The sequence below is a fragment of the Billgrantia aerodenitrificans genome, from assembly GCF_021404405.1.
In the GTDB taxonomy this organism is placed as follows: domain Bacteria; phylum Pseudomonadota; class Gammaproteobacteria; order Pseudomonadales; family Halomonadaceae; genus Halomonas; species Halomonas aerodenitrificans.
Genome location: NZ_JABFTV010000002.1, coordinates 228,684 through 286,354 on the forward strand (window position 1 = coordinate 228,684; position 57,671 = coordinate 286,354).

Annotated in this window: 49 protein-coding genes (2 of these 49 cut by a window edge); 31 read left to right on the forward strand and 18 right to left on the reverse strand. The window is 60.1% G+C overall.

Going from position 1 to position 57,671, the window contains the following annotated elements; translation table 11 throughout:
* Both HOP59_RS04340 and HOP59_RS04345 read right to left on the reverse strand, forming a co-directional pair.
* Positions 1–372, reverse strand: the 5' portion of a protein-coding gene (locus HOP59_RS04340; RefSeq protein ID WP_010629386.1) for a gamma-glutamyl-gamma-aminobutyrate hydrolase. The gene continues 300 nt to the left of window position 1, outside the view; 372 of the gene's 672 nt are visible here — the first part of the coding sequence; it begins with the start codon at positions 370–372; its stop codon lies off the left edge, out of view.
* Positions 369–1,388, reverse strand: a complete 1,020-nt coding sequence (locus tag HOP59_RS04345) for an amidoligase family protein (RefSeq protein WP_010629385.1) — start codon at positions 1,386–1,388, stop codon at positions 369–371. Before HOP59_RS04345 ends, HOP59_RS04340 begins: the two co-directional genes overlap by 4 nt.
* Before the next feature lie 142 nt (positions 1,389–1,530).
* Here HOP59_RS04345 and HOP59_RS04350 point away from each other — a divergent pair, with 142 nt between their 5' ends.
* The 3 genes from HOP59_RS04350 to HOP59_RS04360 all read left to right on the forward strand — a co-directional run bounded on the left by HOP59_RS04350 (position 1,531) and on the right by HOP59_RS04360 (position 6,355).
* Positions 1,531–3,879, forward strand: coding sequence for a mechanosensitive ion channel family protein (locus HOP59_RS04350; protein ID WP_234252953.1), 2,349 nt, complete (start codon positions 1,531–1,533; stop codon positions 3,877–3,879).
* A 118-nt stretch (positions 3,880–3,997) separates the two neighbouring features.
* A complete protein-coding gene (locus HOP59_RS04355; RefSeq protein WP_234252954.1) occupies positions 3,998–5,524 on the forward strand; it encodes a hypothetical protein in 1,527 nt (508 codons plus the stop codon).
* Between the two features lie 135 nt (positions 5,525–5,659).
* Positions 5,660–6,355 (forward strand): CBS domain-containing protein, encoded by a 696-nt coding sequence (locus HOP59_RS04360; protein WP_010629382.1) that lies wholly within the window; start codon positions 5,660–5,662, stop codon positions 6,353–6,355.
* Between the two features lie 87 nt (positions 6,356–6,442).
* On the opposite strand, the gene HOP59_RS04365 is transcribed toward HOP59_RS04360, so the two are convergent.
* Together HOP59_RS04365 and HOP59_RS04370 are read right to left on the reverse strand one after the other, a co-directional pair.
* Complete coding sequence (locus tag HOP59_RS04365; protein ID WP_010629381.1) at positions 6,443–7,567, reverse strand: aminotransferase class V-fold PLP-dependent enzyme; 1,125 nt, start codon at positions 7,565–7,567, stop codon at positions 6,443–6,445.
* A 225-nt stretch (positions 7,568–7,792) separates the two neighbouring features.
* Positions 7,793–8,395, reverse strand: a complete 603-nt coding sequence (locus HOP59_RS04370; RefSeq protein ID WP_010629380.1) for a class I SAM-dependent methyltransferase — start codon at positions 8,393–8,395, stop codon at positions 7,793–7,795.
* Positions 8,396–8,663: 268 nt separating this feature from the next.
* Between HOP59_RS04370 and HOP59_RS04375 the strand changes: the two genes are divergently transcribed.
* The 9 genes from HOP59_RS04375 (at position 8,664) to HOP59_RS04415 (ending at position 18,567) form a co-directional block, all read left to right on the forward strand.
* Positions 8,664–9,800: an ABC transporter ATP-binding protein gene (locus HOP59_RS04375; protein WP_010629379.1), complete on the forward strand. Its 1,137-nt coding sequence runs from the start codon at positions 8,664–8,666 to the stop codon at positions 9,798–9,800.
* A gap of 36 nt (positions 9,801–9,836) precedes the next feature.
* Positions 9,837–10,898 carry an ABC transporter substrate-binding protein gene (locus tag HOP59_RS04380; RefSeq protein WP_234252955.1) on the forward strand — a complete coding sequence of 354 codons (1,062 nt, stop codon included), beginning with the start codon at positions 9,837–9,839 and terminating at the stop codon, positions 10,896–10,898.
* 98 nt (positions 10,899–10,996) lie between these two features.
* Positions 10,997–12,262 (forward strand): ABC transporter permease, encoded by a 1,266-nt coding sequence (locus HOP59_RS04385; protein WP_234252956.1) that lies wholly within the window; start codon positions 10,997–10,999, stop codon positions 12,260–12,262.
* Positions 12,263–12,265: 3 nt separating this feature from the next.
* The gene (locus HOP59_RS04390; protein ID WP_234252957.1) at positions 12,266–13,096 is read left to right on the forward strand and encodes an ABC transporter permease; all 831 of its coding nucleotides are present in this window, start codon (positions 12,266–12,268) and stop codon (positions 13,094–13,096) included.
* A 228-nt stretch (positions 13,097–13,324) separates the two neighbouring features.
* Positions 13,325–14,305 carry a Bug family tripartite tricarboxylate transporter substrate binding protein gene (locus HOP59_RS04395; RefSeq protein ID WP_234252958.1) on the forward strand — a complete coding sequence of 327 codons (981 nt, stop codon included), beginning with the start codon at positions 13,325–13,327 and terminating at the stop codon, positions 14,303–14,305.
* A gap of 102 nt (positions 14,306–14,407) precedes the next feature.
* Positions 14,408–14,929 (forward strand): tripartite tricarboxylate transporter TctB family protein, encoded by a 522-nt coding sequence (locus tag HOP59_RS04400; protein ID WP_234252959.1) that lies wholly within the window; start codon positions 14,408–14,410, stop codon positions 14,927–14,929.
* Positions 14,930–14,995: 66 nt separating this feature from the next.
* Positions 14,996–16,516, forward strand: a complete 1,521-nt coding sequence (locus tag HOP59_RS04405) for a tripartite tricarboxylate transporter permease (RefSeq protein ID WP_234252960.1) — start codon at positions 14,996–14,998, stop codon at positions 16,514–16,516.
* Between the two features lie 172 nt (positions 16,517–16,688).
* A complete protein-coding gene (locus tag HOP59_RS04410) occupies positions 16,689–17,081 on the forward strand; it encodes a nuclear transport factor 2 family protein (RefSeq protein WP_234252961.1) in 393 nt (130 codons plus the stop codon).
* 46 nt (positions 17,082–17,127) lie between these two features.
* Positions 17,128–18,567: an NAD(P)/FAD-dependent oxidoreductase gene (locus HOP59_RS04415; protein WP_234252962.1), complete on the forward strand. Its 1,440-nt coding sequence runs from the start codon at positions 17,128–17,130 to the stop codon at positions 18,565–18,567.
* Positions 18,568–18,631: 64 nt separating this feature from the next.
* Here HOP59_RS04415 and HOP59_RS04420 read toward each other — a convergent pair whose 3' ends face one another.
* A complete protein-coding gene (locus HOP59_RS04420; protein ID WP_234252963.1) occupies positions 18,632–19,519 on the reverse strand; it encodes a LysR family transcriptional regulator in 888 nt (295 codons plus the stop codon).
* A 176-nt stretch (positions 19,520–19,695) separates the two neighbouring features.
* Here HOP59_RS04420 and HOP59_RS04425 point away from each other — a divergent pair, with 176 nt between their 5' ends.
* From HOP59_RS04425 to HOP59_RS04435, 3 genes are read left to right on the forward strand one after another with little or no spacing between them, the layout of a single operon-like run.
* Positions 19,696–21,105 carry a sodium/glutamate symporter gene (locus tag HOP59_RS04425; RefSeq protein ID WP_234252964.1) on the forward strand — a complete coding sequence of 470 codons (1,410 nt, stop codon included), beginning with the start codon at positions 19,696–19,698 and terminating at the stop codon, positions 21,103–21,105.
* Entirely contained in the window at positions 21,102–22,727 is a 1,626-nt protein-coding gene (locus HOP59_RS04430; protein ID WP_234252965.1) for an amidohydrolase, read from the forward strand. The genes HOP59_RS04425 and HOP59_RS04430 overlap by 4 nt, the downstream gene beginning before the upstream one ends.
* Positions 22,714–23,637, forward strand: a complete 924-nt coding sequence (locus tag HOP59_RS04435) for a CobW family GTP-binding protein (RefSeq protein WP_234252966.1) — start codon at positions 22,714–22,716, stop codon at positions 23,635–23,637. Before HOP59_RS04430 ends, HOP59_RS04435 begins: the two co-directional genes overlap by 14 nt.
* Positions 23,638–23,652: 15 nt before the next feature.
* Here the strand turns inward: HOP59_RS04435 and pdxR are convergent, their stop codons facing one another.
* Positions 23,653–25,125, reverse strand: a complete 1,473-nt coding sequence (pdxR, locus tag HOP59_RS04440) for a MocR-like pyridoxine biosynthesis transcription factor PdxR (protein ID WP_234252967.1) — start codon at positions 25,123–25,125, stop codon at positions 23,653–23,655.
* A 421-nt stretch (positions 25,126–25,546) separates the two neighbouring features.
* Entirely contained in the window at positions 25,547–26,356 is an 810-nt protein-coding gene (locus tag HOP59_RS04445; RefSeq protein ID WP_234252968.1) for a GntR family transcriptional regulator, read from the reverse strand.
* A 447-nt stretch (positions 26,357–26,803) separates the two neighbouring features.
* Here HOP59_RS04445 and HOP59_RS04450 point away from each other — a divergent pair, with 447 nt between their 5' ends.
* From HOP59_RS04450 to HOP59_RS04475, 6 genes are all read left to right on the forward strand, one after another.
* A complete protein-coding gene (locus HOP59_RS04450) occupies positions 26,804–28,333 on the forward strand; it encodes a tripartite tricarboxylate transporter permease (RefSeq protein WP_234252969.1) in 1,530 nt (509 codons plus the stop codon).
* On the forward strand, positions 28,330–28,782 hold the full coding sequence (locus HOP59_RS04455) for a tripartite tricarboxylate transporter TctB family protein (RefSeq protein ID WP_234252970.1): 453 nt from the start codon (positions 28,330–28,332) through the stop codon (positions 28,780–28,782). Before HOP59_RS04450 ends, HOP59_RS04455 begins: the two co-directional genes overlap by 4 nt.
* A gap of 39 nt (positions 28,783–28,821) precedes the next feature.
* Complete coding sequence (locus tag HOP59_RS04460; RefSeq protein WP_234252971.1) at positions 28,822–29,835, forward strand: Bug family tripartite tricarboxylate transporter substrate binding protein; 1,014 nt, start codon at positions 28,822–28,824, stop codon at positions 29,833–29,835.
* Positions 29,836–29,999: 164 nt separating this feature from the next.
* Complete coding sequence (gene sauS, locus HOP59_RS04465) at positions 30,000–31,445, forward strand: acylating sulfoacetaldehyde dehydrogenase (protein ID WP_234252972.1); 1,446 nt, start codon at positions 30,000–30,002, stop codon at positions 31,443–31,445.
* Between the two features lie 33 nt (positions 31,446–31,478).
* On the forward strand, positions 31,479–33,044 hold the full coding sequence (locus HOP59_RS04470) for an AMP-binding protein (protein WP_234252973.1): 1,566 nt from the start codon (positions 31,479–31,481) through the stop codon (positions 33,042–33,044).
* Between the two features lie 74 nt (positions 33,045–33,118).
* On the forward strand, positions 33,119–33,601 hold the full coding sequence (locus tag HOP59_RS04475) for a universal stress protein (protein ID WP_234252974.1): 483 nt from the start codon (positions 33,119–33,121) through the stop codon (positions 33,599–33,601).
* Between the two features lie 27 nt (positions 33,602–33,628).
* On the opposite strand, the gene HOP59_RS04480 is transcribed toward HOP59_RS04475, so the two are convergent.
* Complete coding sequence (locus HOP59_RS04480) at positions 33,629–34,510, reverse strand: LysR substrate-binding domain-containing protein (RefSeq protein ID WP_234252975.1); 882 nt, start codon at positions 34,508–34,510, stop codon at positions 33,629–33,631.
* Positions 34,511–34,692: 182 nt separating this feature from the next.
* Here HOP59_RS04480 and HOP59_RS04485 point away from each other — a divergent pair, with 182 nt between their 5' ends.
* The 4 genes from HOP59_RS04485 to HOP59_RS04500 all read left to right on the forward strand — a co-directional run bounded on the left by HOP59_RS04485 (position 34,693) and on the right by HOP59_RS04500 (position 41,199).
* Positions 34,693–37,629 (forward strand): molybdopterin oxidoreductase family protein, encoded by a 2,937-nt coding sequence (locus HOP59_RS04485; RefSeq protein WP_234252976.1) that lies wholly within the window; start codon positions 34,693–34,695, stop codon positions 37,627–37,629.
* A 3-nt stretch (positions 37,630–37,632) separates the two neighbouring features.
* On the forward strand, positions 37,633–38,331 hold the full coding sequence (locus HOP59_RS04490; RefSeq protein ID WP_276574022.1) for a 4Fe-4S dicluster domain-containing protein: 699 nt from the start codon (positions 37,633–37,635) through the stop codon (positions 38,329–38,331).
* 15 nt (positions 38,332–38,346) lie between these two features.
* Positions 38,347–39,297 carry a dimethyl sulfoxide reductase anchor subunit family protein gene (locus HOP59_RS04495; protein ID WP_234250360.1) on the forward strand — a complete coding sequence of 317 codons (951 nt, stop codon included), beginning with the start codon at positions 38,347–38,349 and terminating at the stop codon, positions 39,295–39,297.
* Between the two features lie 66 nt (positions 39,298–39,363).
* Positions 39,364–41,199 carry an SLC13 family permease gene (locus HOP59_RS04500; RefSeq protein ID WP_234252977.1) on the forward strand — a complete coding sequence of 612 codons (1,836 nt, stop codon included), beginning with the start codon at positions 39,364–39,366 and terminating at the stop codon, positions 41,197–41,199.
* Positions 41,200–41,219: 20 nt separating this feature from the next.
* Here HOP59_RS04500 and HOP59_RS04505 read toward each other — a convergent pair whose 3' ends face one another.
* Together HOP59_RS04505 and HOP59_RS04510 are read right to left on the reverse strand one after the other, a co-directional pair.
* A complete protein-coding gene (locus HOP59_RS04505; protein ID WP_234252978.1) occupies positions 41,220–41,408 on the reverse strand; it encodes a hypothetical protein in 189 nt (62 codons plus the stop codon).
* Positions 41,409–41,598: 190 nt separating this feature from the next.
* Entirely contained in the window at positions 41,599–42,420 is an 822-nt protein-coding gene (locus HOP59_RS04510; protein WP_234252979.1) for an IclR family transcriptional regulator, read from the reverse strand.
* A gap of 232 nt (positions 42,421–42,652) precedes the next feature.
* Here HOP59_RS04510 and xsc point away from each other — a divergent pair, with 232 nt between their 5' ends.
* The 3 genes from xsc to HOP59_RS04525 all read left to right on the forward strand — a co-directional run bounded on the left by xsc (position 42,653) and on the right by HOP59_RS04525 (position 46,362).
* Complete coding sequence (xsc, locus tag HOP59_RS04515) at positions 42,653–44,470, forward strand: sulfoacetaldehyde acetyltransferase (RefSeq protein ID WP_234252980.1); 1,818 nt, start codon at positions 42,653–42,655, stop codon at positions 44,468–44,470.
* A 100-nt stretch (positions 44,471–44,570) separates the two neighbouring features.
* Entirely contained in the window at positions 44,571–45,611 is a 1,041-nt protein-coding gene (pta, locus tag HOP59_RS04520; protein WP_234252981.1) for a phosphate acetyltransferase, read from the forward strand.
* 4 nt (positions 45,612–45,615) lie between these two features.
* Complete coding sequence (locus tag HOP59_RS04525) at positions 45,616–46,362, forward strand: sulfite exporter TauE/SafE family protein (RefSeq protein ID WP_234252982.1); 747 nt, start codon at positions 45,616–45,618, stop codon at positions 46,360–46,362.
* A 19-nt stretch (positions 46,363–46,381) separates the two neighbouring features.
* Here HOP59_RS04525 and HOP59_RS04530 read toward each other — a convergent pair whose 3' ends face one another.
* The 4 genes from HOP59_RS04530 to HOP59_RS04545 are packed head-to-tail and all read right to left on the reverse strand — an operon-like array spanning position 46,382 to position 49,840.
* A complete protein-coding gene (locus HOP59_RS04530) occupies positions 46,382–46,759 on the reverse strand; it encodes a Lin0512 family protein (RefSeq protein ID WP_234252983.1) in 378 nt (125 codons plus the stop codon).
* Positions 46,752–47,105 (reverse strand): Lin0512 family protein, encoded by a 354-nt coding sequence (locus HOP59_RS04535; protein ID WP_234252984.1) that lies wholly within the window; start codon positions 47,103–47,105, stop codon positions 46,752–46,754. Before HOP59_RS04535 ends, HOP59_RS04530 begins: the two co-directional genes overlap by 8 nt.
* Before the next feature lie 24 nt (positions 47,106–47,129).
* On the reverse strand, positions 47,130–48,863 hold the full coding sequence (locus tag HOP59_RS04540) for a cobaltochelatase CobT-related protein (protein ID WP_234252985.1): 1,734 nt from the start codon (positions 48,861–48,863) through the stop codon (positions 47,130–47,132).
* Positions 48,860–49,840 carry an AAA family ATPase gene (locus tag HOP59_RS04545; protein ID WP_234252986.1) on the reverse strand — a complete coding sequence of 327 codons (981 nt, stop codon included), beginning with the start codon at positions 49,838–49,840 and terminating at the stop codon, positions 48,860–48,862. The genes HOP59_RS04540 and HOP59_RS04545 overlap by 4 nt, the downstream gene beginning before the upstream one ends.
* A 330-nt stretch (positions 49,841–50,170) precedes the next feature.
* On the opposite strand from HOP59_RS04545, the gene thiO reads away from it, so the two are divergent.
* Positions 50,171–51,310: a glycine oxidase ThiO gene (thiO, locus tag HOP59_RS04550; RefSeq protein ID WP_234252987.1), complete on the forward strand. Its 1,140-nt coding sequence runs from the start codon at positions 50,171–50,173 to the stop codon at positions 51,308–51,310.
* Between the two features lie 20 nt (positions 51,311–51,330).
* The gene (locus HOP59_RS04555) at positions 51,331–52,770 is read left to right on the forward strand and encodes an NAD(P)/FAD-dependent oxidoreductase (protein WP_234252988.1); all 1,440 of its coding nucleotides are present in this window, start codon (positions 51,331–51,333) and stop codon (positions 52,768–52,770) included.
* Between the two features lie 48 nt (positions 52,771–52,818).
* Here the strand turns inward: HOP59_RS04555 and HOP59_RS04560 are convergent, their stop codons facing one another.
* The 4 genes from HOP59_RS04560 to HOP59_RS04575 all read right to left on the reverse strand — a co-directional run bounded on the left by HOP59_RS04560 (position 52,819) and on the right by HOP59_RS04575 (position 56,759).
* A complete protein-coding gene (locus HOP59_RS04560) occupies positions 52,819–53,577 on the reverse strand; it encodes an IclR family transcriptional regulator (protein WP_234252989.1) in 759 nt (252 codons plus the stop codon).
* A gap of 90 nt (positions 53,578–53,667) precedes the next feature.
* Complete coding sequence (locus HOP59_RS04565) at positions 53,668–54,945, reverse strand: TRAP transporter large permease (RefSeq protein WP_234252990.1); 1,278 nt, start codon at positions 54,943–54,945, stop codon at positions 53,668–53,670.
* 11 nt (positions 54,946–54,956) lie between these two features.
* A complete protein-coding gene (locus HOP59_RS04570) occupies positions 54,957–55,517 on the reverse strand; it encodes a TRAP transporter small permease (protein ID WP_234252991.1) in 561 nt (186 codons plus the stop codon).
* Between the two features lie 15 nt (positions 55,518–55,532).
* Positions 55,533–56,759, reverse strand: coding sequence for a TRAP transporter substrate-binding protein (locus HOP59_RS04575; protein ID WP_234252992.1), 1,227 nt, complete (start codon positions 56,757–56,759; stop codon positions 55,533–55,535).
* Between the two features lie 214 nt (positions 56,760–56,973).
* Here HOP59_RS04575 and HOP59_RS04580 point away from each other — a divergent pair, with 214 nt between their 5' ends.
* Positions 56,974–57,671: the 5' end (the start) of a GMC family oxidoreductase gene (locus HOP59_RS04580; RefSeq protein ID WP_234252993.1), read on the forward strand. It continues 934 nt past the right edge of the window; only the first 698 of its 1,632 coding nucleotides appear in the window; its start codon is at positions 56,974–56,976; its stop codon lies off the right edge, out of view.

Consider the following 57,671-nt stretch of genomic DNA (forward strand, 5'->3'; position numbering starts at 1 on the left):
CTTGAGCCCCTCATGGGTGGTGTAGATATCGGGGTCCAGAGTGCCGCCCAGGTGGACGTTGAGCATCTGGGCGCCACGGCAGATGCCCAGCACCGGCTTGCCCTGGGGAATGAAGCGCTCCATCAGCTCCAGCTCCAGCTCGTCGCGCTGCGGGTCGAGGCGCACGTCGAGCTGAACCTCGCCGCCGTAGAGATGGGCCTGGATGTCGTCGCCGCCGCCGATGATCAGCCCATCCAGGGCTTCCGGCAGCGGCCGTGAGGGAGAGAGTCGCAGTGGCCGTCCGCCGTGTCGCCACACGGCGAACCAATCGAACCACCAGGCGATGCGACTCTTGTAGTCCGACGTGGTGATGCCGATGAGGGGGCGTGTCATGAGGGGGAGCGGACCTCCTTGATCCAGGTGCGCAACTTCCCTGCCATGCGCGTCATGAGCGATTGCGTGTTGAGACTGACGAAGCGACCGGCTCGCTCGTGCAGCTCCCTGCGGTCGGCGGCGAGCCGTTCGACGGCGACCCAGCGGTTCCATTCCACCACCGCTCCCCAGCCGCGCTGCGAGAGCTGGGCATTGGGCAATCGATAGTGAAAGGTCGGCCTGGGCTTGATCAGAGTGTTGTGAATCAGCGGATCGGGGTAATCGGGGCGCAGGAAGGCGAACAGCGGGTAGAGGTCCAGCTCGCGATTGCGTGTCGGGTTGAAGCCGATGTAATCCGCGATCAGCGTATCCAGATCGGGTGCGTAGTCGGGCGACAGCACCTGGATGGCATAGTGCTTGGGGAAGGGGTTGGCATGCGGCAGCACCTCGCGGGTGATGTCGATGTCGATCTCCTTGCGCAGCCAGGCGGCCATCAGCAGATAGGCCTGCAGCTGACGCAGCAGGTAATCGGTCTCCAGGCTTGCCACCTCGGGGTTGAGATGCAGGCCGAAGCCGTAGAGCAGGCTGGCATCGGTGCCCTTGGCGCCATGGGCATGTAGCGCCGTGAACAGGTTGTCGAGCTTGTCCAGCTCGTTCCATGGCACCGGCGGACAGACGATCTCGGTCGGCACCAGCCCCATGACCACGTCGCCGATCAGCTCGCGAGTCTTGTGATGGAACTCCATGCGCATCTGGTGCCGCTGCCGCTCCCATTCAGTATCGCTGTGTGGGGCCTGTTTGGTCACTCGGGTGTCGGGATGGGCATACTGGGTATCGAGCTCGATGATGAACTCGCCCCAATGGGTATTCACGACCTTGAGACGATGAGGGCTGACCTGCTGTAGCTCGCCGCCGAACAGGTCGCGCACCAGTTCGCCCGTCTGCTGAGGGGGGAGCCCGGCAAACTCGATTTCGACACCGATCCGGCGGGGTTTGCCCTGAACGTTCAGCGGCTCGGGTGGTGATTGCGGCAGCATGAAGGCATCCTGTGCGACTCGAGAGTCTGAACGCCAGCCTAGCACAGAGCGGTGAGAAGCCGTCAGGGACCGATCCTTGTTCTACTGTTGTCCCTAGGCTTGAGTCCCAAGGCTTGGCAGAACGGACAAGGGAGTGTAAGCAATGCCAGTTGGTTTTATCCGAGCGGGGCTTGCCGGTGCCGTGCCGGTCATGATCCGTTTCGGGCTGTTGTTGAGTCTGCTGCTTGCGGCGGGAACGTTGCATGCTCAGACATTGGCCTTCGGCGGGCTGGGCCAGGAAGACCAGGCCCCGGAGGAGACCCACGATGCCGAGTCGTTCCAGCAGTCGCTCAATGAAGTGATCGCGACGCTGGAGGACGAGGAGCGCCGCGGTGCGCTGCTCGGTGAACTGCGCGACATCCAGCAGGCCCACGGTGAGCACGCTGCCGACGACGGTGCCATCCAGCGCCAGGGGCTGCTCGGCGCCTTGGCTGAGACGATCAGCGAGTTCGGTGAGCAGGCCGAGGCGGGTGAGTCGCCGATCGACGACTGGCAGCGTCAACTGGAGCAGGGTTGGGCGGAGTTCAGCGAGCTGATGGTGGATACCGGTACCAATACGCTGGTGCGTTTCGCCATCGACAGCGCCGTGATGCTCGGCATCTGGGCCGGCCTGCTGGTGATCCTGATCGCCCTGGGCAGGCTGCTGTTCAAGCGACGCGAGCTGCCGCTCGACCTGCCGCGCGAGCCGCGTGGCTGGCTGCTGGCGCTGCACTTTTTGCGGCGTATGCTGCCGTGGGCCCTCACGTTCCTGCTGGTGATGGGTCTGGTGCAGGTGTTGCCACCCAGTCCGGGACGCACCTTGGCCCTGATCGTGGCCTATCTGGCGCTGTGCGGCCGCACGCTCTCCGTGGTGGTGGAGTGCGTGGTCTCGGTCTTCACACGCGGACATCGCTTCCCCGCCGTGTTGCTCCTGCAGCGCAAGGGGCTCAGGATGCTGTTCGTGATCGGCGCCCTGATCGCCCTTGGCGATGCGCTCAATGCGGCACGTCTGTCGCTCATCGTGGGCGAGGAGCTGGCAGCGCTGGGCTCGGTGCTGACCAACATGCTGGCTGCACTGCTCAGCATCCGCTTCATCTTCAAGTTCAAACGCGCCATCCGGCACCTTATCCGCAACCGCTCCTGGCGCGTACGCCGTGAAGGGGGCACCGGCATCGAGCTGGCGCGCATCGTCGGCGAGCTGTGGCACGTGCCGGCGCTGCTGGTCGTGGTGGGGTCGCTGCTGGCCATCTTCGTCACCGTGGGCGACGTGGGGGGCGCCCTGGCGCGCTCGATCGTCTCCGCGGCACTGCTGGTACTGACGCTGGTGATCACCGGGCTGATCCAGCGTCACGGCGAGCGGCGCGGCAAGCGCCGCCGGCTCAGCGAATATCGCCGGCGTCTGGAGCGCTTCGGCTACGCACTCTCCCACGTGGTGGCGTGGATCGTCTTCGCCGAACTGTCGCTGCAGGTGTGGGGCGGCTCGCTGTTCGGCCTGGGCCGCGAGGGGGTGGCCGGCGTTCGGATCGGTCAGGCGCTGCTGGCGCTGGGCTTCACGGTATTGCTGGCCTGGCTGGTATGGATCTTTGCCGATACCGCCATTCAGCGCGCCCTGATGTCTTCCGCCCGCTCGCGAGGGCGGCGCGTCAATCAGGCGCGGGCCCAGACCATCACGCCGATGATTCGCAACGTGATGTTCGCCACCATCGTGATCATCGCCGCCATCGTGGGGCTGGCCAATCTCGGCGTGAACGTCACGCCGCTGCTGGCCGGCGCCGGCGTGATCGGCCTGGCGGTGGGCTTCGGCGCCCAGACCCTGGTGCAGGATCTGATCACCGGCATCTTCATCATCATCGAGGATTCGCTGGCGGTGGACGACTTCGTGCAGATCAACGGCCACATGGGCACCGTCGAGGGGCTGACCCTGCGCACCGTGCGGCTGCGCGACCTGGACGGCATCCTGCACATCATCACCTTCAGTGCCATTCAGTCGATCCACAACATGTCGCGCCACTTCGGCATCGCCCTGATGCGCATCCGCATCCCCCACACCATGAAGATCGACGACGCCATCACCTTGATGCAGGAAACCGCCCAGGAGCTACGCCAGGACCCGATGATGCGACACCATATCTGGTCGCCGCTGGAGATGCAGGGGGTCGATCGCTTCGACGAGGGGGCTGCCGTGCTGCGCATGCGTTTCCGCACCGCACCGGTGATGCAGTGGGACGTGGCGCGCGCCTTCAACCTGCTGCTCAAGCAGCGCATGGAGGCCCAAGGCATCGACCTGGGCATGCCGCGTCTGAGTGTGAGCATGGAGGGCCAGCCGGGCGACCCCATGACGGATGAGCCGGCACCGGACGAGGGCAACGCGACCACCTTGCGCGATGCCAAGGGGCGCGCGCCGGGCGAGGCCGGCATCGCCGACCCCGATGGGGCGACCGGCCCGCAGCGTTCGTCGCCGGACTCCTCATAGCGATGGTCGAGTTTCTCGGCTATCGGGCCGGTCCGCGTTGGCGTGCGGACCGGTTTTCCCCGTACTATGAACGTCATACGGCCTTGCCTAGGCCTCTGGCACGAGGAGACGGGGCAACGTGATCACCGTCGAACGCAAGGACAGCTTCCACCTCAAGATTTCCCGCGTGCTGCAGGAGGAAACCTCGCACCGGTTGGATCTGTTCCTGTTCGTTCCCGGCGAACTCGGGCTCAATGAGCACGTCATCTCCGAAGATGCCTTCTACTACAGCGGCATCCACGTCAAGCGCACCTACTACAGCGACAAGCACCACCTGCCGCTGGTGCTCAGCCGCCTGGCCAGTCGTGGCAAGCTCAGCACCGAGCAGTATCGCCTGAGCCTGAGCCTCTATGCCTACCAATACGTGGTGGCGCTGGAGCGGGCGACCCAGAGCCTGCTCGACACCGCACGCAAGGTGAAGAAGGCCGAAGGCGAGGAGCGGGACGACGCGGGCGAATCCGGCACCGAGGAGAGCAAGAGCCGTGACGAGGAGAGTCGTGAGACGCTCTCCGATCCCACCTCGGTGGGGCTCGAGGAGCGCCTAGAGGAGCTCTGCGAGCTGGCCCAGGGCATTCTGCGTCGACTGCGCCGTAACCGGCCCGGCGAGGACAACCTGCTCAAGTACTACGCCAATATCGACAACTACCTTTCCTGGTTCACCGAGCAGCGGCTGCTGGCGCTGTTGGCCCACCTGCCGCGCGGGCGCAACTACCGGGCCATCCGCGAACGCCTGCTGGAAATCGTTCAGGCCGAGAGCGAATACCGCGATCAGGAGGAGTACAACGCCTCGCGGGTGACGCGCGACCCGACGCGGATGTCCAACAAGATGCGGCTGCTGCGTCGCCTCATCGAGTACCCGGTCACCTTGAAGCAGAAGAGCCAGGAGCTGGGCAGCGCGGAGCAGAAGGCGGTGAAGGGGCTCGCCACTGGGCTGGTCATGATCTTCGTCTCGTTGGGGCTGCTCCAGGCGCGCGATGCCTGGGGCAACATCACCGCGCTGTTCGTGCTGGCCATGGCCGTGCTCTATGCCATGCGCGAGGTGTTCAAGGACGATCTGCGCAATACGTTGTGGCGCTGGCTGCGCAAGGGGCGCCCCAAGTGGCGGCGTCAGTACTTCGATGCCACCAGCAATGCCATGGTCGGGCGCCAGCTCGAGTGGTTCGACTACAAGCGCTTCAGCAAGCTCGACGAGCAGATCCAGCGCGTACGCCAACGCAACGTGGCGCAGCGCGAGGAGGTGGTGCTGCACTATCGCTCCAGCTCACGCATGTCGCCGACCCGGTTCCTGAGCGGCTATGAGCAGACCCGCGAAACGCTGTCGTTCGACCTCTCGCAGCTGACCCGCCTGATGGACAAGGGCAGCCACCATGTCTATCGGCTCAAGGACGGCCAGGTCAACAGGGAGTCGGTGGAGAAGCGGCATCTGCTCAACTTGGTGGTGCGGGAAGAGGTCGCTCATGCCGAGCCGATTCTGCAGCGCTGGAAGATCGTGATGAGTCGTTCGCGGATCGTCGATGTGGTCAAGGTGCACCAGGAGGGTGGGGAAAAGCGTGTGGTCGACACGGAAGCCCTCGCCAAGGAAGCATTGAATCTTCATCGCATATGAAGATTTGTCGCGCCGGGATTGCTGTAAGTCAAGATGGCGGGTTGTCTGCTCTGCTACTTTCGGAAATGTAGAAAATTGTGACGCCGAAAAAGTCGGACTAGATTTTAAGCAGGGACCAGCCAGGAGGATCCCGTCATGCACGCTGTCGATGTCATGACCCCAAGGGTCATCACCGTGTCACCCGAGACCGACGTTCGGGAAATCGCACGCCTGTTGCTCGAGCACAACATCAGCGCTCTGCCCGTGGTGGAAGACGATGGCAAGGTTCTCGGCATCGTCAGTGAGGGCGATCTGATGCGTCGCGTCGAGAACGGTACCGAACGACGCAAGTCCTGGTGGCTGAAATCCATCTTCGCCGGCGCCAACAATGCCAGCGAATACATCAAGTCTCACGCCCGCAAGGCGCATGAGATCATGACGCCCAACCCCATCACCATCGATGAAGACGAGCCGCTGCACCGCGTGGCCAAGCTGCTGGAGAAGCACCATATCAAGCGGGTACCGGTGGTACGTGACGGCAAGCTGGTGGGTATCGTCAGCCGTGCCAACCTGCTGCGTGGTTTCTCGATGACTGCACCCGATGCCGTGACGCCGGCCACCACCGACGACCGCGAGATCCGCGATGCCATTCTCGGGGAAATCGAAGAAAATACCGGGGTCTGGGTCGATCGTATCAACGTGATCGTAACCGAGGGCGCGGTGCAGGTCTGGGGCTTGGTCGAGAGCCAGGAGGAGAAGATGGCGGTACAGGTCGCCGTCGAGAATACCCCCGGCGTGAAGTCCGTGGAGAACAACCTCGGCATGCTGCCCCGCGGTATCGGTCACTTCTGAGCGTGGCAGGCCGTTGGCGGACAAAGCCTGACGCCAGCGGGGCGGCCCTGAGACCGCCCCGTGTGTGGGGATGACGAGCCGGCCGGCTCAGCCGACCTGCTTCAGCGCCGCTTCCAGATTGGCCAGGCTGCGCTCGGTCTCGTGCAGCTTGTCGAGACCGAACAAGCCGATGCGGAACGCCTGATAGGTCTCGCCCTCGTCACACATCAGCGGTACGCCGCCGGCTATCTGCACCCCGGCGGCGGCGAACTTGGCCACGATGCCGGGGTCGTCACTGTAGTAGACCACCACGCCAGGCGCCTCGAAGCCCGGGGCCGCCACGCTGCGGTAGCCGTAGCGTGACATCAGCTCGCGCACGCCGCGCCCCAGCGCCCACTGCTCCTCGCGCACCTTGTCGAAACCGTACTCGGCGGTCTCGTGCATGATGTCACGCAGGCGAGCCAGGCCATCGGTGGGCAGGGTGGCGTAGTAGGCGTGGCCGCCGTTCTCATAGGTCTCCATGATCCACAGCCACTTGCGCAGGTCGCAGGCAAAACTGGTGCTCACGGTCTCCTCGATACGCTCACGCGCCTGCTCGGAGAGCATCACCATGCCGCAGCAGGGAAGCCCACTCCAGCCTTTCTGGGGGGCACTGACGAGCACGTCGACGCCGATCTCCTGCATGTCCACCCACAGCGTGCCGGAAGCGATGCAGTCGAGCACGAACAGGCCGCCGACCTCATGTACCGCTGCCGCCACCCGACGCAGGTAGTCGTCTGGCAGCAGCAATCCGGCTGAGGTCTCCACATGGGGCGCGAATACCACGCCCGGGCGCTCTTCGCGGATGGTGCGCTCGACCTCCTCGATGGGTGCCGGAGCGAAGGGCGAGCGGTCGTCCTGCGCGTCGGCCCGACGTGCTTTGAGCACCGTGGTCGAGGTGGCAATGGCGCCCATTTCCAGAATCTGCGACCAGCGATAGCTGAACTGGCCGTTGCGCACGATCAAGCAATGCTGGTTGGTGGCGAACTGGCGAGCCACCGCCTCCATGCCGAAGGTGCCGCTACCGGGCACGATCGCCACGCTATGGGCCCGGTAGACCCTCTTGAGCGTCGCCGAGACGTCGCGCATCACCCCCTGGAAGCGTTGTGACATGTGATTGAGTGAACGATCGGTATAGACCACCGAATATTCGAGCAGGCCGTCGGGGTCGACATCGGGCAGCAGTCCGGGCATGGGGGTCTCCCTTCTTTCAAGCGAGTGGCGAAAGCGTCATTGAGCCGGAAAGGATATGTGGTTTCCGGGTGGCGGGCCAGCGCAAGGCCTAAGTAACCTTGGAGTCGACGGTGCCGGAAGCGGAAAGCAACGCTGTCAACCGGGGCCGGTCAAGCGAATGGGGCTGGTCGAGAATGGCTCCGATCTACCGCAGGCCAGTGGGCCTGCGGTCGACGTAAGGGAGCATCACTTATGGCAGAAATAGACCTTGGCGGGTGGGATGTTGATCGGCTCGAAGGCGCTCTCCACGCGCGAGAAGATCTGGCGCAGGTCGGAAGAGACCTTGGGTGAGAACTGATAGATCAGCATGGATCCCCCTGTGGCCAGGGCTTTCTGGCTCTGCTGGAGGATACGCTCGCGGCAGTCGGCTGGCATGGTGCTGAAAGGCAGACCGGCGACCACATAGTCGGCTGCCGGCAGGCCCAGGCGCTCGAGTTCCTCCTCGATGTTTTCCGCCGAGCCGGCAATCACCTTGAGACGAGGGTCGGTCATGGAACGGTTCAGGAAGTCGACGAAATCGTCGTTGGTCTCGATGACCACCAGCGTTGCGTCGGGATGCAAGCGACCCAGGATCTCGTGGGTGATGGTGCCCACGCCGGGCCCGTATTCGACGATCACACGTGCTCGTTCCCAGTCCACGGGCTCCAGCAGCCGGCGAATGAGGAATGACGAGCTGGGGATGATGGAGCCCAGCATGCGGGGATGCTTGAAGAAATTGCGTGCAAAGAGTGTCAGTTGGGCTCGTCGTTCAGGGCCTGCCACGACCGGGGGTCGCTCTTGAACCGCCATGGGCATTCCTCCTTCAGTTGTAGCTGAACATGCCTCCACTCTAGGCCAGCCTAGGTCTGCATGAAAGGGTGGGCTTGCCTGGTGGGTTCAACCGAGTACCTGAATGGGAGGGGCATTTGCCTGTTGCGTTGAATTACGGCTAAAGAAGGATGTGGAATATACTTGACGATGTTCTTGGCGATGTTTAGCTTGAATGTTGAAACTTTCAGTGAACGTCTTGCATTATTCTTGACGTCTGCACCCCTCTGAAATCGCCATGGGTGAAACGATGCCTCACGACAAGACCAACGAATCGCACCCTCATCCGCCGCCCTTGATTACGTTTACAGGCGTTCAGAAGACTTACGACGGCGAGCATCTGGTGGTCAAGGATCTCAACCTGACGATTCGCCAAGGGGAGTTCGTCACGCTGCTGGGGCCCTCCGGCTCTGGCAAGACCACCTGCCTGATGATGCTGGCCGGTTTCGAAGTGCCGACCAGTGGCGACATCTTCCTGCGCGAGCAGCGGCTCAACAGCGTGCCGCCCCACAAGCGCAACTTCGGCATGGTGTTTCAGAACTATGCCCTGTTTCCCCACATGACGGTAGAGGAGAACATCCGCTACCCGCTCAAGACGCGTCGCATGCCGGCCGCCGAGGCCGACCGCAAGGTGGCTCACATTCTCGACATGATCCAGCTGCGCGACTTTGCCAAGCGCCGACCCACCCAGCTCTCCGGCGGCCAGCAGCAGCGCGTGGCGCTGGCCCGCTCGCTGGTCTTCGAGCCGCAGTTGGTGTTGATGGACGAGCCGCTGGGCGCGCTGGACAAGCAGCTACGCGAGCAGATGCAACTGGAGATCAAGCATCTCCATGAGCGGCTCGGGCTCACCGTGGTCTTCGTCACCCACGACCAGAGCGAAGCGCTGACCATGTCGGACCGGGTGGCGGTGTTCAACGATGGCGTGATTCAGCAGATCGACACCCCGACCAACCTCTATGAGCATCCCGCCAATGCCTTCGTCGCCCAGTTCATCGGCGAGAACAACACCCTGGCAGGGCGCATTCAGTCGGTGGAGGGGCGTCATTGCCGGGTCAGTTTCGGCGACGGTTTCAGCACGGGTGCGCTGATCGGCAGCGGACTCGCGGTGGGGGATGCCACGCGGCTGTCGATTCGCCCCGAGCGGGTCAAGCTCAACGGCTCCGCCCAGGGCCTGCCCAATCGGCTCCAGGCGCGCATCCGCGAGTTCATCTACCTGGGCGACCACTTGAGAGTCCGCTGCGAACTGGCCGACAACGACGAGTTCATGGCGCGGGTGCCGGTGGACGATTTCGAAAGCAGTATGCAGCCGGGAGATGTGATCGAACTCGGCTGGCGAGACGAGGACGTGCGCGCACTCGACGCCTCCTGCTCCGCAACAACGCAGTAAATTCAATAACAAAGGCCTTTGGCCGGGAGAAAGACAATGACTCAGCAGCGCTTCCCACTATCCCGCATCAGCCGTGGCATCGCCCTCGGCGGCCTGGTCAGCCTCGGTCTGGCGGTTTCCGCCAGCGCTCAGGCACTGACCGTGATCTCCTTCGGTGGCGCCTCCGGCGATGCCATGCAGAACGCCTACTACGGCCCCTTTACCGAGGAGACGGGCATCCGACTCACACCGGGTGACTACAACGGCGAGCTGTCGCGGATCCGCGCCATGGTGGAAACCGGCAACGTCAGCTGGGATCTGGTGGAAATGGAATCTCCCGAGCTGGTACGCGGCTGCTTCGAGGGTCTGTTCGAACCCATCGACTGGCAGCGCCTGGGGCTGGGCAGCGTGCTGATCGACGCAGCCTTCGACGAGTGTGGCGTGGGCACCTTCGTCTGGTCGACGGTGCTGGCCTACAACGCCGATGCGCTGGACAGTGCACCGACCTCCTGGGCCGATTTCTGGGACGTCGAGCAGTTCCCCGGCACACGCGGGCTGCGCCGTGGCGCCAAGTACACCCTGGAGTTCGCGCTCATGGCAGATGGCGTGGCCGCCGATGAGGTCTATGAGGTGCTGCGCACCGACGAGGGGGTCGATCGCGCCTTTGCCAAGCTCGACGAGATCAAGAGCCACATTCAGTGGTGGGAGGCCGGTGCCCAGCCGCCCCAGTGGCTGGTATCCGGCGACGTGGCGATGACCTCTGCATACAACGGTCGCATTGCCGCTGCCCAGGAAGAGGGCAGCAACCTCGAGATCGTCTGGAACGAGAGCATCTACGACCTCGACTACTGGGCCATCGTCGCCGGCAGTGAACACGTCGACGAGGCCTATGCCTTCATCGAGTTCGCCAGCCAGCCCGAGAACCAGGCAGCTTACTCCAGCGAGATTCCCTACGGCCCGGTGCACCCGGAAGCCATCGCCCAACTGGATGAGACCCAGGCGCGACGCATGCCCACCTACGAGGAGAACATGATAGGGGCGTTGGCCATCGATACCGGCTTCTGGGTCGATCATGGTGAAGAGCTGGAGCAACGCTTCAGCGCCTGGGCGGCCCGCTGAGCGACGCCGAGCGGCGGCCTTGGGCCGCCGCCAGCCCTGCTTTCACTTCGGGCCCGCCCTAGGGCTGGGCCCGGCACGCTTGAACCATGGGGTAGGCGATGTCTGCGAACCTGTCGGCAACCATGTCGCCAGCCAAGCCTGGCGGTAATCTCAAGGCGCAGTTACGCCGTGCCGAACGGCTGCGCAAGCTCAAGGCCATTGGTCTGGTGGCGCCGCTGGCGCTGTTTCTGATCGTCGTCTTCGTGGTACCCATTGGCAACATGCTGTGGCGCAGCGTCGACAACACCGAACTCGATTCGGTGATGCCGCTCACGGCAGAGGGGCTGCGCCACTGGGACGGCAGCGGGCTGCCGGACGAGGCCACTCTGGCCGCCTTTGCCGCCGAGCTGCGTGATTCACGTCAGGGCGGTGGGCTGGGGCGCATCAGCCGGCGCCTCAACTACGAGGATTCCCGTTATCGCAGCCTGTTGATGAATACCCTGCGTGGCCTGCCGACGGTGGATGCGGTCGGCCCCGATACCGATTGGGTCGCGACCCTGACCGAGATCGATCCCGCCTGGGGCGAGACCGAGACCTGGCTCGGCATTCAGCGTACCGCGCCCACCACCACCGACCGCTACCTGCTGGCCTCGCTCGATCTGCAGCGTGGCACCGACGGTGAGATAGCGCGCGTCGCCGAGCGCGACCGCCTCTACCTGAGCGTGTTCCAGCGCACGCTGGTGATCGCCGGTGGCGTCACCCTGATCTGTCTGGCACTGGGCTTCCCGCTGGCCTATCTGCTGGCCACGTTGCCGGCCAAGACCAGCAACATGCTGATGATTCTGGTACTGCTGCCGTTCTGGACCTCGCTGCTGGTGCGTACCGCGGCGTGGATCATCCTGTTGCAGTCCAACGGCCTGGTGAACCAGAGCCTTATCTTCAGCGGGCTGATCGACTCGCCGCTGCAGCTGGTGTTCAACCGCATCGGGGTGTTCTTCGCCATGGTGCACATTCTGCTGCCGTTCATGGTGCTGCCGCTGTACAGCGTGATGAAGGGCATCTCACCGAGCTATCAGCGCGCCGCGGTGTCGCTGGGGGCACACCCCTTCGCCGCCTTCTGGCAGGTCTACGTGCCGCAGACCATCTCCGGCGTGGCAGCCGGCACCATCCTGGTCTTCATCATGGCGCTGGGTTACTACATCACCCCGGCGCTGGTGGGCGGGCCGGCCGATCAGATGGTGAGCTACTACGTGGCCTACTACACCAACACCACCAACAACTGGGGCATGGCGGCGGCGCTGGGCAGCCTGCTGCTGGTGGTCACTCTACTGCTCTACCTGGTTTACCACCGCCTGGTGAACCGCAAGCAGCTGATCAGGAGCTGAGCCATGTCGCTACCTCCCTACGCCTCGCCGGTAGAGAAAGTGTGGTTCTGGGTCTTTCGCATCTTCTGCGGCCTGATACTGCTGTTCCTGATCGCGCCGGTACTGGTGATCGTGCCGCTGTCGTTCAGCAGCGGCTCATTCCTGACCTACCCGCTGCCGGGCTTCTCGCTGCGCTGGTACGAGGCGATCTTCACCTCCTCGGCGTGGATGGGGGCGCTCAAGAACAGCCTGATCGTGGCGCCGCTGGCCACGCTGCTGGCGATGATCTTCGGTACCCTGGCGGCGGTGGGCCTCAATCGCGCCGAGTTTCCCGGCAAGGGGCTGATCGTGGCGCTGCTGATCTCGCCCATGGTGGTGCCGCTGGTGATCGTCGCGGTGGGCATGTACTTCTTCTTCGCCCAGGTCGGCCTGCTCAACTCCTACACGGGGCTGGTGCTGGCCCATACGGTGCTCGGCGTGCCCTTCGTGGTGATCACCGTCAACGCCACTCTTCAGGGCTTCGACTTCAATCAGGTGCGCGCCGGGGCGAGCTTGGGTGCCAACCCCATGCGGGTGTTCTTCACCATCGTGCTGCCGCAGATCGTGCCCGGCGTGGTGTCGGGCGGCCTGTTCGCCTTTGCCACCTCGTTCGATGAAGTGGTGGTGGCGCTGTTCATCGCCAGCCCCACCGAGCGCACCCTGCCGATCCAGATGTTCTCCGGCATTCGCGAGAACATCAGCCCGGCCATTGCCGCGATGGCCACCATTCTGATCCTGATCTCGACGCTGCTATTGGTTACCATGGAACTGTTACGACGGCGCAGCGAGAGGCTGAAGGGCGGGGCCGGGGTGTGAGGCCCTGTCCGGCCAACAGTTTTCGGCTTTTTGAGCACTCGGGCAAGCTTGACAACCCTTTGCGGGTAATACACGGAAACTGGCCTTATCGGGAGGCAGCGACTGGCACTATGCTCCCTGAGAATTGGCAAGTAGCGTCTTAGAGAGTCATCTGATGAAGATAGTTTTCAGCATGTTCCTCTCAGCATGACGTTAAAGAACAATGCCAAATTATTCAGGTGGAATTACATGAAAATCCCTGCAAAGCTTCTTCCCGTTTCTCTTGCCTCTTCCATGGTACTGGCCTCTTTCAGTGCTCTGGCGGACTATCCAGATGGCCCGATTACCTTGGTGGCACCCTATGGGCCTGGTGGTTCTTCAGATCTTGCCGCACGCACTATGGCATCATCGATTCCGGACTACATCGGCGGAAATGTTCTGGTGGTGAACCGCACCGGTGCTGCGGGTGTGGTGGGGTCTAACTTCGTTCGTAATGCCGCCCCCGATGGCAAAACGCTGCTACTGGCCCGCTACGGATCTCATGCTACAGGGCCAGCGCTGAACCCAGATGCGCCCTATGAGTGGGATGACTTTACCTACCTGGGCATGCTCTCTCTCGATGCTTTCGTTTGCATCGTTCCTGAAGACTCTCCCTACAGCAAACTTGAAGAGTGGAAAGAAGGGGTGATGGCCAACCCTGGCAAGTACAGTTACTCGACCTCGGGAGTTGGTACAGGCAACCATCTGGTGGTATCGCTGCTGCTCGATAGCCAGGGTATCGATCCGGATACCGCCAACCATGTTCCCTATGAAGGCGATGGTGAAGTGGTTTCTTCCGTGGTTGGCGGCCATGTGGACTTCACCTGTGTCAACCTGTCCCCGGCCTTGGGCCAAATCAATTCAGGTACCGTCAAGCCGCTTGGTGTAACGACGCCGGAGCGGGTCGATGATCTTCCGAATGTGCCTTCTTTCACCGAGCTGGGCTATGACAGCATGGAGGCCGGCATTGGCTGGAGCGCCCTGGCCGGCCCTCCAGAAATGGACGAGGACATTATCCAAGCCTGGGCCGAGGCCTTGGCGCAACTGCAGGAATCCGAAAGCTGGAATGCCTCTGTGGATCGCTTGGGAGCCATTCCCAGCATCATGTCTCCTGAAGAGACCAAGGAGTTCGTGGGCAGTCAGGTTACTGTGATACAGGATATTGTCGAGCGCCTTCAACTCGCCGATTGAGCTGCTGCATCAGTGTCGAGAGGGGCTGCCAGGCGGCCCCTGTGTCGCTCATTGTGCTCGGAAGCTCGGCTTTCCGTAAATTTATCGAGGGCGGGTATTTCCATGACCATGAAACTCAAGGAAGTCAGTATCGGGCTTCTCGTATTGGCGCTGGCTGTTTTTCTGCTTATCTTCTTGATCCCTGAGGGAGTACCGCAGCCTGGTCGATTGCGGGAGGGCCAGCTTTCACCGCGTTTCTGGCCACTGGTTGCCACCTCGATACTCTTTTTGTCGGGGCTGGTTTTGACTGCAATGGCCTGGTTTGAAAAAGAGCAGGCTACTCCCAGCTCGGCCGCCCGCGAGGGGGGTGATGAAGAGCTTCCCTTGAAAAACGCGATTTTGGGTCTGATCGTCGGCTTCATTTTGTTGTCGGGATACTACTGGGTAATGACACGAGTTGGTATGGTCGTCGCCTCTGCAATAGGAATTGTACTGCTAGGCTATGCGTATGGTGAATGCCGCTGGAAGGTGTTGGTGACCGTGGCTCTTCTTCTGCCAGTAGCGCTCTACCTCTTCTTTGTCTATGTGGCGGGAATTCCCATTCCCGATCCTCTGGCTCGAGCAGTTTTCCGCGCCATTTTCTGAGCGAATACATATCGTTCATGATTCTGAGAATGCTGTCGCCCTGCCCGGGCGAAGAGGGATATATTCATGATTATCGACAACTTTGCACAAGGTTTCGAGCTGTTCTTTAGCTGGGGAAACATACTGGCGATATTGGTCGGTGTACTGGTGGGGATAGTTTTTGGGGCCATCCCCGGCCTGACGGGGACTATGGCCGTGGCCTTGGTGCTACCCTTTACCTTTTCCCTCGCGCCGGTCACCGGCATCCTGCTATTGGTTGGCGTATACAAGGGGGCAGTATATGGTGGGTCCATACCTGCAATCTTAATCAAGACGCCGGGCACGCCTGGTGGGGCCTGTACCGTGATGGATGGCTACCCCTTGGCTCGCCAGGGCAAGGCAGGTAAGGCGCTGAATATGGCGCTCTACTCATCAGCCTGCGCAGATTTTATCTCCAACCTCGCCCTGATTTTCATGGCCGGTTTTATCGCAGCCTTTGCACTTCGCTTCGGACCGCCCGAGTTTTTTGCCCTAATGTGCTTCTCGCTGACTATCATTGCCGGTGTGTCCGGGAACTCACTGATGAAGGGGTTGGCTTCAGCGGCTTTAGGCTTGCTCCTTGCCAGTGTGGGGCTCGATATCATTTTCGGTACGCCGCGCTTCGCCTTCGGCGAGGTGGAGCTTACCGCTGGGATCAACTTTATCCCCATCCTGATTGGCTTGTTCGCCATGCCAGAGATTATCAATCAGTTTACCAAGCGCTATCGGGTTGTCACTCGTATTGCCGAGGCAGCCAATGCGCGGGTGAGCTGGCAAGAGTTCAAGGGCTCGCTTCGCAGCATTCTGCGCGGCAGCTTGATCGGTGTGGTACTGGGTGCCATACCGGGTATCGGTGGTGCTCCGGCGGCGTTCGTTTCCTATGGTGCAGCACAGCGCGCTTCAAAGAATGCAGACAACTTCGGCAAAGGCGAGCTTGAAGGCGTGGCCGCCTCTGAGGCTGGAAATAACGGCGTCTGCGGTGCGACGATGATCCCGCTGCTGTCTCTGGGAGTGCCAGGGGATGTTATTACGGCAGTGATACTCGGCGCTTTCATGATCCACGGGCTGACGCCTGGACCGCTGCTATTCCAAGAGAACATCGATATTGTCTACGCAATCTTCTGCGGGATCCTGCTCAGCTCGGTGTTTATGGTAATGTGGGGAAAGCTGGGTATCCGTGTATTTTCACGTATTGCTGATATACCCAATACCATTCTTTTTCCCGCAGTTCTGGTGCTCTGTGTCTTCGGGGCCTATGCGGTCAACAGCAACCCCTTCGACGTTCTAGTCATGTTCTTGGTCGGCATTCTGGGATTTGCCATGCTCAAAGGAAATATTCCGCCGGCGCCCTTCCTGATTGCCTTCGTGCTGGGTCCGATGTTGGAAAACAACCTGAGGCGCGCATTGCAAATGTCCAACGGGGATTATTCGATACTGTTGCGAAATGAAATTACTATTTTCTTCCTTGCGCTGACGGTGTTGTCTTTGATCCTGATCACCGTTCGTAACCTCAAGCGCTGGCGGCGGAGAACGGCAGAAAAGCGTGATGATGCTCCTCTGACGAATTGACTTATCTATGTGATCTATAAAAAGTAAATCAACCTGGACCAACGGGTCACTTCTAACTGGTACTAAGCGAAAGCATGATTTTAGAGGTAGCCTTACTTGCAGGCTCTGCATCAGGCAGAGCCTTTTACAGCCTCGTCCATTGCGATAATGAAACTGTTATTGGGAGAGTCAAGTGCAACAGCCGAATGTGGAATTTCTCAAAGCTTTTAGCGATGCCCTGAACCGACACGATATCGATGCAGTGATGGAAATGATGACTGAAGATTGCGTGTTTCATGCGATTGCAGGACCAGAACTGGTTGGCAAGAGCTTTGTTGGTCAGGCCGAGGTGAGGCAGGGACTGGAGAGTGCGTGGAAGAACGCTCCCGATGCTTGCTGGGTCGATGGTGAACATTTTGTTATTGGAGACCGGGGCTTTTCGGAAACCACCTACAAGGGGACGACCACCGATGGAGTGCGTTCCGAGGCGCGGATGATCGATGCCTTCACTTTCCGCGACGGCAAAATCGCCGTCAAGAACGCTTTCCGCAAGAACCGTCCTCCGATTTCCGGCGGCGACCGCTAAGCCTGTTCCTTCGTCACGGCCCAGCAACTATAACAAGGAGTCGATCATGGAGACCATCGCCAGCAAGGAACGAGACGAGCAGTGTCACCCCACCGATCCTTCTCAGCCTTATGATCCGGCTTACGATCCGCTCAACAGTGCGACTCCGGGGCAGGGCCGCGACTATGCTCCCACCTACTGGATCGGCACGGCGGGTGAGCCGCCTGCCGACGATGGCCCGGTGACTTCTGACCTGGATGTCGACGTGGCGATCATCGGCGCCGGCTTCACCGGGCTCACCGCTGCCATCTTCCTGGCCCAGGAGTACGGTATTCGCGCCACGGTGCTCGAGGCCAATCGTACCAGTTGGGGGTGCAGTACCCGTAACGGGGGCCAGGCTCAGTGCGCCTCGGGGCGACTCAAGCGTTCCCAGTGGATCGAACGATACGGCCTGGAAATCGCGCTCAAGCTGCATCGCGAATGCCTGGCGGGCATGGAGACTTTCAAGTCGCTGATTCAGGACATCGATTGCGAGCCTCAACACGGCGGGCATCTGTACGTGGCTCATCGTGACAAGGTGATGCCAACCTTGGAAAAGGAGGCCAAGCTGCTACGGGAGACCTTCGACTATGATGCCCGCATCCTCGACGCCGAGATGGTAAAGCGGGAGTGGGTCGGTGACCAGGAAGCCGCTGGGGCCATGCATGAACCCGAGGGGATCGGCATCCATGCCGGCAAGCTGGCTTTCGGCTATCTCAGGAAGGCGAGGTCACTGGGAGCCATGGTGCACCCCTCAAGTCCGGTGCAGGGGTGGGAAACCCGCAACGGTATCCATTACTTGAAGACGCCGGGCGGCGTGGTCAAGGCGCGTGCGGTGGGTATTGCCACCGGTGGATATACCTCCCAGACCCTGCACCCCGAGCTCAAGAACCGCCTGTTGCCGATCCTGTCGAACTCGATCGTCACCCGGCCACTCACGCCAGGAGAAATCGATGCCTGCAGTCTGCGGACGCGTCAGGTCATCACCGATACCCGCATATTGCGCCACTATTATCGCCTGCTGCCTGACAACCGCCTGCAGATTGGCAGCCGTAGTGCTATCACTGGTCGCGATGCACCCAAGAAAAAATACGAGAACCTGCTGGTTGGTAACATGCATCGCAAGTTCCCAGAGCTTAAGGGTATCCAGATCGACTATTCCTGGTGGGGCTGGGTCGACATGAGTCACGACATGATGCCGCGCATCTATCAACCCGATTCGAAGGAAACGATCTACTATGCAATGGGGTATGGCGGCAACGGTGTGATGTACTCGGCCCAGGCTGGGCGACGCCTGGCCCAGTGGATAGCCGGTGACGGCAAGCAGCTCGATCTGCCCATCTTCACCTCCAAACTGCCGTTCCCGAATATACGGGAAATGGTCGAATCCCAGGCCTTCGCTCCCTTTAGGCGCATTGGCCAGCGGTTTCTCTATCGCTGGTATCATCTGAAAGATGAAGTACTGTAAGTGAATGCAAGTAACCTGATGCCTCCTGCTCCCGCGATGCGCCGTTGCCCAAGGAAGGGCATATTCAGACTGTGTAGCCCTGGATGAACTCGGCGAAGATGCGCTGAGCCGGTGTGGTGGTTTCTGTCAGCCAGGCGGTTTCGGTCTCCAGGTAGTTAGTGGCGTCCTTGATGGGCAGGGTGGTGACCCCCTTGCGGATGTAGTTCTCGGCGCACGCTAGATGGATGGTGACGCCGAAGTTCGCGGCAACGAAGCCAAAGATCCCTTCACTGTTGAAGGTTTCCTGAAAGATTCTCGGCATGAAACCTGCCGTCATGCAGAGCACATCGAGGTGGCGGCGAAAGTGCTTCCATCGTTCCATGGAACCTACGATAAAGGGTTCCTCGGCAAGATCTTCCAGCTCAATATATGATCGTGTGGCTAAGGGGTGCTGGTTACTGACTACAGCGATGAAGCGGTCCCTTTGGACGGTGAAGGTGGTCAGCCGCGGTGATCGATTAGGTCCTGTCAGGAAAGCAAAATCAATGCGCCCCTCGTCCAACAGCGCAAGCTGCTCTTCTGTTGATCCAAAGAAGAGATTGATCTTGATGTCCGGATGCAGTGATTTGAACGCCTTTAGAATTTCGGGCAATTTACCAGTGATCGCAAAATCGGTATAGCCGATACTGAGCCGCCCGACCTCTCCCTGTCCGGCTCGCCTGGTGTTGGAGATGGCCAAGTCAAGTTGAGCCATGAGTTTTCTGCTCTCCTCGAGAAAAATGCGTCCTGGCTCGGTGAGCTCTACCTGACGGTTGTTCCTTGTGAGGAGTGGCACGCCGATCGCGTCCTCAAGTTGTTGAATGGTACGGCTTAAGGCAGGCTGGGCGAGGTTGAGACGCTCTGCAGCCTGACGGAAGTGAAGCAGCTCCGCAACCGCCAGGAAGGCACGAAGGTGACGAATGTCGATTCGCATGAGTGATGCCTATTTGGTATCAAATGTTGCTCAATTGATATTATACAAGTCATCCGGCGTTTTCTAGTCTGGTACCACAAGACGTTGTTTCTGTCTTGTATGCATGAAGAATACTGAAATAAAGAGCCGCTTAAATTCTCTTTTCTTAAATAACAATCACAGCATGAGAGGGTGATATGCAAGATACATTCCATGGCGTAATAGCTTTCGCTTTGTTAGCGGGGCTACTGGTGATTGGCAGTGTCCTACGTAATCGTATTCATCTGTTCCGAAACATGCTGATTCCTTCTAGTATCATTGGGGGGCTGATTGGTTTTTCTCTGCTTTCTTTGGGTTGGATTCCCGGTTATCAGTCTAGTGATTTTACCGCCCTGACTTTCCACTTCTTTACCCTGAGTTTCATGTCCCTGTGCTTGACTGGCACGAGCCGGCAAGCCTCACTATCCGGTGGTAGCATTATGCGGGGCGGCATGTGGTTGACCATAATCTGGACGATCAGCCTAGGGCTTCAGGGGGTGCTCGGCTATCTGGTAATCCTTGGATACGATGCCATGACTGGAGCTGGAGTCAGTGAGTGGCTGGGTGCCATCGTCACCCATGGCTTCACCCAAGGCCCCGGGCAGGCGTTAACCTATGGTGGCCTCTGGGAAGGTGAGTACGGTATCGAGCATGCTGCACAGGTCGGCTTGATCTTCGCCTCGGTAGGCTTCCTGGTGGCCTTCGCCGTCGGGGTGCCAATGGCCAAGCGCTTCATCAATAGTGGCCTCAATGCCAATAAGGCCTCCCAATTGGACGATAATTTCCGGTCGGGTTTCTATCCTGCCGACGACTCTCCGGTGGCCGGACGTATGGTGTCACACCCCGCGAGCCTGGATTCCTTGGCCTATCACCTGGGTCTGCTTGCCGTTGCCTATGTCATCACGCATATTTGGCTGGTGTTCATGCAGGGCGTGGTGGCGGGTGCCGAGCCGGGTGGCATCAATCTGGATGTGCTATTTAGCCACAACCTCTTTTTCCTGCATGGGCTAGGTGTCTGTGTACTGATGCGCCTGATCATCGATCGGCTGGGCATGAGTCATCGCATCGATGATGAGAGCCTCAAGCGGATCACCGGGTCGTCGGTGGATTTCATGGTCGTCGGTACCTTGATGAGTATCCAGTTCTCGGTCCTCTACGCGCTGCTGGCGCCAATCGTTCTGGTAGCCATTAGCGTAACGGTTGCGACGCTTATCATCTGCCTTTTCATTGGTCGGCTAAGTGGCAAGCTGGGGCATGAACGTGCGCTGACATCCTTTGGCTGTTGCTGTGGCTCGACAGGAAGCGGGCTGCTGCTGCTGCGGATGATGGATGCCGACTTCAGCACCTCGGTGCCGAAAGAACTGGCCTTCTTCAACCTAGCGATCATCCTCTCCACCTTTCACATCCTGTTCATCTTCGCGCCGCTGGTGCCCTCTTTGGGAGGCTGGGGCTATTTTGCCGTCTTCGGTGGCACGGCACTGCTCTTCGTCGCCGTTATTCCCCTGATGCTGTTCTGGCGTCCCTCCACCTCTGCCGGAACGGTGGCAACGAAGGGAGTGACATCATGACGACGGTGTATGTGGCACGCAAGATTCTGACGATGAACCCCTCCCAACCCGAGGCCACCCATATCGCGGTACGGGATGGCCGCATCCTGGCCGTGGGCTCCGAGGAAGCCATGCGGGGGCTGGGACAGGTCAAGCTGGATGGGCGATTCTCGGAGCAGGTGATTCTTCCCGGTTTCGTCGAGGGACATAGCCATGCGCTGGAAGGGGCCGTGTGGGAACATCTCTATCTGGGCTATTTCCCCCGCCGAGACCCCGAGGGCAATTACTGGCGAGGTGCCCAGAGCATCAAGGCCATGCAGCAACAGCTTAGTGACCATGCTGCTACGCTTTCGCCCGGTGTGCCGTTGATCGCCTGGGGGTTCGATCCGGTGTACTTCGAAGGCACCCGGCTGGATCGCCGGGCGCTGGATGCGGCAGTCACGGATCGACCGGTGATCATCATGCATGCCAGTCTGCATGTCATGACGGTCAACTCCACGATGCTGGAGTTGGCGGGCCTTCATCGGCATCCCGATATCGAGGGGATCCTGCTCGGTGAGGATGGCAAGCCCAACGGAGAGCTGCAGGAAATGGCGGCGATGCATGCAGTGTTCGAGACCCTGGGCATGAACCTGTTCGAGGCGGTGGGGAGTCCAGTCGCCTTGCGGCGTTATGGTCGTGTGGCTCGCAATGCGGGGGTCACGACCCTCACCGACCTCTACAACCCGATGACGGACGAGGGAATCCGTGCCCTGCAAGAGGTGACCCGGGAGCCCGACTGTCCGGTACGCCTGGTGCCGGCCATGAGTGGGCTGGCCTGGACGCTGGAGGAGGGCATCGAGCGACTGCAGGCCTGTCGCGAGCGAGGTAACGACAAGCTGCATTTTGGCCTGGTCAAGCTGATGACCGATGGCTCGATTCAAGGCTATACGGCTCGGCTCAAGTGGCCCTACTACCATGATGGTCGGCCAAACGGTATCTGGAATGCTCCGCCCGAGACCCTGAAGGAGATGGTCGAGGCCTACCATCAGGCCGGCGTCCAACTGCACATCCATACCAATGGCGATGAGGCTGTCGAGCTCATGCTCGACGCTCTGGAGGGGGCGCTCGCCCTCTGGCCCCGCTGTGATCACCGCCATACTCTGCAGCATTGTCAGGTTATCGACCATGCCCAGTTGCGGCGGGCTGCCTCCCAGGGATTGTGCCTGAACATGTTCGCCAACCACCTCTATTACTGGGGGGACATCCACCGGGAACGGACCCTGGGCCATGAGCGTTGCCAGAGGCTGGAGCCGCTGGCAACGGCCCGAAGACTGGGGATTCCCGTTGCCGTGCACAGCGATGCCCCAGTGACACCTCTGAGCCCCTTGTTCACCGCCTGGTGTGCGGTCATGCGAGAAACTGCCTCGGGGCGGGTGCTCGGTAAGCAGGAGCGCGTCTCGGTGCGGGAGGCGTTGGAAATGATCACGCTCGGGGCGGCCTATACCCTGCGTCTGGATCATCTGGTGGGGAGCCTGGAAATTGGCAAGTTTGCCGATATGACAGTGCTTGACCAGAATCCGTTGGATTGTCCTCCCGGAGACCTAAAGGATATCGGGGTACTGGCTACCGTGCTGGGGGGACGAGTCCATGTCGCCGAATAAGCTCCCCAAGGTACCCTTGACGGTCATCGCCGGTTTTCTCGGGGCTGGGAAAACCACTTTTCTCAATGATCTCATTCGAGGCGGCATACCGGATAACTCGCTGATCGTGGTCAATGACTTCGGTAACATCAATATCGATGCCGAGCTGATCGACTACCGTGATGAGCAGATGCTCCAGCTGAGCAATGGCTGCATCTGCTGTACCCTGGGAGGAACCTTGGCAGAGCAGCTGGCCAAGGCGATGCGCTTGCGCGACAAACCGGGAGCCGTATTCATCGAAACGAGCGGTGTCGCCGACCCGGCACGCATCGCGGACATCGCCAAGGTATCGAGGCGGCTCGACCTGGCGGAGGTGGTGTGTCTGGTGGATGCTAGCCAGGCCAGACGACACCACACTGACCCGTTCACGGGCGAGACCTGGCGGGCGCAACTGCACGCGGCGACTCGGATCATGGTCAATCGTCTTCCCACTGATGACCGTACCGAGGAGGCATGGTTGATCGCCTTGCTTCGCCGGATCAGTTCGGCGGCACGCATCGAGAGTACGGATCGTCAAGCGTCCTTCGCCGCCCCAGCCCGAGCATCCGAGCGAGTCGGTGCCAAGCCGCTTTATCATATCCCCGTGTCGGGAGGAGGGTGGACGTCAGTCAGCGTAGCGATCCGCGCCCCTGTCGATGCCGTATGTTTGCAGCGGCTGCTGCTCGATTACCGGGATGTGCTGTTGCGGGCCAAAGGCTTCTTATACCGGCAGGATCGCGCGCCGCTTCAGTTGCTTCAGCTCAGTGGAGAGCGGGTGAGCTGGTCGCCGGCCGGGGAGCGTACGGGTCGCTGCCACCTGGTCTGCATCGGCCAGGCGGGGAGGCGTTTTGAAGCCTTGGTGGCGGACCTTCAGCGGCTCGGGGCAGCCTGATGGCCAGCGGTATCGCTATCGACTGGGCATGGCTTGAGGCAGCAGTCGAGCCAGGCGTTCAATGCCGGTCTCGATTCGCTCCTCGGGGATCGCGGAGAAGCCCAGGCGCAGGTACTCCTTGCCGGGGCGGTCGAAGAAATGGATGTCGCCCCGCTCGATCAGGATGCCGTCTTCGCGTGCCAGCAGCTGCAGCCGCTGGCCGTCCAGTCCCTGGGGGCCCCGAATCCAGAAACAGGAACCGCCGTAGGTGGAGGGCGTGAAGCAGTCCGGCAGATGACGTCTCAGGGCTTCGCTCATGCACTCCCAGCGAGCTTGGAACGTCTGGTGAATCTGGCGTATCAGTGTATCGTGATAACCCCGCTCCAGAAACAGCGCCAGGGCCCGCTGGTTGTTGGTAGGGGGGTGGCGCAGCATCAGCCGCCGCAGTGCACGGGCCTCGCGAATGAATGTCGGGTGGGCCACCAAATAACCGAGGCGAAGGCCCGGAGCCAGGGTCTTTGAGAGGCTGCCGACGTAGATGACCCGGCTGTGCCGATCGAGACTTTTTAGCGCCGGGGTGGGATTTCTGAGGTAGTTGGTCTCGCTATCGTAGTCATCCTCGATAATCAGGAAATTTTCGATTTCAGCCATGTCCAGCAATTGTCGACGTCGCTCGAGTGGCATGGTCACCGTCGTCGGGCTCTGGTGGCTGGGAGTGGTATAGACCAACTGACACTGGGTCAGCTCCTCGATGGGGCGCATGCCCTGTTCGTCGACTGGTAGCAGGCGAATTTTATTGGTGAAGAGCCGCGCAATGTTATACATGTCAACATAGCCGGGGTTCTCCATACCGAACTGCCGACCCGGCTTGAGCAGCAGCATAGCGGCGATCCAAAGTGCCTGCTGGGTGCCGACCGTGACCAGAATCTCCTCCGGCCTGGCCCAGACCCCCCTTCGTGGCAGAAGCCGCTGGTGGATCTGTTCCACCAGCAGCGGGTCATCATCATTGAGGTGATCGACCGACCAGCTGCGGATCGCTGGCACACTCATGGAATCGCGGCTGCATTCCCGCCAGTGTTGGGTGGGAAAAAGCGCGGGATCGATCTGGCCATAGAGAAATGGATAGTCAAAGCGGTGCCAGTCGCTGGGCTTGCGAATGGTCTCCTGCTGAGAAGGGCGCTCCGTCAGCAGCTCTTCCCAGGGCATGCGCTCGGCATCGATATCGTTGAGCCGGACCGGCTTTTCGGCACGGCCCTCGAGAATCTCCGGGTTGACGAAATAGCCGCTGCGACTCTTGGCGACCAGGTAGCCATCATCGAGTAACTGCTCATAGGCCAGCATTACGGTATTCCGTGCTACCTTGAGCTCCTTGGCGAGTTTGCGACTGGAGGGAAGAGCCTCGTCGAGGGGAAGATGCCCCTCCAGGATAGCGTTAGCTATCTGCTTGCGAAGCTGCTGCTGCAGACTCGTCGGCTGGCTTGAATCGAGGTGAAAAAGAAGCTGGCTCATGAGTCACTCGATCAGAGTAGCGCTCCTAGCCAGGCAGCGACTGTGAAACTGCACTGCGCGGGTGGTGGAGAGGGTTACTCAGGTTGTTAATAAATGCCATCGAACATGCCAAGAATACTTGCTGCTGTCCAGCTTGAGGTTCGAAAAATCAGTTGCTTGTGAGTTGTGTCTCTCAAGAAACGGCGAAGAAAAGAGAAGAGAAGAGACGAGACGAGACGAGTCCAGAGCCTCAAGGACATGCTTGCACAGCACTGCCGGGTAAGCAGGATTGGTCATCAGGCCAGCCTACGCATCAGCGCGGCGATTGCCACCATGGTGACCATTTCGATTTCGACGCTGCTTCTGGTTACCATGTGTTTGCGCAGAGAGGCCGAGGGGCGGCTGAGTTATCTGTACTTTGGCTTGGTCAGGGAAAATGGAATCAGCGAATCTCGGTCTTGTAGCTGAATCGGTCTGCTCTGCCCTTGGTGGTACGCACCTCCACGATGCGATCTCCCGTGGTGTAGGTTACACGCTTGAGTACCACGACCGGCGTGCCGGGCTCGATGCCGATCATTCTGGCGGTGGTTTCGTCAGCAGCCTCGGCAGTCAGTGTCTCCTGGGCTCTTACTACGGGCACGCCATAACGATTCAGTACCATGGCATACAGAAAGTCGGGTATATGCACCCGCTCATCCTCTAGACCTGGGACAACGGAAGCGGGCCACCAGGAATATTCGACCAGTATCGGCTGCTCGCCGATGAGCCCCACCCGCTCGATATACAGCAGCTCCGTGCCAGGCTCGACCCCAAGCCGCTTGCAGATGGCCGCTGAGCCCTCCTGGCGCCGCCTGTCGGTCGTCGTCTTGTGGATTCGGATCGATCGGCCTTCTGCGTCGCCATAGGAAAAGAACTGGAACAGGCTTTTCTCGAAATCGACTCGAGAAACATAGGTTCCCTTTCCCTGGTGCCTGAAGAGCAGCTTCTCCCAGACCAGGTTGGTAATGGCCTTCTTGACCGTGCCTGGACTGACGTCCAAGGCCTTGGCTAATTGCGATTCCGAAGGGATAAGGTCGCCGGGAACAAGCTTTCCTGTATTGATCAAGTTGCGGATATGGTCTTCTACCACTCGGTAGAGCGGCTTTCCCATGGCGGCTTCCAACGGCGTCGCGGTGAACAGACTTAGCCTGTTGGTTTCGTTTTCAGCTTCCATTCTCACGACATGCTCCTCAGCCTTGTTATTCCTGCGCATCGTTGGTCGCCTCCAGACCCGAGCTGCTCGGCCCCCTAAGCCTTGCACTGGACATATATTGTACAAAAAAGAACCATCCGTGTTTCCTGTCAAATTCCACCCAAACCTGCTGGCACTCCAGAGCGAGAGTGGAAGCTTGTCGGATTTTTTTGTATCCGATTGTAACCTTCCTAACCCCCGATCTACCTGGCTTCGCGTTCCGGGTCCATTGCAGAAGCCAGCCTGAGCTTCGCCTAAAAAGGATTCAATTTCAATGGCTTATAAAGTTAGGTGAGCGTTCCTCGAATCTCTGGCTGTTCCAGATGGGCAACCCCAAGCGATTTGACACCTCTATCTTGGGTAGTCTAATACGTCAGGTAGGTTATGTATATGACCTGGGACAGGCAGTCCCTCAATAACAAGTATCGCCCAATGGAGCTTGGGCCTACGAGAGGAGGAAGTGGTCCCGTGGAGCTTTTCCAGTATCTACCTCAGGTCTTGAGCGGCTGGAACCTGATGATCCTCATTGTCGGGACCATGGTCGGGCTACTGCTGGGTGCAACGCCCGGTCTCAGCCCCACCATGGCAGTGGCTCTTCTTATTCCCTTTACATTTCAGATGGACGCCACCTCGGGACTGATCCTGCTCGGTGTGCTTTACACGGCCACGGTCGCCGGTGGTGCGGTGAGCGCCATCCTGGTGAATATACCTGGAGCACCAGCCAATATCGCAACCATGCTTGACGGGCATCCCATGGCCAGGAACGGCCGCGCCACAGAGGCGCTCCATTACTGCTTCATCAGTTCTGGGGTGGGTGGTGTTATCGGGGTGCTGGTGCTGATTTTCTTCACCCCCCTGCTGGCTGACTTCGCTCTGAGGTTCGGCCCTTCCGAGCTGTTCTGGATTGCGATTCTCGGGATTACAGTGATTGGCTCGCTCGGGAGCACTTCGGTGCTGAAGGGGCTTCTGGCTGGTGCCGTCGGGGTCTGGATCTCATTGATCGGCTTCAATCCCGTGGCTGGTACCGAGCGCTTCGTCTTTACCGATCACCTGCAGGGCGGCGTCACCATAATCCCTGCACTCATTGGTCTCTTTGCCATCCCGCAAGTCTTCCAGATGGTGGAGGACGCACGTCGCGGCCGCGGCGAAGAGGCCTTCGGCATGGAGCAGCGTCCGGTGTGGGCGTCAGTGGTGTACAACCTGTCGAAAATCCGTGCGCTGAGTATTGGCAGTGTCGTCGGCACTCTGGTCGGCTTGATTCCCGGTGCGGGAGGACAGATTGCCGGCCTGATCGCCTATGACCAGAACAAGAAGCTCAGCAAGCACCCTGAAAGGTTCGGCAAAGGCGAGCCGGAAGGGGTGGTGACTTCGGAAAGTGCCAACAACTCCATGGTTGGTGCCTCGCTGGTGCCCATGCTGTCGCTGGGCATTCCCGGCAGTCCTACCGCGGCCGTGCTGTTGGGTGGCCTGTTGATCCAGGGTCTTTTCCCCGGGCCGGACCTGTTCACCGAGCATGCCTCTGTGGCCTGGACCTTCATGGGCGCGCTGCTCGTGAGCCAAGTCCTGATGGTGATTTTCGGACTCTACATCAGCCGCTTCAGCCGGTATGTCATCCGCATCCCCAAGCACCACATGGCGGCTGCAGTAGCAGTGCTTGCGGTGTTTGGCACCTATAGCGTTCAGAACAGCGTATCGGATGTGATCATCATGATGACGATGGGTTGCGCAATGTACTTTGCCATGCGCTTTGGTTTCGGCCCCGGCCCGGTCGTGCTTGGCATTATTCTGGGACCGATTGCGGAAACTAACTTCCTCCAGGGGCAGATGCTTGGCCAGGCGATGGACGGCACCTTCCATTACTTCTTTACCGGCGGCATTAATATGTTCCTGATCGCACTCTGTGTGCTTTCCATCGGTTACAGCATCATTGCTGAACTCAAGGTGCGCTCGCGCCAGCGTAGCCAGTCGCCCGGGCGTACTGTGGAGGTGAAATCATGACAGGCCATCGTCAGCATCGCTTGACTGCAGTGGGCGCCTTGCTGGTGGCAGCAGGCCTGGCAGTCGTCTCCTTCATGCCTAACGTGCCGGGGTATGAGTTTCCCCAGATGGCGGCCATTGGCGCCATGATTTGTGCTGCCATTCTCGTTCTGCTGGCCCTGGTTCCTCGTCAGCCAATTACCACCATCGACGAGGAACCGATTCCATGGGGCGGGATCTGGCCACTGCTGCTGATTCTGTTTGGCTTCCTGCTGGTAATGGGGTGGTTGGGTTTCTTTGCCACTTCCTTTCTGGCGTTCTTCCTCATCACGCAAATTTACTCCCCGCAGCGATTCCATTGGCGTGGGGCCATTCGCGGTGCCGGCATTGCGGCACTCTTCCTGGGAGTACTGTATCTGATCTTTGTCACGGTACTCCGAGTTCAGGTTCCCAGTGGGATCCTGATTTAACAAAGAAAATAATAAAACTCACCCTCAAGGAGCATTGACATGAACAACAAGCGCCAACTCCCCAAGATGACCCTTCTTGCCGGCATGGTATCGGGTACGCTGGTACTGGCCGGCGGCACCGCCTGGGCGGCAGAGGATTTTCCGACTAACCCCATCAATGTGATCGTTTCCTACTCGGCAGGCGGCGCCACTGACTTCCAGGCCCGCATTGCAACATCCAAGGCCGAGGAGTATCTCGGTGAGCCGATGGTAATCGTCAACCGCCCAGGGGCAGGTGGACAGGTAGGATGGAATTACCTGGTCCAGAATGGGCGTGATGAAGGCTATGATATTGCCGCATATAACGTGCCGCACTTCATTGCCCAGTCGCAGATGTACGACACGCATTATAACCTCGACAATCTGGAACCCATCGCCAACTGGGGGGTGGATCCCGCAGTACTCATCGTCGGCCGTGACAGCCCATTCGACACCATCGATGATCTTGTCGAATATGCCAAGGAAAACCCGGGGCGCGTCACCGTGTCCGGTGCTGGCCTGTTCGTCGGCCACCACATCGCGACACTGCAGCTGGAAAACGAGGCCGGCATCGAGCTCAGGTACGTGCCCACTTCCGGCGGGGTCGATGCACTTCGCTTCGTCCAGGGTGGGCAGGTTATGGCGGGTTTCAACAACCTGTCGGATGCCTACCGCAGCCAGGATCGGCTGAAAATTCTCGGCATCGCTGACCTGGAACGCGATGAAGAGTTCCTGCCCGATGTTCCGACTTTCCAGGAGGCCGGCTACGACATTGATGACTCAAGCGTCAACTTCCGCGGACTCATGACACGCTCCGGCGTATCCGAGGAGATTCTTGACAAGCTCTCGGAAGGCGCTGTCGCTATGTTCAACGACGAAGAGGTCCAGGCTCAGTTGAAAGATGGCGGGTCTCCCATGCGCGTCATGGGGCGAGATGAGCTGAGTGAAATGTGGCAGGAACGCCACGATTATCTCGAGGAGCTCTTCGCCGGCCTGGATCCCGAGGAGCTCGAAGAGGCGGCAGAAGAAGATTGATCCAATCCGTTACCCGAGGAGTACGGCAGCCAGGTCGCTGCCGTACTCCTGCAAGAACGGCTGAGTTGGCCGTGCCTTGATCTGACATTGCATCATGCAAGCAAAGCACCGGGATTAATGTGTGCCAACTCATATATCTAAGTTACTTAGGCGAGGAGGGGATTATGCCTAGCAGCACAAGCGTCGCCCAACTTCAGGACACACCCGATGCCAGAGCCGCCGTGGCGACTCTCGTGGAGCGTGCCCGCGCCGCTCAGGCCGAGTACGAAAGCTACGACCAGGCACGGGTCGATGAGGTGGTGACGGCGGTGGGTTGGGCGCTGGTCCAGCCTGACAGGAATCGCCAGATTTCCGAGCTTGCCGTCGAGACCACCGGGCTTGGCAATGTGGATGACAAGATCACCAAGAATCGGCGCAAGACCATGGGGCTGTTGCGCGACCTGCAGGGGGCCAAGAGCGTTGGTGTGATCCAGGAATTGCCTGAGCTGGGCCTGGTGGAAATCGCTCGCCCTGTCGGAGTGGTCGGCGCGGTGGTCCCCTCGACCAATCCAGCGGCAACTCCCACCAACAAGACGATCAACGCGCTCAAGGGACGCAATGCCATTATCCTGGCGCCATCCCCCAAGGGGCAGGCGGCATGCACACTGTTACTGGAATTCATCCATGCCGAACTCGACCGAGTTGGGGCGCCCCGAGACCTGGTTCAGCAGCTACCGACGCCAGTCAGCAAGGCAACGACCTATGAGCTGATGAATCAGGTGGACCTCATTGTGGTTACTGGCTCGCAGAACAATGTCAGGTCGGCGTATTCCAGTGGCACGCCAGCGGTGGGTGTCGGCGCAGGCAATGTGCCCGTGATCATTGATAGCACTGCAGATCTCGATGACGCGGCACGCAAGATTACCGCCTCGAAGACGTTTGACAACGCCACCAGCTGCTCGTCGGAGAACAGCGTGGTGATCCTCGACGGCGTCTATGACGATGCTATCGCGGCGCTGGAGCGCAGCGGCGGGGTGATGTTGACGGCGGCTGAAAAGCAGCAGCTCGAGGCTGCCATGTGGGAGAACGGCAACCTCAGCCGGCACATCATTGCGCGCAGGGCGCCGGAGATCGCCCAGCGAGTCGGCCTGAGCCGCCCAGAACTCCAATCCGCCACCTTCTTCATGGTCGAGGAGCAGCACGTGGGCGAGGAATATCCCTTTTCGGGGGAAAAACTCTCTCCGGTGCTGGCCGTGTACCGAGCCAAGGACTTCGAGGCGGCCTTTGACCAGACTCGCCGCCTGCTCGACCACCAGGGCAAGGGCCACTCTTGCGGGATCCATACGCAGGAGGACGCACATGTACAGCGTCTGGGACTGGAAATGCCGGTATGCCGGGTAATCGTCAATCAGGCACACGCTTTCGCCAACGGCGGCAACTTCGATAATGGCCTGCCGTTCTCGCTCTCCATGGGGTGCGGGACCTGGGGCCAGAACAGCATCTCTGACAACATGAACTACCGACACTACCTCAATATCACCCGGATCGCTCGCACGATTCCCGGCAACGAACCCACCATGGACGACCTGTTCGGTGATTACCTGAGCAAACACGGCCTTGCCGGTACCTGACGCCTATCCAAGGCAAGCGACGGGAGATAATAAATGACGGTTCTGAATCTGATCCATGCCCAGGCAGACGCATGTGGTGACAAGGCGTTCCTGATCGCTCCGGAAAGCGGTGAGCAGTTGACTTACGCGGAGCTGCACTCAAGCGTCGAGCAGGTATCCGGGCAACTTGATGCCATGGGATGCAAGCGAGGGCAGCATGTGGCCATGCTCATGGATAATGGCCTGTGGACAGCCACGCTGTTGTTAGCGGTGATGGCCAGCGGCCGTGTCGCAGTCCCGCTCAATGCCATTGCCGGTGACAGCCAGCTTGAGTACGTGCTGGATCATTGCGATGCCAACGTGCTGTTCGCTTCCAGCCAGCATGAGGGACGAGCGGACTCACTGGCAGGCAAGGTAGAGCGAAAGATCAGTGTGATACCCGCGTGTCCCGACCGAGGGCCCGACTGGCCATCAGACAACAGGAAAGAGGCAACTGAACTCCAGCCCCTCGAGCCCGAAGCGGATGCGCTGTTGATGTATACCTCGGGCACCACCGGCAAGCCCAAGGGTGTGCTGCTCAGCCATGGCAACGTGGTGGCGGGGGGCAAGAACACGGTGGAGGCCCATGCCCTGTCGGCCGAGGACCGGGCACTCTGTGTCTTGCCTCTCTATCACATCAATGCCGAGATCGTGACGGTGATCGCACCGCTGATCAGCGGTGGCAGCGTTGTCATGCCGCACCGCTTCAGTACCAGCTCGTTCTGGCAATGGATCCGCGACTATCAGTGCACCTGGTTCAGCGTGGTGCCCACCATCGTGGCTTACCTCCTGGAGAGGGGTAACGACACCAAGGAGCCGATCCAGACGACACCCGGCTTCGAGCAGCTGCGTTTCGGCCGCTCGGCATCGTCCGCACTGCCGGCCTCAAGTCATCAGGAGTTCGAGAAGGAGTTCGGCATTCCCCTGGTCGAGACCATGGGGCTGACTGAAACCGCCGCCCAGATCCTCTCCAATCCGTTGCCCCCTTTCCAGATCCAGTACGGGTCACCCGGTGTTGCCTATCGCAACGAGGTCAAGGTCGTGTTGCCTGATGGCACGGAGGCTCCGCGAGGCGAAATCGGCGAACTCATGGTGCGTGGCGACAATGTCATGAAGGAGTACTACAAGAACCCCGAGGCTACGGCTGAGGCTTTGTCGCCTGACGGGTGGCTGCATACCGGGGATCTCGGTTATCAGGACGATGACGGGTTCTTTTATATCACTGGGCGGCTCAAGGAACTGATCATCAAGGGGGGCGAGAATATCGCGCCGCGAGAGATCGATGATGCCTTGCTCAAGCACCCCGCCGTACTGGAAGCCGCCGCCTATGCCCAGGAAGACGACCAGTACGGGCAGCAGGTCATGGCCTGTGTCGTGTTCAAGAATGGCCAGAGCGCCAGCGAAGCCGAACTCAAGCAGTTTTGCGACCGGGAAATCGGCAAGTTCAAGACGCCCCGTGCGATCCATGCGGTGCAGTGGCTTCCTCGAGGGCCGTCGGGCAAGGTGCAGCGACTGAAGATAGCTGACATGCTGGGCGAATTGAGCGAACAACAACAGGAACCAGCGGCGAGACGGGCCTAGCGGCTCGCTGGCCTTGGCAGGATAGCAACCCGGTCCGGGAGGCTCGTCTTCCCGGATCCACTGGAGTCCTTAACATGGCTTTCAAGATCAATCGACTGCTTTATGCCACTGACCTGGGGCCGCGCGGGCCCGATGTATTCCGCTGCGCGGCAAGCATAGCCGATCAGTATGGAGCCGATATTCATATCGTGCATGTCATCGAGGAACCATCGATCATCCGCAATAATATTGCCGAGCGCTATATTTCAAGCTCCGTGCTGGGTGGGTATCGCGAATCTACCCTCGACCAGGCGATCAGCGAGATAAAGCGACGTTTGGAGCAGTTCTCGCGCTCGACCCTGGAGTCGGAGGAAGCGGTGAATGCGCGAGTTGCAGAAATCCGAGTGCTGACTGGACGCCCAGGGCGCACCATCCTCGCGGAAGCCGATCACATCGACGCAGATTGCATCGTCCTGGGTTCGCGTCGTTACGCAGGCGTAAATGACATGATCATCGGTTCGGTGGCGAGGAAGGTGACGCTCAAATCACGCCGCCCGGTGTTCCTGTTTCCTGTCTGAGACCCGCGAAACGAAATACCTTGGGGGTCAGTGGTCCGGGGCCCATTGCGAAAGCATCGCCTCAAAAGCGATCCCTGCCTGACTGATCGTGCGGTGCGGTAGTCGCACGCGGTAAAGCTGGCGCTCGATCGCCGGCCTGCCGATATCTACCTGCTTCACTTGGCCGAGCCTCAATTGGTCCCGGGCACAAATGCGTGGAACCAGGCCGAGCCCGATTCCTGATGAGACCGTCTGGACGATGGCCTCATTGCTTCCTACTTCGATGGTGTGTGGAGGCTGAATATCCAGCTCCCTGAGGAGCGCCTCGGTCGCTTCCCGGCTGCCCGAGCCGTGCTCGCGGACCACCCAGACAGTCTGGGCATCTATGACCTGAGCCGGCGTGGCTCGTTCGGGCGAGTCAGCCGCGATGACCACCATATCCTCCTTGAACCAGTGACGCGCCTCGACGCGCGAATCCGCCACTTGTCCCTCGACCAGCGCGACGTCCAACCGGCAGTCGATGAGCAGCTCGATGATCTGCTTCGTATTTTCGCTGACCAGCCGGATTTCGATATGGGGGTGGCGGGAATGAAACTCCGCAATCAGGGGCGGCAGCCAATAGGTAGCGACTGTCGTGCTGGCGCCAATCGTCAAGTGGCCGCGCTCCAGGCCGTAGAAGGCCTCGAGAGTCTCTTGGGCCTCGCGCTCCAGCGCAAAGATGCTCCTGCCGTAATCGTAGAGCGCCTGTCCGGGTTCACTTGGCTTGAACGAGCGTCCCTGTCGATCCAGCAAGGTGGTATCGAGCTGCGACTCGAGTTCGCGTACCGCCTTGGATACCGCGGGCTGGCTGATCTCCAGCGCCTCGGCTGCACGGGAAAAGCTGCCGGCCTCGACCACGCTGACGAATATTCGGAGCAGGTGCAGGTTCATACTATTACCTTGGGTTATGCGAGATTAACTTCCATGAACTGTCTATATAGATTAGACGAGGCTAGTCTCTAAAAGACAATCAATTTATACCAATTTCCAAGATGCACTGACTGTCAGGTGTCGGCTCCCATGGCGGATGGCAGTTTGAAGGAGGCAAGCCCGTGAAGAACAAGGTTCTCCAAATGCTTTTCGCACCGAATGGTGCCGCGCCAAGCGCGGAAGCCGCCGCTGCTCAGGAGCTGCCTTCCTTTGAAGACCATTCGGCTCAGGAGAAGCGCCATACCACCTGCTACATGTGCGCCTGCCGCTGCGGCATCGAAGTGACCGTCGAGGACAACCAGGTACGCTTTATCCGCGGGAACCCCGACCACCCCATCAACAAGGGCGTGCTGTGCGCCAAGGGCAATGCCGGCATCATGAAGCAGATGTCGCCGGCCAAGCTGCGCAACCCGCTGATGCGCAAGCCGGGCACCGAGCGGGGCGAGGGCGAGTTCGTCGAGGTGTCCTGGGACGAGGCGCTGGAGCATTTGACCGAGCGGCTGCGTGAGATTCGCGCCACCGACCCCAAGAAGCTGGCGTTCTTTACCGGGCGCGACCAGATGCAGGCCTTGACCGGGTTGTGGGCCCAGCAATTCGGCACGATCAACTGGGCGGCGCATGGCGGCTTCTGCTCGGTCAACATGGCCGCCGCCGGGCTTTACAGCATCGGCCAGTCGTTCTGGGAGTTTGGCGACCCCGACTGGGATCGCGCCAAGTATTTCATGCTGTGGGGGGTGGCCGAGGATCATGCCTCCAATCCGATCAAGATCGGTATCGAGAAGCTCAAGCGCCGCGGCGCCAAGTTCGTGGCGGTCAACCCCGTGCGTACCGGCTACCAGGCCGTGGCCGACGAGTGGGTGCCGATCCGCCCTGGCACCGATGGCATGCTCGCGCTTGCCATGTGTCACGTGCTGCTCAGCCGTGACCTGGTGGACTGGGACTACCTGGGACGCTATACCAATGCTCCCTTCCTGGTTATCGATAATCCGGGGCAGGGCGATGACGGGCTGATCGCCCGCGATGATGAGGACCAGCCGCTGGTCTTCGATGCCGCCAGCGGGACCTTCGTCGACGGCATGACCCCGGGCGTGCAGGCCGCGCTGTTCGGCGAGTACACCCTGCCCGACGGGCGGCGCACCAGGACCGTCATGAGCCTGATCGCTGAAAAGTACCTCGACCCCCAGTACGCTCCCGAGAAGGCGGCCGAGGTGTGCGGCCTGCCGGCAGAGACCATCGAACGCCTGGCGCTGGAAATGGCCCATGTAGCGTTCAAGGAAAGCATCGAGATCGAATGCGAATGGACTGACTGGGCCGGGCGCAAGCATGACCGCTTCATCGGCCGTCCGGTCGCCATGCATGCGATGCGCGGCATCTCGGCGCACTCCAACGGTTTTCAGACCTGCCGCGCGCTGCATCTGCTGCAGGTCTTCCTGGGGACCATCGACGTACCCGGCGGTCACCGCGCCAAGGCACCGTTTCCCCGCCATACCCCGCCGCCGATCAAGCCGGCTCGCGATACTGCCCCCAACACCCCCTTGTCGGCGCCGCCGCTGGGCTTTCCGACCTCGCCGGAAGACCTGGTGGTGGACGACCAGGGACGTCCGCTGCGTATTGACAAGGCCTACTCCTGGGAAGCGCCGCTCGCCAACCACGGCCTGATGCACATGGTCATCACCAATGCGGTCAACGGCGACCCTTACCCCATCGATACGTTGATCCTGTTCATGGCCAACATGGCGTGGAACTCGACCATGAACACCAACAGCGTGCAGGACATGCTGCGCGCCAAGGACGACGAGGGCCATTACAAACTGCCGTTTCTGGTCGTCGTGGACGCCTTTCACTCGGAAACGGTGAACTTTGCCGACCTGGTCCTGCCCGACACCACTTACCTGGAGCGACACGACGCCATCTCCATGCTGGACCGGCCGATCTCGGAGCCGGATTCCCCCTGCGACTCCGTCCGTGTGCCGGTGCTGGAGCCGGATCGCAACGTGCGGCCCTGGCAGGAAGTCATGGTCGACCTGGCCGGGCGCCTCGGCTTTCCGGCCTTCGTCGACGAGCAGGGCCAGCCCAAGTATGAGGGCTATACCGATTTCATCACGCGCTGGGAAAAGGCCCCGGGGATCGGCTTTCTGGCCGGCTGGCGTGGCGAGAATGGCGACCAGCACATGCGCGGTGCGCCCAATCCGAACCAGTGGGACCGGTACAAGGAGAACGGCGGCTTCTTCCAATATCACCTGCCCGAGCACATGCGCTTCTATCGCTTCGCCAATCGCGATTATCTGGAGTGGGCCAAGGAGGTGGGCTTCAACCCCTCGAGCAAGCCCATCGTGATGGAGCTCTATTCCGAGGTGCTGCAGAAGTTTCGCCTCGCCGGGCAGGGGCTCTACGATGGGCCGCTACCGCCGGAAAGCGTGGATCGCGAGCGCTTGGCGCACTACTTCGACCCGCTGCCCCAGTACTACGTGCCGCTGGAAGAGCAGCGCGTCGACGCTAAGCGTTACCCTTTCCATGCCATCAATCAACGTCCCATGCACATGTACCACTCATGGGACTCGCAGAACGCCTGGCTGCGCCAGATCACGTCACAGAACTACCTGTTCATGAATCGTGCCCGCGGCGAGCGGCTCGGCATCGAGGACAAGAGCTGGGTTTGGGTCGAATCGCACAACGGCCGCATCCGCGCTCAGATCAAGCTGATGGAGGGTTGCCAGGAAGACACCGTGTGGACCTGGAACGCGATCGGCAAGCAGAGCGGGGCCTGGGGGCTCTCTCCCGATGCACCCGAGTCAAAGCGCGGCTTTCTGATGAACCACCTGATCTCAGAGCTGCTGCCAGCAGCCGACGACGAGCGGCGTCTTACCAACTCCGACCCCGTTACCGGCCAGGCCGCCTGGTACGACCTGCAGGTGAGCATCACCCCGGCGGAACCGGAGGAGGCGGGTAGCAGCTGGCCTCACTTCGACACCGTGAAGCCGTTACCCGGCGCGCCAACGCCGCCGGACCAGCTGCGTTACCAGACGCATGAGGCGGTGCCGCTGCGCCGCTCGTTCCTCGACATCATCAAGCGGAGGTAGGCAATGAAACTCGGCCTGGTCATCGATACGGATACCTGCGTGGGCTGCCATGCATGCGTCGTTGCCTGCAAGCAATGGAATACCTCGGGCACCCTGGGTCCGCTGACCGACTACCAACCCTACGGGAAAGAGCCCAGCGGCGTGGCGTTCAACCGGGTGCGCACCTACGAAGTGGACACCTACCCGAACAACAAGACCATCAATATGCCGATGTCGTGCATGCACTGCGAGACGGCGGATTGCGTCACGGTGTGCCCCACTGGCGCCTCCTTCAAGCGCGCGGAGGACGGCATCGTGCTGGTCGATCAGGACAAGTGCATGGGCTGCAACCTCTGCGCCTGGGCGTGCCCCTATGGCGCTCGCGAGTTGGACGAAGCCGTCGGGACCATGAAGAAGTGCACCCTCTGCGTGGACCGGATTTACGACGAGCAGTTGCCCGAGGCCGAGCGGCAGCCGGCCTGCGTGATCACCTGTCCCACCAGTGCACGCACCTTCGGCGACCTGGACGACCCGGATTCCCAGGTGAGTCGCCTGGTGCGTGAGCGCAACGGCTATCAGTCCATGCCGGAGCTGGGCTACAACCCGGTCAATCACTACCTGCCCCCGCGCCACAAGCCGCACGCCGAGACCACGCCCGGGGCATCGCTGCCATCGCTCACCGAGCGCTTCAAGAGCTGGCTGGACAAGGCCGTCGTCCGTTAACAGGAGGAGCAATCCATGCATCCCGCGCTGTCTGTCATCTTCTTCACCGTGGTCTCCGGCGCCGGTTTCGGCCTGGTGATTCTCACCGCTGGCCTGGGCGTGCTGGGTGGCGTGCCAGGGCTGGGTGCGACCGGCATCCTCACCGCCCTCCTCGTGGGGGTCGTGCTGGCCACAGCCGGGCTGATGGCCTCGACGCTGCACCTGGCGAATCCCAGGAATGCCTGGCGCGCCTTCTTCCGCTTCCGCACGTCCTGGCTTTCGCGGGAGGCCGTGTTCTCGGTGCTCTTCTATCCTTGCGTAGCCCTATACATGTTTGGTCTGTGGCGGACGGACGGGGCACATGGAATCGGCATGAGCCTGGTGGGTCTGCTGGTACTGTTGCTCGCCCTGGCCACCGTTTTCGCCACCGGCATGATCTACGCCAGCCTGCGCACCATTCCCCAGTGGAACAGTCCCCTGGTGCCGACCAACTACCTGCTGCTCAGCCTGGCTTCCGGCGCAGTCCTGTTGACCGGATTGACCGTTGCCTTCGGCGAGCCTCCGGCCGTGGCGGCCACGCTGGCCCTGGTACTGCTGGTCACCGCCGCCATGGCCAAGGCGGTGTACTACTTCTGGATCGGCAAGCCCCAAGGACCGACCATCAATACGGCCGTCGGCCCGACACGTGCCCGGATCAAGATCCTGGAGTCAGGCCAGAGCAGCGACAGCTTCCTGAATCGTGAGTTCAGCTACGAGGCGGCCGCGGAGAGGATCCTTCGTCTGCGCCTGGTGGTGTACCTGTGCGCTTTCCTGCTGCCATTCGTGCTGCTGGTCCTGCTGCTGGGCACGGACGGGGCGGCACTTTCCCTGGCACTGGCGCTGGTGGCACCGGTGCTGTTGATGGTGGGCTTGCTGGCAGAGCGCTGGCTGTTCTTTGCCGAAGCACGGCATGTGGTCAATCTGTTCTATGGCCGACAGCAGTGCTGAAGCGCTGGGTTCGGCCCGGTGCTGGGCCGCACCTGGCTACTCTTGAATGTCCGGGATAACAGTGCAATGGAGCCAACCCTCACTCTGACGTCGCCGATGGTCGCCGTGCTCTTGATCCTGGGCTTCACCATCTACCTGTTCGTGTCCGAGATTGTGCGCATCGATGTTGCCGCTGTCTCCGTCATGGTGCTGCTCGGCTTGTTGGGCATGGTGCCTGGTCTCGATGGGCTTTCGGATCCACAAACCCTGTTCGACGGCTTTGCCAGTAATGCGGTGATTTCCATCATCGCCGTCATGATCATAGGGGCAGGGCTGGACAAGACCGGCATCATGAGCCGCTTGGCCAACGTGATCATGCGGGTCGGCGGCACGACCGAGCCACGCATTATCCCGCTCGTTTCCGGCACGGCAGGGGTGATCTCGAGTTTCATGCAGAACGTGGGGGCCGCGGCGCTCTACATCCCCGTCGTTTCGCGCATCTCGGGGCGCGCAGGCCTGCCCATGTCACGGCTCCTGATGCCCATGGGGTTCTGCGCCATCCTTGGCGGCACCCTGACCATGGTGGGCTCGAGCCCGCTGATACTGCTCAACGATCTCCTGCCGGATGGCATGGAGCCCTTCGGCCTTTTCGACGTGACGCCGGTTGGCCTGGCACTGCTGGCGTCCGGCATCCTTTACTTCGTGCTGTTCGGCCGCCTGGTGCTGCCGCTCACCAACGGAAAGGGCAGCAGTGAAAGCGTGATCGGCTACTACCAGCGAGTCTACGGGCTTGACCTGATGATCCGTGAGGTGCGAGTCGACGAGCAACATCTCATCGCCGGCAGGACGATTGCCGATCTGGAACGCGGAAGTGGCGTCGTGGCCGTGGCAACCTTCATGAACAGCGAGCTTCGCGTGGGCCCCTGGCTTGGTCTTACGATCGAGCCCGGTGCACGTATCGCGCTCCTTGGGCATGCTGCGGAGCTCAAGTCCTTCGAGCAGCGTGCCGGCTTGACGTTAATGGAACTCGATGTGCTGGCTGATGCCCTGGCACCTGAACGGTCGGGCATCGCCGAGGTCGTGATTCCGCCACGCTCGGGGCTGATCGGGAAAAGTGTCAGGGAAATCGCCATGCGCAAGACTTACGGGTTGTCTGTCTTGTGCATCCACCGTAGCGGTGAGACGCTGCAGACCGAAATTCGAGACTTACCCTTGGCAGCGGGTGATGTCCTGGTCTCACATACCCGATGGGATAGCTTGCTCAGGCTCGAGCAGGATCGCGACTTCGTGGTGATGACAACCGACTATCCCCGTGAGGAGCTGCGTCCCAAGAAAGTGCCTTCGGCGCTGCTGTTCTTCTTCATTGCGCTGGGTCTGATTGTGTTCACCGACCTACGCCTCTCGGTGGCACTGCTCACGGGAGCTCTGGGAATGATTCTGTCAGGTGTGCTCAGCATCGATGAGGCCTACGAGGCGGTAAGCTGGAAGACCGTGTTTCTGCTGGCGAGCCTGATACCCCTCGGTGCAGCGGTTGAGAATACCGGCACCGCCGCCTGGATAGCCCAGGCCACCTTGGTCAACCTAGGAGATGTCTCGCCCTGGGTACTGCAGGCCGTCATTGCCGTGCTGGCGACGTTCTTTACCCTGGTGATGTCGAATGTCGGGGCGACCGTCCTGCTGGTACCACTTGCGGTTAACATTGCTGTTGCGGCGCAGAGTGTGGGGATGGACGCAGACCCCCGTATCTTCGCCCTGACGGCGGCAATAGCTACCTCTAACTCGTTTCTGATCCCGACCCACCAGGTGAACGCACTGATCATGGGGCCGGGGGGCTATCGCGTGCTGGACTATATGAAAGCGGGCGGCGGCATGACGATCCTTTTCCTGATCGTCTCGATGGTAATGCTCAATATCGTGTATTGAGCCAAGCTGCTGCTCAGCTGTCAGCCGGCGGCAATAGCCAAGGGAGTCTCCTGCACAGGGGCAGTCTCTGTGGCTTTGAGTTTCGAGGTTGGCTCGTCCAATTCTGTCCCTTGGCTATCGAGCTGCGCCTGCAGGGCTGCAAGGGTCAGCTGGAGAAAAAGAATTCTCTCCTGCAGCTCACGCCGGTTGGGTTTTGCATAGAGTGTCATGTGGCTTCTCCCGGTCGGACGCTTGGGTCGCATCGACGTTTACCAAGAGAAGCATACGAGGGGGCATGGTTGTGATAAAGGAATAAATAATCAAGTATCTATTCGCTTTTGACATAAGCATCGTGGCGCCATGTCAGCCTCCGGCAGATGCAGCCAAGGGCAAGGTGCGTATCTGAGCTCCAGCTTGGCGTCAGGTGCCTGAGCTTGAGATGGGTTCTCCCTGCGCCATGGCATCCTTGTCAATGGCGGCAATCGCAGCAGCAGCCCTTTCCAGCGCCGGCAGGTGCCGAAGTGCCTGTTCGCGTGTCATGCGCATTACCGGTGCCTGGATGGCAATGCCGAGGTTGGAGCGGCCCTTGGGATTGGGCGCCAGCATCGCAATGCAGATCAGGCCAGGCAAGAATTCCTCATCATCGAAGGCATAGCCATTCTGCTGCACGGACTCGATTTCGGTCTCAAGGGCGTCGATGTCCGTCAAGGTATTGCTGGTGAAAGCCTTGAGTGACGTCATTTCCAACAGGCGCCGACGCTGCGCTGCGCTCATCTGGGCCAGGAAGAGCTTGCCGCTGGCTGAGCAGTGAACTGGCACACGCGATCCCGGGTGCAGATAGAAGCGCAATGCCTCTGAGGTTTCGACGCGATCGAGGTATAGCACCTCCCCCCCGGAGAGAGCGGTGATATTGCAACTCTCGCCGACCTCTTCCACCAACTGCTTCAGCACCGCATGACGAGCGCCATGCACCGTATCGTTTAGCAGCAGGTTCTCTGCCAGGCGGCGAAGCCGGGTGCCCTTGCTGTAGTGCCGATTGTCGGCTTCACGCTGGAGCATGCCGGAGCTTTCGAGCTGCTGCAGCATGCGGTGCAAGGTCGGTTTCGGCAAGCCGGTCTCTTCGACCAGGTTCTGCAACGTAAAGAACTGATCCTTCTCGGCAATCACCTCCAGCAGGGCCAGCAGCCGCTGTGCTGGAGTTTCGCCGTCTAGCTTGCTGATCTCGGTTTTCGTGCGCGTCATGGCCTGTCTCCCTGTTGCTGCAAACTTACTCCGTTTCTGAAAAAAAATCAATTTGTACCGAATTGTGGAACTTTATCTATTGACTCTGTAGCCGAGGCCGGCTAGCTTTCCCTTGGGTTTCGTAATTCGGAACTAATCATACCAAAAAATAACCTTAGACCGTTTCTGGCACTACCCACCAGCCGGGACGCTTCAACCACAAAGCAAAGCGGCAATCGCCGTGGAGGATCCGATGAGCACAGACAATGTCGATAACCGCCCGGTCGTGCAGGGCAAGCAGAAGATGACCCCCTCGGAGGCCTTCGTCGAAACCATGGTTGCCAACGGCGTGACCGACATGTTCGGCATCATGGGCTCGGCGTTCATGGATGCCATGGACATCTTCGCCCCGGCCGGCATCCGACTGGTCCCGGTGGTTCACGAACAGGGCGCCGCCCATATGGCCGACGGCTATGCACGGGTTTCCGGTCGCCACGGGGTGGTGATCGGCCAGAATGGTCCAGGCATCTCCAACTGTGTAACCGGCATCGCTGCGGCCTACTGGGCACACAGCCCGGTGGTGATCGTGACTCCCGAGGCGGGCACCAACGGTATCGGTCTGGGTGGCTTTCAGGAGTGTCACCAACTGCCTATGTTCCAGGAGTTCACCAAGTACCAGGGCCACGTGACCCATCCAGCGCGCATGGCCGAGTACACTGGCCGCTGCTTCGATCGCGCCCTGTCGGAAATGGGGCCGACCCAGCTGAACATCCCGCGCGATTACTTCTACGGAGAGATCGAGTGCGAGATCCCCGCACCGTCGCGTCTTGATCGCGGCCCCGGCGGCACCAAGAGCCTGGATGAAGCAGCCGAGCTGTTGGCCAACGCCAAGTTCCCGGTAATCGTTTCCGGTGGCGGGGTGGTCATGGCCGATGCCGTGGAGGAGTGCAAGGCGCTGGCCGAGCGCCTGGGCGCGCCGGTGGTCAACAGCTATCAACACAACGACTCCTTTCCGGCCAGCCACCCGCTGTGGTGTGGACCGCTGGGTTACCAGGGTTCCAAGGCAGGCATGAAGTTGATCTCGCAAGCCGATGTGGTAGTGGCGCTGGGTACCCGACTGGGGCCGTTTGGCACGCTGCCGCAGCACGGCATGGACTACTGGCCGAAGGACGCAAAGATCATCCAGATCGATGCCGACCACAAGATGCTGGGGCTGGTGAAGAAGATTGCCGTGGGCATCTGTGGTGATGCCAAGGCCGCGGCGGTGGCCTTGAGCGAGCGGCTGGCCGGGCGCGACCTGGCTTGCGACACCACCAAGGCGCAGCGCCTCGACACGATTGAGTCGGAAAAGGCTGCCTGGGAGCAGGAGCTGGACGAGTGGACCCATGAGAAGGATCCGTTCAGCCTTGATGCGATCGACGAAGCCAAGGGTGAGAAGCCGTTCTCCGGTGGCGAATACCTGCACCCGCGCCAGGTATTGCGTGAACTCGAGAAGGCAATGCCCGAAGACGTGATGGTTTCCACCGACATCGGCAATATCAATGCAGTGGCTCACAGCTACCTGCGCTTCGATAAGCCGCGCAGCTTCTTCGCTCCCATGAGTTTCGGCAACTGCGGCTATGCGCTGCCGACCATCATGGGTGCCAAGGCGGCGGCCCCGCACCGCCCGGCGATCGCCTACGCCGGTGACGGCGCCTGGGGTATGAGCTTGATGGAAACGATGACGGCGGTGCGCCATGACATCCCGGTGACCGCAGTGGTGTTCCACAATCGCCAGTGGGGTGCGGAGAAGAAGAACCAGGTGGAGTTCTACAACCGTCGCTTCGTGGCCGGCGAGCTGGACAACCAGAGCTTCGCCGAGATTGGCCGAGCGATGGGGGCGGAAGGCATTACGGTGGATCGTCTGGAGGATGTGGGTCCGGCGCTGAAGAAGGCGGTCGATATGCAGATGAATGAAGGCAAGACCTGCATCATCGAGATCATGTGCACCCGGGAACTGGGCGATCCGTTCCGTCGCGATGCCCTCAAGAAGCCGGTGCGGCTGCTGGAGAAGTATCAGGACTACGTATAACAAAGACCTGTTCAGTGGATGTGGTCTTCCCCCGGGGGCGCCCGGGGGCTTTTTCACTGGCTTGCCGGTGGCGCATAGCCCCGGAGGGGAGGCAACAGACATGAAGGCACTGAAGCGCATCATCGAGCGTGCCCGCCGCTCACCGCGACGTATCGTGCTCTGTGAGGGAGAGGATGACAGGGTACTGCGAGCCGCAGTCCGGGCAGCAGAGGATGGAATCGCACGGATAATGCTGGTGGGTGATCGGCAGCGCATGGCGGCGGTAGCGGCAAGACATGGGCTCGACGTGGCCGCCCTGGACCTGATCGACCCCAGTGATTCTCTGCTGACCGAAGACCTGGCGGGGGTGCTCTATGAGCTTCGGCGCAAGCGTGGCATGACACCGGAGGAGGCTATGGCGGTAGTGCAAGAGCCGCTGTGCTTCGCCAACTTGCTGGTGCGGCAGGGCCACGCCGACGGCTGCGTGGCCGGGGCAGTGCATACCACCGCCGATGTGGTGCGTACAGCAATTCAGGTCATCGGTGTGGATACGTCCTACAAGCTGGTTTCCAGCTTCTTCCTGATGATGCTGTGCAAGCCTTTCCATAACCTGAAGGGCGGCATGATCTTCTCGGATTGCGGCCTGGTAATAGATCCTGATGACGAACAGCTGGCCGATATCGCCATGGCGGCGGCTTCGAGTGCAGAGTCTCTGCTGGGTGAGGAGCCGAGGGTGGCAATGCTGTCTTTTTCGACAAGTGGCAGTGCGACGCATGGCAATGTGGAAAAAGTGGTCAGTGCTGCACGGCGTGTCAAGGCGCGGCGTCCGGCCTTGGCCATTGATGAGGACGTCCAGCTCGATGCCGCCATCGTTGCCGAGATTGCCGAGCGAAAGCTGCCCGACTCGCGAGTGAAGGGCAATGCCAATGTGTTGGTCTTTCCTAACCTGGAGGCTGGGAATATCGGCTATAAACTGGCCGAGCGCATCGGTGGAGCGGAGGCGATCGGGCCGTTGCTTCAGGGACTGGCCAAACCGGCGAACGACCTGTCGCGTGGCTGCAGTGCCAGTGATATCTATCATGTCATTGCAGTCACCTGCGTTCAGGCACTGGCGGCTGAGGCGCGCACGGAAACGGAAGGCAGAGCAGTAGCAGGAAACTGATGTCGTGGAGCCTGGGCTGCTTCTGCACTTTCTCGCTGTCGCCGCACTGGCCGGCTATTTTCACACTGTCACCGGGTTTGGGCTCGGCATCATTGTCATGGGGGCCACCAGCGGTTTAGGGATGTTGTCGGTGGCTTCTGTCGCGGCGGTTATCAGCCTGATGATGCTGGTCAACTGCCTTGTTGCCCTGCCCGGAAGGCTGAAGTACGTCCACTGGCGATCGGTATGTGCGGCCGGGCTAGGCATCGTGCCAGCGATCCTGCTGGGGGTGCTGCTGCTCGATTACCTCGAAGAAGGAGCCACCGCCTGGCTCCGGGTCATGCTTGGCCTGGTCATCATTTATTGTGGGGTCAGTCTCTTCCTTGAGCCAAGCCGTCGCCAGGGCCTTTCATCCCCGCGAAGCTTCGCCCTCTTTGGAGGGGCATCCGGCTTTCTGGGCGGTCTGTTCGGCATTGCGGGGCCACCGTTGATCTATCACTGCTATCGTCAGCCTATCGAGCTGGTACGCATCAGCAGTATGCTGATCGTGCTGTTCTCGCTCACTTCGGCCGTGCGCACCCTGTTCATTGCCGTACAAGGGCAGCTAAATGCAGACATTCTGCTGCTGACGGCCTGGTCTATCCCTGTCATTGCGGTCTCAACCTTCGTCGGGCGACGCTTTCCACCGCCGATTCCCATGAAGCTGCTGCGCCAGGGGATCGTCCTGTTTCTGGTAGTCGTTGGCCTCCGGTTGATCTTCAGTGCTGGGTAGAGCGATAGCAATGGACGGGTCAGTGATTGGCGTCCCGGCACAGCCGCCACTCTTTGGTGGCAATGGGTAGCAGAGCCGCGATCGCTGCCGTGGCTATCACATGTGTCGTGGCACTGTCCGGATCGTGCACGTTCAGGCCCCCGTGCACGACCTTGACTTCAGCCTGGCCTCGGGGCAGCTCGGCGGCGACCACGTTGGCATCGACCCGCCCGGGCTGCTGCACGCCGATGGTGACCTGCACACGCATCGCACGGTGGTCGATACCCAGCGACTTGAACAGCACCAGAGAGGAATGATGCAGCGCATCCTGTACCGCTCGGCAGGCGGCCTTGGTGTAATCCTCACCATACAGGTCGTTGCCGGTCCCCATCTCGAGAATGATCCGTCGCTCAGTCATGACTTGGCTCCATGTCGAACGAGACAACGATGGCGGCATTGGCGATCACGCTGCGACCGCTGCCGTCAGGCTTGGTAACGTCCAGCCCTCCCTTGACCAACCTGATGGTGGGCTGCCCGTAGGGAAAGATTGAAAGCAACTGGGCCATGTCGACCGCATCAGGTTGCTGTATGCCAATCTCGACATCGACCAGCATGGCCTCCTTGGGAAAGCCGAAAGCATCGGCAACATTGAGTGAGTTGTGCCACAAGGCATCGCGAATTGCCCTGGCTGCGGCAGCGGTATAGTCCTGGCTGCGAATCGAGGTGCCCATGCCGAATTGATGCACCATGCGTGTCTTGGCCATGAAAAGTCTCCCGTTGAGCAAGCGTCAGCGCCGATGGCGACCGCCGATCAGCTCCACGATCTCGTCGAACAGCCGGGTATCCAGGGCCTCGTTCATATCGGTAGCCAGGCAGCGACGATAGAAGGGGCTGAGATCGAGGCCGACACCCAGGCCAAGGATTTCCACCTGGCCCTCACGAGAGCGCCGGGCCACGACCTCCTTGAGATGGTTGTCCAGATAGTAGGCATCATTGACCAGGTTAGTGGCGCTATCCGACGGGGAACCGTCGGAGATCACCAGCAAGATGCGTCGCGTCTCGGGGCGGGTGAGCAGGCGTTCGCAGGCCCAATCCACCGCTTCGCCATCGATGCCCTCGCGGAAGAGGTCGGGCTTGAGCAGGGCGGCTATTTCGTTGCGGGCGCGCCGCCAGCTGCGGTTGGCATCCTTGAATATCAAGTGGCAAGCCTCGCTCACGCGCCCAGGATGGCGCGGGCGACCTTGGCTCATCCATGCCTGATAGGCACGTCCACCGTTCCAGGCTCCGGTGGTAAAGCCGAGCAGCTCGGTACTCGCACCGATCATTTCCAGAGCGCGGATCAGGCTCTCGGCCATCATCGTGACGGGCAGGATGTGGTGCTTCATGGAACCCGAGCAGTCGATCAGCAGCGTCACGGCACAGTCGGTGCCGAGCTTTACCTGCTCGCGGTAGAACAGGCGGCGTTCGGTGGGCGAGCTGACCAACTGGGCGAGGCGCCGGCCGTCGATGCGTCCCTCCTCCTGGCCAAAGTCCCAACCGTCATTGCGTGGTTCACAGAGTACGCTGCCGAGCCGTCGGGCAAGGCGGGGCAGGTTGATCGCCTGTTCTGAGGTCGCCTGGTCCAGCCGCTCTCGGTTTTCGCGCAGCAAGGCGCGACGTACCAAGCTACCGGCATGCACTTCCCGATCGAATCGGGTGGTAAAGACACGGTAGAGAAGTGCGCTCTCCTCGAAGGCCTTGCTGTGGCCGGTGGGCGCCGTGGCGACTCCCTCTTCGTTTGCGTCGCTTTCCTCGAAATCGAGCAGCAAGGCGAAGGCGGCGGTGGCCTCCTGTTCCTCCTCGGCAGGATCGTCGTCATCCGGGGCGTTAGCCCGCTCGGCGCGAACTCGCTCACCAACGATCCGGGCAATGGCCAGGGCGTGCTCGGAATAGGCCCCTTGGTCGTGACGGTATCGCCGCAACCCAGCCAGGGATGTGCCCAACTCGCCTACCAGAGCGGCGCGAGTGGCTTCGATATAGTCCTCGGTCTCTTCCAGCACCGGGCGGGAGTGCAGTCTCGACCAGCACATCTGGGCCACGGTATAGAGCAGGATGCCTATGCTGCCCTCGGTCAAGCCGGAACGGTAGAACGCCCGCGACCAGCTCTCGAAGCGATGCCTGAGGTTATCGGACATGCCAGGCATGTCCCGGGGAGCGTGGGTTTCCACCCGCAATTGCTCGAGCAGCTCGAAGACCAGCCGCTCGACCGGATCGACAGGGCAAAGGCGACGATGACGTTGCGCATCGGAATGAAGCAGGCGCAGCGCCATGCCATCGGCAGCGCCGCGACAGTCGGCGAAATCATCCTCTGCCGGGTCGATCCTCAGGTGAGGGGCGTGAGTCGGCAGCCGTGCCTCGCCTCGGTAGAGGCGCTGCCCGCGGTAGTGCAGGCTGGCTTGTCCGGTTATGGCGCGCAGGCTGGCTGCGCACAGCTCCTCGATCCGCTGCTGACGGCGCGCCTGTTGCTGGGCGCTGGCTGTCATGACAGATCGGCCTCGTGTACCCATGAGTCTTCCAGCTCTTCCCCGAAGCAACGCTGGTAGTACTCGGCGACGATCGGGCGCTCGGCTGCGTCGCACTTGTTGAGGAAGGAAAGACGAAAGGCGAGGGCGGGATTGCGGAAGATTTCGCAGTTTTCCGCCCAGGTAATCACCGTGCGCGGCGACATCAGCGTGGAAAGGTCGCCGGCAGCGAAGCCCTGGCGGGTAAGGTTGGCGACCGCCACCATGGAGGCGATGAGCTGGCGGCCCTTTTCATTATCCTTGGCGGGAACACGGCTCAGTACGATGGCGGCTTCCTCGTCACGGGGCAGGTAGTCAAGCTTGGCGACGATATTCCAGCGGTCGATCTGCGCATGATTGAGGACCTGAGTGCCCTGGTACAAGCCGGTCAGGTTGCCGAGCCCTACGGTATTGGCAGTAGCGAATAACCGGAAGTCAGGATGGGGATGGATCACTCGGTTCTGGTCGAGCAGAGTGAAGTGTCCCTCCCGCTCGAGGATACGCTGGATGACGAACATGACGTCGGGGCGCCCTGCGTCGTACTCGTCGAAGATCAGTGCCACCGGACGCTGCAGCGACCAGGGTACGATGCCTTCCTGGAATTCGGTGACCTGCACGCCGTCGCGCATCACGATGGCATCCTTTCCCACAAGGTCGAGGCGGCTGATATGGCCGTCCAGGTTGACCCGCAGGCAGGGCCAGTTCAGGCGGGCAGCGACCTGCTCGATATGGGTTGACTTGCCCGTGCCGTGCAGCCCCTGGACCATCACCCTGCGGTTGCGCGTGAAGCCAGCCAGTATCGCCAGGGTCACATCGGGGTTGAAGCGGTAGGCGTCGTCGACTTCGGGCACATATTCGTCGCGTTGGCTGAAGGCAGGTACCTGCAGCTCGCTGTCGATGCCGAAGAGCTCGCGAGCCGACATCAGGGTATCGGGCCTGGCATTCTTGAGATCTGTCATTGCTGCCTCCTGGGTTCGTCCAGGGCTGATCGGTGTGGCACGGTCGGTAAGGCTCTTGAGAGCAAACGATACCGTGGGTGTTTCTAGGATACATTGGTTTCTTAAAATCAATCAAATGGTACCGTTTTTTGAAACAAAACCGTTGACGCCTTCGTTTGGGGAGCCTAGATTGCTGGTATGTACCGAAACTCGGAACCCAGCTTTTCTAAAAACGATATGTGGCCTCTGGGATATGAGTCCTGTGGCGGGTCAGGCATGCCGGCGGACAATCGAATCGGTGACTCGAGTATGATGATCTACGGCAGGCAATATTGAAGGGAGGACGCGTCCATGCAGGACGTCTTGATCATTGGCGGCGGCGTTATCGGCATGATGACCGCCTGGCAGCTGGCCGAGGCTGGCCAGTCGGTTACCTTGCTGGAACGACGGCAATGCGGCCAGGAAGCGTCTTGGGCCGGCGGCGGCATCGTCTCGCCCCTCTACCCCTGGCGCTACAGCGAGCCTGTCTCGAGCCTGGCACGTTCTGCCGAGCGCGAGTATCCGCAACTGGCCGCCAGGCTCTTGGCGGAGACCGGTATCGATCCTGAGTATCGCAAGGAGGGGTTGCTCTATCTGCGTGTCGATGATGGTGATCACGCCTTCGAATGGGCACGCCAGGTTGGCAAGCCGCTTGAAGCGGTGGGTGCCGATTTCATTTATGCCAAGGAGCCCTGGTTGGCTGAGGGCTTTACCTCCGGGCTATGGATGCCCACTTTGGGCAGCATTCGCAATCCACGGCTGTGCCAGGCCCTGCGGGCGCGGCTCATGGCCATGCAGGAGGTGACGCTGGAAGAGGGCGTCGAGGTCGAGAGAGTGGTCGTTGAGGATGGGCGTGTCAGTGGCGCCGTGACTTCCTGCGGCTATCGCCCTGCAGCCCAGGTGGTGCTGTGTGGCGGTGCATGGAGTGGCGAGCTTCTCGCTCAGCTCGGCCAGTCGCTCCCGGTGCGCCCGGTCAAGGGCCAGATGATGGTGTTTCGTACCTCGCCGATGCCCGCCGGCAGGCAGTTGCTCGAGCGGGTCGTGCTGGCCGACGGGCGCTACTTGATACCACGCGGGGACGGGCGGGTATTGGTCGGCTCGACTCTCGAGGAGGTCGGCTTCGACAAGACACCCACTGACGAGGCGCGTGAATCGCTACGCAGGAGTGCCTTGGCCATGGTGCCTGCTCTGGCCGAATGTCCTATCGAACAACACTGGGCCGGGCTCAGGCCAGCAGCACCTGAAGGCATCCCTTTCATCGGGGAGCTGCCAGAGATACAGGGGCTGTTCGTCAATGCCGGGCACTATCGCAATGGCCTGGTGCTGGCACCGGCTGCGACGAGGCTGATGGTCGACCTGCTGATGGGCCGGCCGACCGAGATCGACCCTGCCCCCTTTCAGCCTGCGCTTCGATTGGCGATAGATGGCGAGCCAGTTGCGGTTACGGCGTGACAACCCACAGGGAGTCGAGCATGGTGACAACCGACAATGCATCCCTGACATTCCAGGCACCCGGCACGGCGCCGCTGCGGCCTTACGATCCGACCTACGATCCGCTGCGACACCCGACCCCCGGCCATGGCTGCGATTATGCCGCGACCTATTGGGTCGCCACGGCCGGGGAGCCACCGGCCGATGACGGTCCTGTGAGCCAGGACATTGACGTCGACGTGGTCATTATCGGGGCAGGCTTGACCGGCCTCTCGACCGCCATCTTTCTTGCCAAGGAGTATGGTATTCGTGCCACGGTGCTGGAAGCCAACCGCGTCGGCTGGGGTTGCAGCATGCGTAACGGTGGGCAGGCCCAGTGCAATCCGGGGCAACTCAAGCGTTCCGAGTGGATAGATCGCTATGGGCTCGAGATGGCATTGCGGCTACATGCAGAATGCCGCGAGGGGATGGAAACCTTCAAAGGGTTGATCGAAGGGATCGAGTGTGAGCCCCAGCACAGCGGCCATCTGTTGATTGCACACCATGAAAAGGCGTTGCCGGAGCTTGAGCAGGAAGCGGAGCTACTGCGCAAGGTGTTCGACTATCAGGTCCAGCTGCTGGATGCCGAAGCGGTCAAGCGCGACTGGGTGGGGGATCAGGAGGCGGCAGGCGCCATGCGCGAGCCTGAAGGCATCGGGATCCATCCGGGCAAACTGGCTTTTGGCTATCTCGAGAAGGCAAGATCGCTGGGAGCTCGGGTGCACCCCTTGAGCCCCGTAGAGGGATGGACCACACAGGGCGACGTACACCACTTGAAGACTCCGGGGGGCGTGGTCAAGGCACGGGCAGTCGCCATCGCAACGGGGGGCTATACTTCACCCTCGTTGCATGACTATATCCGCAGTCGGCTGTTGCCGATTCTTTCAAACACCTTTGTTACACGGCCGCTTTCGCAAGAGGAGATCGAGGCCTGCGGGTTCAGATCCCATGGCATCATCACCGACACCCGTATCTTGCGAAATTACTATCGGCTCTTGCCGGATAGGCGCCTGCAGTTTGGAAGCCGCAGCGCCATCACCGGGCGTGATGCGCCAAGCCAGAGGCATGAAGACAAGCTGGTGGAAGGGATGCTGCGCAAGTTTCCTGCACTTGAAGGTGTCCGGCTGGACTACTCCTGGTGGGGGTGGGTCGATGTCAGTCACGACATGATGCCTCGGGTACATAGGCCCGATCCGCAGCAATGCGTTTTCTATGCTCTGGGCTATGGCGGGAATGGGGTGATGTATTCGGCACAGGCGGGTAAACGGATGGCCCAATGGATCGCCGGCGATGCCCAGTATGTGGACCTCCCCATCTATGCTTCCCAGCTACCGTTTCCCAATGTGCAAGGCCTTTTCGAAACGCGAGCCCTCGCTCCTTTCCAGCGCCTGGGTCAGCGCTGTCTCTATCACTGGTATCATTGCAAAGATGATGTTCTTTAACGCAGCCGTCTTGGTTAGGGCGTTTATCCTCAATGCTCCTTGAAACTACTACAGGGTTTCTTCCATTTCAGCAGCAATTTGGCGCATCAGCGGGATCCACTCCTTGAGCGATTCAATGGAGTGACGGAGACGCGGGGCATGAATCGCCAGGGTGGCCTGGACATGCCCTAGTCGATCGTAGATGGGCACTGCGATCGCCACCATGCCTTCGATGAACTCCTCATTATCAGTACTGAGCTGATCTCTGGCGATCTGACTGAGTTGCTCCTCTAGGGCAGCTCTAGAAGTGAGCGTGTAGGGAGTGTAGGCCTCCAGGGACAGGCTCGATAACAACCCCCTGCGCCTAGGGGGAGGCGTCAGGGCTAGCAACAGTTTTCCACTGGCAGTGCAATGCAGCGGCAAGCGAGAGCCGGGTGCAAGCTGAATGCGAACCGGCCAGTTGGTCTCCACGCGATCGTAGTAGAGCACCTCATGACCATCAAGCAAGGTAAGGTTGCAGGTTTCTCCAACTTCCTTGGCTAGGCGCTCGAGCAGCATGCGACGCGGTGCCTTGAGCGATTCGTTGGCCAGTATGCCCATGGCCATCCTATGCAGCCTGGGGCCGGGCAGTAGGTGGCGGCCATCCAGATCACGTGTGATCAAGCTTTGATCTTCAAGCTGCTTCAATAGACGATGAATCGTTGGCTTGGGGATGTCCAGCCGTTTATCGAGGTCCGCGGCAGTGATACTACTGTCGGCAGTGGCGATCTCCTCGAGCAAGCGGATGGCGCGAACCTGCGTCGTATTCGTCGATGTGTCTTTGGGCATGAGCTTTGCTTCCTTACAGCGAGCATCCTGGGGCGCTGAGCCCGATGATAGCGCAACAGACCCTTGCGGGTCTGCTTGCGGCGAACTCCATCATAAATTGACAAGGAACATGGAAAGTGGGGCCCATAGCGAAATTGCGATCCAGCAGAGTATCAATGCAAAGAAATATGGCATGACAAACCTCACCAGTTTGACATAAGGAATTCCAGTGACGCTGCTTGCCACATACAGGTTAAGTCCGAATGGTGGTGTGATAAAGCCAATGGCGGCTCCAACCAGAAAGATCACGGCAAAGTGAATAGGATCAATGCCAATGCTCTGGGCAATGGGGGCAAGAATTGGTGCGAGAATAATGGTAACAGGCAGGCTTTCAAGAATCATGCCGGCCATAAGAATGATCAGCATGCATGCAATAAGTACGGTGTAGTACCCGCCTAGTCCCGTGAGAAGGCTGTTCAACATAGGGCCGATGCCGAGGACGGAAAGAAGTTGCTGCATGACCACAGAAACAGCGATCAAGGGTGCCAGCATGCCGGCGATCTGGCCTGAGCGAAGCATAATGGAGGGCAGTCGAGTTAGGCTGATCTCTCGTGTGATAAGCAGGCCGCATATCAAGGTAAAGCCAACGGTAATGGCTGCTGCCTCAGTGGGTGAAAACTTGCCGGAATAGATGCCATATAGCACGACGCCAATGGTGGCAAAACCCAGGTAGGCTCTAGCCGCAAAGCCGACACTTTTCTTGGCGCTGAAGGAGCTCAACTTGCCCCAGCCATGACGCCGTGCCACTAGGTGGCAGGCGATCATCATGCCCAGCACCATCATGGCACCGGGAATCATGCCTGCGATGAAGAGATCGCTGATCGACAGGTTCATCATGAACCCGTAGACGATGAAGATGATGCTGGGCGGGATAATGATCCCGACGGTTCCACCGGAGGCCGCGGTGGCCGCTGCAAAGCGTCCATCGTAACCATTGTTCTTCATTTCTGGCTGCATGATTGAACCGATGGTAGCGGTGGTTCCTGCGTTGGAGCCAGAAATGGCGGCAAAGAGGCCGCAGGCCCCCAATGTTGCCATTCCCATGCCACCGCGCAGCCAACCAAGTACCGAGTAGGCGAAATCTGATAATCGCTTGGCTATCCCTGCTGCGTTGATCAGGTCGCCAGTAAGAATAAACAATGGCAGTGCGAGAAGTCCAAAGAAGCTCAGCCCCTGGAACAAGGTGACTCCAATATTAGCCAGGGTGAAGTCTATAATGATGCTGACACCTACCACCCAGAAACCAATAACCAGAAAAACTGGAACACCAAGCAGGAAGAACAGAGTGACACCTAGTGTCACCAGGCCAATCAAGGCGCCATCAGTCATGATGCCCTCCTTTAATCCATTATCGCTGGCGAAAGATTGAAAGACTCATTTCGCTTGAAGCGGAGACAATCCTCAACCAGGTTTTGCAAAACACGAAAGATGAGGAGTGTCCACGCCAGCGGAGTGGCCAGATAAAACCACCACTGCATAATGTTGTCCGTTCCGGCAACGGTTGCGAAATTAAAGTGTGCGATCTTGACTTGCGCTGTAGTGAAATATATGACGATTATTCCAAAAACAATCCACAGTATCGCATCTAGTATTTGGCATAAGAACTGCCCTTTGTAGGGCAGTCGCATGCGAATTTCATTGAGTGATAGGTGAGTGCGCTTCTTTACATTAAGAGAAGCACCAAACCAAGTTAACCAAAGAAATAGTAAGACAGGTATGCTGGTACTCCAGGGTGCCTGTAGACCGAAAAAGAATCGACGAATGACTTCCACGAAGATGATGCCGGCCATCCCTGAGTAGGAAATCAATATGATGACCTTCTCAAGATTCTCATCGAGCCACTTCAAGGGCATCAAAAGCTTCGCAGCTAGGGTGCTATTTGCCGGAGTTGAGTGAGACATGGCGTTTCCCTCAAGTTACCCGCGCCACCAGCGCTGAGGCTTGACGTTCACGGCGGCGAGGTCGCGAGGTATCTCGCGTGCAATACCATGAATTTCCTTGTAAATATCAATACCGCCAGCCCAGTCGTTAAGCCGCTCACGCCAGCGCTCCCAAGGCTGGGGGTTGAATTCGGGCGAGCACATTTGCTCTGCCTTTTGGCGCTCTTCATCGGAAAGGGGGGCAACACGGACATTGTGCTCGGCAAAAACGGTACCTGGTGCCGGGTGCTCGGTCGCTCCAACGATCTGGTACCGCCCCGCTTCATTCATGCCCTGGGTGAAGATCTGCGCACAGTAGGCGGACTCCATGACTTGATCCTGAAGGTCGCTTTCCAGCTTATTAAAGGCATCCAGGCTCATGGCGGTGTGCTCGGTTCCAGCGAAAAAGCGTAGATCGACGGCTTGGGAAACAACCGGGGCCATACCGGCGTAAGCCACGGCACTCATCCAGGTCTCGGCACCGTCGAGCAGGCCTTGGCGAAGGCCGTCGAGAGTTTCTTCCCAGGCAATGGGAGATGGGTTGAGGTTCAGTTGTTCCATGGCGATCCGACCCATCTGAGTGCCAGTGACTCGATTTCTGGTGCCAGCAAGTTCTTCAATACTGGTCACAAGCGGCTTATTTTCCCACTTCCGGCCCAGCATGATTCCACGCAGGTCACAATGCGTGAAGAGGAATTGCAAATTATGGCGCTGGCGCAGTGGCTCTCTCAACAGTGCTTCGCTGCGAGGGTCATAGAAGAAATGGAACATTGATGCCACGGTCGGAAACATGTAAGCGAAGTCAAGGACGTTGAGGTAAGGGGCTCCTCCCGCCGAGTTCTGCGTCGAAGCGGAAAACATGTCGACGATGCCTTGTTGGGTCTGGCTAACGCAGTCCAACTGGTTGCAGACCTCATTGCTTCCCAGGAACTCCACACGGATTGCTCCGTTGGTCCGCTCTTCAAGGTCTCGTGCAAAGAACAGCTGTCCTGACTTCTGAATATCGAGGTTTCGCTCGTTGAAACCAGCTGCACCAAAGCGAAGGCGGTGCTTGGGTTCGGATTGATAGCGGCGTTGTTGTTCCTGGTCTGCGGCACGGGCCAAGGTGCTGGCTGTAAGGCCGGCACCGAGCCCAGAGGCTGCAATGAGGGTGGATGTCAGGCCGAAGCGTCCCGAGATATGTAGAAAATCCCGGCGAGATACATTACCAATTGGCGATTTCATGAGCAGGCTCCCGTGTTTGATTGGATTTGTGCTGGGGTTCTCACTTGCCATGGCTCAAGCCACGGCCGATAGCATGATGGCGTGCTAAGTACCAATTTAGGATCGACCGTTTCTTCGGTCAAGAGAAAATGAGACAAAAAATATCAATATTGTAAATTAATGCTTTATAGGATATTATTAGTGAGATACATAGTCTCATATTCGGTATCTTGTCATGAAATCAACTGCTTACGAGAATGCGGCCTTTGACTACATCGTCGTGGGGGCTGGATCGGCAGGCTGCGTACTCGCAAACCGGCTCAGTGAGGATCCTGGCATAAAGGTTCTGCTGCTCGAGGCTGGTGGTTCCGACTGGAACCCTTGGCTTCATGTTCCCGTTGGCTATTTCAGGACCATGCATAACCCTTCTACCGACTGGTGCTATCTCACCGACCCTGACAGGGGAATCAATGATCGCCGCCTCCAATGGCCACGCGGCAAGGTGCTTGGAGGCTCCAGCGCGCTCAATGGGCTTCTTTACATCAGGGGGCAACGGGAGGACTACGATGATTGGGCGAGGGCAGGCAATTCAGGGTGGGACTATGAATCCGTCCTGCCGTACTTCAAGAAGTCCGAATGTCAGTCTCGCGGTGAAAACGCTTATCACGGCGTAGATGGACCCCTTCACGTGTCTGATCTGCGTCTGAAGCGCGAGATTGCCGATCGGTTTATAGAGGCCGCCAAGACGGTGGGAATTCCTCAGAACGATGATGTCAACGGTGCACGGCAGGAGGGGGTGGGATATTTTCAGCAAACCGCACACAAGGGGCTTCGCTGCAGTGCGGCAAAGGCGTTCCTGAAGCCGGCATTGAATCGACCGAACCTGACGCTCATCAAGCGAGCGCACTGCCTCCGCCTATTGTTGGAAGAGAA

Excerpts from the sequence above, each read along its gene's own strand:
- HOP59_RS04345 (WP_010629385.1), bottom strand. The coding sequence starts at position 1,388 with ATGCTGCCGCAATCACCACCCGAGCCGCTGAACGTTCAGGGCAAACCC.
- HOP59_RS04350 (WP_234252953.1), top strand. The coding sequence starts at position 1,531 with ATGCCAGTTGGTTTTATCCGAGCGGGGCTTGCCGGTGCCGTGCCGGTC.
- HOP59_RS04360 (WP_010629382.1), top strand. The coding sequence starts at position 5,660 with ATGCACGCTGTCGATGTCATGACCCCAAGGGTCATCACCGTGTCACCC.
- HOP59_RS04365 (WP_010629381.1), bottom strand. The coding sequence starts at position 7,567 with ATGCCCGGACTGCTGCCCGATGTCGACCCCGACGGCCTGCTCGAATAT.
- HOP59_RS04370 (WP_010629380.1), bottom strand. The coding sequence starts at position 8,395 with ATGGCGGTTCAAGAGCGACCCCCGGTCGTGGCAGGCCCTGAACGACGA.
- HOP59_RS04375 (WP_010629379.1), top strand. The coding sequence starts at position 8,664 with ATGCCTCACGACAAGACCAACGAATCGCACCCTCATCCGCCGCCCTTG.
- HOP59_RS04380 (WP_234252955.1), top strand. The coding sequence starts at position 9,837 with ATGACTCAGCAGCGCTTCCCACTATCCCGCATCAGCCGTGGCATCGCC.
- HOP59_RS04385 (WP_234252956.1), top strand. The coding sequence starts at position 10,997 with ATGTCTGCGAACCTGTCGGCAACCATGTCGCCAGCCAAGCCTGGCGGT.
- HOP59_RS04390 (WP_234252957.1), top strand. The coding sequence starts at position 12,266 with ATGTCGCTACCTCCCTACGCCTCGCCGGTAGAGAAAGTGTGGTTCTGG.
- HOP59_RS04395 (WP_234252958.1), top strand. The coding sequence starts at position 13,325 with ATGAAAATCCCTGCAAAGCTTCTTCCCGTTTCTCTTGCCTCTTCCATG.
- HOP59_RS04400 (WP_234252959.1), top strand. The coding sequence starts at position 14,408 with ATGACCATGAAACTCAAGGAAGTCAGTATCGGGCTTCTCGTATTGGCG.
- HOP59_RS04405 (WP_234252960.1), top strand. The coding sequence starts at position 14,996 with ATGATTATCGACAACTTTGCACAAGGTTTCGAGCTGTTCTTTAGCTGG.
- HOP59_RS04415 (WP_234252962.1), top strand. The coding sequence starts at position 17,128 with ATGGAGACCATCGCCAGCAAGGAACGAGACGAGCAGTGTCACCCCACC.
- HOP59_RS04420 (WP_234252963.1), bottom strand. The coding sequence starts at position 19,519 with ATGCGAATCGACATTCGTCACCTTCGTGCCTTCCTGGCGGTTGCGGAG.
- HOP59_RS04425 (WP_234252964.1), top strand. The coding sequence starts at position 19,696 with ATGCAAGATACATTCCATGGCGTAATAGCTTTCGCTTTGTTAGCGGGG.
- HOP59_RS04430 (WP_234252965.1), top strand. The coding sequence starts at position 21,102 with ATGACGACGGTGTATGTGGCACGCAAGATTCTGACGATGAACCCCTCC.
- HOP59_RS04435 (WP_234252966.1), top strand. The coding sequence starts at position 22,714 with ATGTCGCCGAATAAGCTCCCCAAGGTACCCTTGACGGTCATCGCCGGT.
- pdxR (WP_234252967.1), bottom strand. The coding sequence starts at position 25,125 with ATGAGCCAGCTTCTTTTTCACCTCGATTCAAGCCAGCCGACGAGTCTG.
- HOP59_RS04445 (WP_234252968.1), bottom strand. The coding sequence starts at position 26,356 with ATGCGCAGGAATAACAAGGCTGAGGAGCATGTCGTGAGAATGGAAGCT.
- HOP59_RS04455 (WP_234252970.1), top strand. The coding sequence starts at position 28,330 with ATGACAGGCCATCGTCAGCATCGCTTGACTGCAGTGGGCGCCTTGCTG.
- HOP59_RS04460 (WP_234252971.1), top strand. The coding sequence starts at position 28,822 with ATGAACAACAAGCGCCAACTCCCCAAGATGACCCTTCTTGCCGGCATG.
- sauS (WP_234252972.1), top strand. The coding sequence starts at position 30,000 with ATGCCTAGCAGCACAAGCGTCGCCCAACTTCAGGACACACCCGATGCC.
- HOP59_RS04470 (WP_234252973.1), top strand. The coding sequence starts at position 31,479 with ATGACGGTTCTGAATCTGATCCATGCCCAGGCAGACGCATGTGGTGAC.
- HOP59_RS04475 (WP_234252974.1), top strand. The coding sequence starts at position 33,119 with ATGGCTTTCAAGATCAATCGACTGCTTTATGCCACTGACCTGGGGCCG.
- HOP59_RS04480 (WP_234252975.1), bottom strand. The coding sequence starts at position 34,510 with ATGAACCTGCACCTGCTCCGAATATTCGTCAGCGTGGTCGAGGCCGGC.
- HOP59_RS04485 (WP_234252976.1), top strand. The coding sequence starts at position 34,693 with ATGCTTTTCGCACCGAATGGTGCCGCGCCAAGCGCGGAAGCCGCCGCT.
- HOP59_RS04490 (WP_276574022.1), top strand. The coding sequence starts at position 37,633 with ATGAAACTCGGCCTGGTCATCGATACGGATACCTGCGTGGGCTGCCAT.
- HOP59_RS04495 (WP_234250360.1), top strand. The coding sequence starts at position 38,347 with ATGCATCCCGCGCTGTCTGTCATCTTCTTCACCGTGGTCTCCGGCGCC.
- HOP59_RS04500 (WP_234252977.1), top strand. The coding sequence starts at position 39,364 with ATGGAGCCAACCCTCACTCTGACGTCGCCGATGGTCGCCGTGCTCTTG.
- HOP59_RS04505 (WP_234252978.1), bottom strand. The coding sequence starts at position 41,408 with ATGACACTCTATGCAAAACCCAACCGGCGTGAGCTGCAGGAGAGAATT.
- HOP59_RS04510 (WP_234252979.1), bottom strand. The coding sequence starts at position 42,420 with ATGACGCGCACGAAAACCGAGATCAGCAAGCTAGACGGCGAAACTCCA.
- xsc (WP_234252980.1), top strand. The coding sequence starts at position 42,653 with ATGAGCACAGACAATGTCGATAACCGCCCGGTCGTGCAGGGCAAGCAG.
- pta (WP_234252981.1), top strand. The coding sequence starts at position 44,571 with ATGAAGGCACTGAAGCGCATCATCGAGCGTGCCCGCCGCTCACCGCGA.
- HOP59_RS04530 (WP_234252983.1), bottom strand. The coding sequence starts at position 46,759 with ATGACTGAGCGACGGATCATTCTCGAGATGGGGACCGGCAACGACCTG.
- HOP59_RS04535 (WP_234252984.1), bottom strand. The coding sequence starts at position 47,105 with ATGGCCAAGACACGCATGGTGCATCAATTCGGCATGGGCACCTCGATT.
- HOP59_RS04540 (WP_234252985.1), bottom strand. The coding sequence starts at position 48,863 with ATGACAGCCAGCGCCCAGCAACAGGCGCGCCGTCAGCAGCGGATCGAG.
- HOP59_RS04545 (WP_234252986.1), bottom strand. The coding sequence starts at position 49,840 with ATGACAGATCTCAAGAATGCCAGGCCCGATACCCTGATGTCGGCTCGC.
- thiO (WP_234252987.1), top strand. The coding sequence starts at position 50,171 with ATGCAGGACGTCTTGATCATTGGCGGCGGCGTTATCGGCATGATGACC.
- HOP59_RS04555 (WP_234252988.1), top strand. The coding sequence starts at position 51,331 with ATGGTGACAACCGACAATGCATCCCTGACATTCCAGGCACCCGGCACG.
- HOP59_RS04560 (WP_234252989.1), bottom strand. The coding sequence starts at position 53,577 with ATGCCCAAAGACACATCGACGAATACGACGCAGGTTCGCGCCATCCGC.
- HOP59_RS04565 (WP_234252990.1), bottom strand. The coding sequence starts at position 54,945 with ATGACTGATGGCGCCTTGATTGGCCTGGTGACACTAGGTGTCACTCTG.
- HOP59_RS04570 (WP_234252991.1), bottom strand. The coding sequence starts at position 55,517 with ATGTCTCACTCAACTCCGGCAAATAGCACCCTAGCTGCGAAGCTTTTG.
- HOP59_RS04575 (WP_234252992.1), bottom strand. The coding sequence starts at position 56,759 with ATGAAATCGCCAATTGGTAATGTATCTCGCCGGGATTTTCTACATATC.